52 protein-coding genes, 4 tRNA genes and 1 pseudogene (1 of these 57 running past the window's edge) are annotated in these 55,955 nt (G+C 59.9%); 26 read left to right on the top strand and 31 right to left on the bottom strand.

Annotated features, from left to right (window positions below; all coding sequences use genetic code 11):
• The 7 genes and pseudogenes from clpB to ACW9HX_RS08470 form a co-directional block, all read left to right on the top strand.
• Positions 1–2,348: the 3' portion of an ATP-dependent chaperone ClpB gene (gene clpB / locus ACW9HX_RS08500; RefSeq protein ID WP_457380235.1), read on the top strand. The gene continues 217 nt to the left of window position 1, outside the view; the window shows 2,348 of its 2,565 coding nt (coding positions 218–2,565); its start codon lies off the left edge, out of view; it ends in the stop codon at positions 2,346–2,348.
• 298 nt (positions 2,349–2,646) lie between these two features.
• A tRNA-Asn gene (locus tag ACW9HX_RS08495) sits at positions 2,647–2,722 on the top strand.
• A 9-nt stretch (positions 2,723–2,731) separates the two neighbouring features.
• A tRNA-Pro gene (locus ACW9HX_RS08490) sits at positions 2,732–2,808 on the top strand.
• A 5-nt stretch (positions 2,809–2,813) separates the two neighbouring features.
• Positions 2,814–2,889, top strand: a tRNA-Lys gene (locus ACW9HX_RS08485).
• Positions 2,890–2,986: 97 nt separating this feature from the next.
• Positions 2,987–3,063, top strand: a tRNA-Pro gene (locus ACW9HX_RS08480).
• A 159-nt stretch (positions 3,064–3,222) separates the two neighbouring features.
• Positions 3,223–3,993: pseudogene (locus ACW9HX_RS08475) on the top strand (MCP four helix bundle domain-containing protein); the annotation flags it as partial.
• Positions 3,985–4,848 (top strand): methyl-accepting chemotaxis protein, encoded by an 864-nt coding sequence (locus tag ACW9HX_RS08470; RefSeq protein WP_457380273.1) that lies wholly within the window; start codon positions 3,985–3,987, stop codon positions 4,846–4,848. The pseudogene ACW9HX_RS08475 and the gene ACW9HX_RS08470, both read left to right, overlap by 9 nt.
• Positions 4,849–4,923: 75 nt before the next feature.
• On the opposite strand, the gene ACW9HX_RS08465 is transcribed toward ACW9HX_RS08470, so the two are convergent.
• From ACW9HX_RS08465 to ACW9HX_RS08445, 5 genes are all read right to left on the bottom strand, one after another.
• Positions 4,924–5,331 (bottom strand): HvfA family oxazolone/thioamide-modified RiPP metallophore, encoded by a 408-nt coding sequence (locus tag ACW9HX_RS08465; RefSeq protein ID WP_096820884.1) that lies wholly within the window; start codon positions 5,329–5,331, stop codon positions 4,924–4,926.
• Between the two features lie 213 nt (positions 5,332–5,544).
• Positions 5,545–6,843: an NAD(P)/FAD-dependent oxidoreductase gene (locus ACW9HX_RS08460; RefSeq protein WP_096820885.1), complete on the bottom strand. Its 1,299-nt coding sequence runs from the start codon at positions 6,841–6,843 to the stop codon at positions 5,545–5,547.
• A gap of 63 nt (positions 6,844–6,906) precedes the next feature.
• Positions 6,907–7,080, bottom strand: a complete 174-nt coding sequence (locus tag ACW9HX_RS08455; RefSeq protein ID WP_065261571.1) for a DUF3094 domain-containing protein — start codon at positions 7,078–7,080, stop codon at positions 6,907–6,909.
• Between the two features lie 52 nt (positions 7,081–7,132).
• Positions 7,133–7,660, bottom strand: coding sequence for an MOSC domain-containing protein (locus ACW9HX_RS08450; RefSeq protein WP_457380234.1), 528 nt, complete (start codon positions 7,658–7,660; stop codon positions 7,133–7,135).
• Complete coding sequence (locus ACW9HX_RS08445; protein ID WP_003228301.1) at positions 7,657–8,283, bottom strand: DUF1780 domain-containing protein; 627 nt, start codon at positions 8,281–8,283, stop codon at positions 7,657–7,659. The genes ACW9HX_RS08450 and ACW9HX_RS08445 overlap by 4 nt, the downstream gene beginning before the upstream one ends.
• 133 nt (positions 8,284–8,416) lie before the next feature.
• On the opposite strand from ACW9HX_RS08445, the gene ACW9HX_RS08440 reads away from it, so the two are divergent.
• A complete protein-coding gene (locus ACW9HX_RS08440) occupies positions 8,417–9,106 on the top strand; it encodes an energy-coupling factor ABC transporter permease (protein ID WP_457380233.1) in 690 nt (229 codons plus the stop codon).
• Between the two features lie 65 nt (positions 9,107–9,171).
• Positions 9,172–9,387: a hypothetical protein gene (locus ACW9HX_RS08435; RefSeq protein WP_007959584.1), complete on the top strand. Its 216-nt coding sequence runs from the start codon at positions 9,172–9,174 to the stop codon at positions 9,385–9,387.
• Between the two features lie 6 nt (positions 9,388–9,393).
• Here ACW9HX_RS08435 and yacG read toward each other — a convergent pair whose 3' ends face one another.
• The 5 genes from yacG to pilB are packed head-to-tail and all read right to left on the bottom strand — an operon-like array spanning position 9,394 to position 14,005.
• Entirely contained in the window at positions 9,394–9,594 is a 201-nt protein-coding gene (gene yacG / locus ACW9HX_RS08430) for a DNA gyrase inhibitor YacG (RefSeq protein ID WP_096820889.1), read from the bottom strand.
• Positions 9,591–10,214 (bottom strand): dephospho-CoA kinase, encoded by a 624-nt coding sequence (coaE, locus tag ACW9HX_RS08425; protein WP_007959586.1) that lies wholly within the window; start codon positions 10,212–10,214, stop codon positions 9,591–9,593. The genes yacG and coaE overlap by 4 nt, the downstream gene beginning before the upstream one ends.
• Complete coding sequence (locus tag ACW9HX_RS08420) at positions 10,211–11,083, bottom strand: prepilin peptidase (protein WP_457380232.1); 873 nt, start codon at positions 11,081–11,083, stop codon at positions 10,211–10,213. Before ACW9HX_RS08420 ends, coaE begins: the two co-directional genes overlap by 4 nt.
• 1 nt (position 11,084) lies before the next feature.
• On the bottom strand, positions 11,085–12,302 hold the full coding sequence (locus ACW9HX_RS08415) for a type II secretion system F family protein (protein WP_457380231.1): 1,218 nt from the start codon (positions 12,300–12,302) through the stop codon (positions 11,085–11,087).
• A gap of 2 nt (positions 12,303–12,304) precedes the next feature.
• On the bottom strand, positions 12,305–14,005 hold the full coding sequence (gene pilB / locus ACW9HX_RS08410) for a type IV-A pilus assembly ATPase PilB (RefSeq protein WP_457380230.1): 1,701 nt from the start codon (positions 14,003–14,005) through the stop codon (positions 12,305–12,307).
• A 226-nt stretch (positions 14,006–14,231) separates the two neighbouring features.
• Between pilB and ACW9HX_RS08405 the strand changes: the two genes are divergently transcribed.
• Together ACW9HX_RS08405 and ACW9HX_RS08400 are read left to right on the top strand one after the other, a co-directional pair.
• Entirely contained in the window at positions 14,232–14,672 is a 441-nt protein-coding gene (locus ACW9HX_RS08405; RefSeq protein WP_096820894.1) for a pilin, read from the top strand.
• Between the two features lie 298 nt (positions 14,673–14,970).
• Complete coding sequence (locus ACW9HX_RS08400; RefSeq protein WP_096820895.1) at positions 14,971–15,327, top strand: BON domain-containing protein; 357 nt, start codon at positions 14,971–14,973, stop codon at positions 15,325–15,327.
• Between the two features lie 168 nt (positions 15,328–15,495).
• On the opposite strand, the gene ACW9HX_RS08395 is transcribed toward ACW9HX_RS08400, so the two are convergent.
• From ACW9HX_RS08395 to dksA, 15 genes are all read right to left on the bottom strand, one after another.
• On the bottom strand, positions 15,496–15,792 hold the full coding sequence (locus ACW9HX_RS08395) for a DUF2845 domain-containing protein (protein ID WP_457380229.1): 297 nt from the start codon (positions 15,790–15,792) through the stop codon (positions 15,496–15,498).
• Positions 15,792–18,743, bottom strand: coding sequence for a DUF748 domain-containing protein (locus ACW9HX_RS08390; protein WP_457380228.1), 2,952 nt, complete (start codon positions 18,741–18,743; stop codon positions 15,792–15,794). Before ACW9HX_RS08390 ends, ACW9HX_RS08395 begins: the two co-directional genes overlap by 1 nt.
• 108 nt (positions 18,744–18,851) lie before the next feature.
• Positions 18,852–19,868 (bottom strand): class I SAM-dependent rRNA methyltransferase, encoded by a 1,017-nt coding sequence (locus ACW9HX_RS08385; RefSeq protein ID WP_457380227.1) that lies wholly within the window; start codon positions 19,866–19,868, stop codon positions 18,852–18,854.
• Between the two features lie 54 nt (positions 19,869–19,922).
• Positions 19,923–20,792 (bottom strand): oxygenase MpaB family protein, encoded by an 870-nt coding sequence (locus tag ACW9HX_RS08380; protein ID WP_457380226.1) that lies wholly within the window; start codon positions 20,790–20,792, stop codon positions 19,923–19,925.
• A gap of 50 nt (positions 20,793–20,842) precedes the next feature.
• Positions 20,843–22,780 carry an acetate--CoA ligase gene (gene acs, locus ACW9HX_RS08375; RefSeq protein WP_457380225.1) on the bottom strand — a complete coding sequence of 646 codons (1,938 nt, stop codon included), beginning with the start codon at positions 22,778–22,780 and terminating at the stop codon, positions 20,843–20,845.
• A 114-nt stretch (positions 22,781–22,894) separates the two neighbouring features.
• On the bottom strand, positions 22,895–24,559 hold the full coding sequence (gene pgi, locus ACW9HX_RS08370) for a glucose-6-phosphate isomerase (protein ID WP_457380224.1): 1,665 nt from the start codon (positions 24,557–24,559) through the stop codon (positions 22,895–22,897).
• Between the two features lie 357 nt (positions 24,560–24,916).
• Positions 24,917–25,777 carry a pantoate--beta-alanine ligase gene (panC, locus tag ACW9HX_RS08365; protein WP_457380223.1) on the bottom strand — a complete coding sequence of 287 codons (861 nt, stop codon included), beginning with the start codon at positions 25,775–25,777 and terminating at the stop codon, positions 24,917–24,919.
• A complete protein-coding gene (gene panB / locus ACW9HX_RS08360; protein WP_457380222.1) occupies positions 25,774–26,574 on the bottom strand; it encodes a 3-methyl-2-oxobutanoate hydroxymethyltransferase in 801 nt (266 codons plus the stop codon). The genes panC and panB overlap by 4 nt, the downstream gene beginning before the upstream one ends.
• A 320-nt stretch (positions 26,575–26,894) precedes the next feature.
• Positions 26,895–27,380, bottom strand: a complete 486-nt coding sequence (folK, locus tag ACW9HX_RS08355) for a 2-amino-4-hydroxy-6-hydroxymethyldihydropteridine diphosphokinase (RefSeq protein ID WP_457380221.1) — start codon at positions 27,378–27,380, stop codon at positions 26,895–26,897.
• A 3-nt stretch (positions 27,381–27,383) separates the two neighbouring features.
• Positions 27,384–28,784: a polynucleotide adenylyltransferase PcnB gene (locus ACW9HX_RS08350; RefSeq protein ID WP_457380220.1), complete on the bottom strand. Its 1,401-nt coding sequence runs from the start codon at positions 28,782–28,784 to the stop codon at positions 27,384–27,386.
• A gap of 735 nt (positions 28,785–29,519) precedes the next feature.
• Complete coding sequence (locus ACW9HX_RS08345; RefSeq protein WP_096820907.1) at positions 29,520–30,956, bottom strand: sigma-54-dependent transcriptional regulator; 1,437 nt, start codon at positions 30,954–30,956, stop codon at positions 29,520–29,522.
• A 22-nt stretch (positions 30,957–30,978) separates the two neighbouring features.
• Complete coding sequence (locus ACW9HX_RS08340) at positions 30,979–33,933, bottom strand: sensor histidine kinase (protein WP_457380219.1); 2,955 nt, start codon at positions 33,931–33,933, stop codon at positions 30,979–30,981.
• The gene (locus tag ACW9HX_RS08335; protein WP_003176118.1) at positions 33,917–34,093 is read right to left on the bottom strand and encodes a hypothetical protein; all 177 of its coding nucleotides are present in this window, start codon (positions 34,091–34,093) and stop codon (positions 33,917–33,919) included. The genes ACW9HX_RS08340 and ACW9HX_RS08335 overlap by 17 nt, the downstream gene beginning before the upstream one ends.
• A gap of 77 nt (positions 34,094–34,170) precedes the next feature.
• The gene (gene gluQRS / locus ACW9HX_RS08330) at positions 34,171–35,067 is read right to left on the bottom strand and encodes a tRNA glutamyl-Q(34) synthetase GluQRS (RefSeq protein ID WP_457380218.1); all 897 of its coding nucleotides are present in this window, start codon (positions 35,065–35,067) and stop codon (positions 34,171–34,173) included.
• 83 nt (positions 35,068–35,150) lie between these two features.
• A complete protein-coding gene (gene dksA, locus ACW9HX_RS08325) occupies positions 35,151–35,594 on the bottom strand; it encodes an RNA polymerase-binding protein DksA (RefSeq protein WP_085712147.1) in 444 nt (147 codons plus the stop codon).
• 333 nt (positions 35,595–35,927) lie between these two features.
• Between dksA and ACW9HX_RS08320 the strand changes: the two genes are divergently transcribed.
• Positions 35,928–37,100 (top strand): pyridoxal phosphate-dependent aminotransferase, encoded by a 1,173-nt coding sequence (locus tag ACW9HX_RS08320; RefSeq protein ID WP_457380217.1) that lies wholly within the window; start codon positions 35,928–35,930, stop codon positions 37,098–37,100.
• A complete protein-coding gene (gene sfsA / locus ACW9HX_RS08315; RefSeq protein ID WP_457380216.1) occupies positions 37,100–37,813 on the top strand; it encodes a DNA/RNA nuclease SfsA in 714 nt (237 codons plus the stop codon). The genes ACW9HX_RS08320 and sfsA overlap by 1 nt, the downstream gene beginning before the upstream one ends.
• On the opposite strand, the gene ACW9HX_RS08310 is transcribed toward sfsA, so the two are convergent.
• Positions 37,810–38,127 carry a Rieske (2Fe-2S) protein gene (locus tag ACW9HX_RS08310; protein ID WP_457380215.1) on the bottom strand — a complete coding sequence of 106 codons (318 nt, stop codon included), beginning with the start codon at positions 38,125–38,127 and terminating at the stop codon, positions 37,810–37,812. The two genes, sfsA and ACW9HX_RS08310, sit on opposite strands and share 4 nt — an antisense overlap.
• A gap of 162 nt (positions 38,128–38,289) precedes the next feature.
• Here ACW9HX_RS08310 and ACW9HX_RS08305 point away from each other — a divergent pair, with 162 nt between their 5' ends.
• The 4 genes from ACW9HX_RS08305 to ACW9HX_RS08290 are packed head-to-tail and all read left to right on the top strand — an operon-like array spanning position 38,290 to position 41,833.
• A complete protein-coding gene (locus ACW9HX_RS08305) occupies positions 38,290–39,162 on the top strand; it encodes a heme/hemin ABC transporter substrate-binding protein (RefSeq protein WP_457380214.1) in 873 nt (290 codons plus the stop codon).
• 50 nt (positions 39,163–39,212) lie between these two features.
• Positions 39,213–40,196 (top strand): FecCD family ABC transporter permease, encoded by a 984-nt coding sequence (locus tag ACW9HX_RS08300; protein WP_170931651.1) that lies wholly within the window; start codon positions 39,213–39,215, stop codon positions 40,194–40,196.
• On the top strand, positions 40,196–40,963 hold the full coding sequence (locus tag ACW9HX_RS08295; protein ID WP_457380213.1) for a heme ABC transporter ATP-binding protein: 768 nt from the start codon (positions 40,196–40,198) through the stop codon (positions 40,961–40,963). Before ACW9HX_RS08300 ends, ACW9HX_RS08295 begins: the two co-directional genes overlap by 1 nt.
• Before the next feature lie 21 nt (positions 40,964–40,984).
• A complete protein-coding gene (locus ACW9HX_RS08290) occupies positions 40,985–41,833 on the top strand; it encodes a ChaN family lipoprotein (RefSeq protein WP_457380212.1) in 849 nt (282 codons plus the stop codon).
• A 227-nt stretch (positions 41,834–42,060) separates the two neighbouring features.
• Here ACW9HX_RS08290 and ACW9HX_RS08285 read toward each other — a convergent pair whose 3' ends face one another.
• The 4 genes from ACW9HX_RS08285 to ACW9HX_RS08270 all read right to left on the bottom strand — a co-directional run bounded on the left by ACW9HX_RS08285 (position 42,061) and on the right by ACW9HX_RS08270 (position 45,353).
• Positions 42,061–42,852, bottom strand: coding sequence for a Crp/Fnr family transcriptional regulator (locus tag ACW9HX_RS08285; RefSeq protein WP_457380211.1), 792 nt, complete (start codon positions 42,850–42,852; stop codon positions 42,061–42,063).
• Positions 42,853–42,867: 15 nt separating this feature from the next.
• Complete coding sequence (locus ACW9HX_RS08280) at positions 42,868–43,140, bottom strand: TfoX/Sxy family protein (protein WP_003228231.1); 273 nt, start codon at positions 43,138–43,140, stop codon at positions 42,868–42,870.
• Between the two features lie 220 nt (positions 43,141–43,360).
• A complete protein-coding gene (locus tag ACW9HX_RS08275) occupies positions 43,361–43,705 on the bottom strand; it encodes a pentapeptide repeat-containing protein (protein ID WP_096820917.1) in 345 nt (114 codons plus the stop codon).
• A gap of 91 nt (positions 43,706–43,796) precedes the next feature.
• A complete protein-coding gene (locus ACW9HX_RS08270) occupies positions 43,797–45,353 on the bottom strand; it encodes a bifunctional aminoglycoside phosphotransferase/ATP-binding protein (RefSeq protein ID WP_457380210.1) in 1,557 nt (518 codons plus the stop codon).
• A 117-nt stretch (positions 45,354–45,470) separates the two neighbouring features.
• Here ACW9HX_RS08270 and mrcB point away from each other — a divergent pair, with 117 nt between their 5' ends.
• The 3 genes from mrcB to ACW9HX_RS08255 are packed head-to-tail and all read left to right on the top strand — an operon-like array spanning position 45,471 to position 48,893.
• Positions 45,471–47,795, top strand: a complete 2,325-nt coding sequence (mrcB, locus tag ACW9HX_RS08265; protein WP_457380209.1) for a penicillin-binding protein 1B — start codon at positions 45,471–45,473, stop codon at positions 47,793–47,795.
• Between the two features lie 16 nt (positions 47,796–47,811).
• Positions 47,812–48,558 carry a tetratricopeptide repeat protein gene (locus ACW9HX_RS08260; protein ID WP_457380208.1) on the top strand — a complete coding sequence of 249 codons (747 nt, stop codon included), beginning with the start codon at positions 47,812–47,814 and terminating at the stop codon, positions 48,556–48,558.
• Positions 48,558–48,893, top strand: coding sequence for a YqcC family protein (locus ACW9HX_RS08255; protein ID WP_249483681.1), 336 nt, complete (start codon positions 48,558–48,560; stop codon positions 48,891–48,893). The genes ACW9HX_RS08260 and ACW9HX_RS08255 overlap by 1 nt, the downstream gene beginning before the upstream one ends.
• A gap of 18 nt (positions 48,894–48,911) precedes the next feature.
• Here ACW9HX_RS08255 and ACW9HX_RS08250 read toward each other — a convergent pair whose 3' ends face one another.
• Positions 48,912–49,328: a DUF4124 domain-containing protein gene (locus tag ACW9HX_RS08250; protein ID WP_457380207.1), complete on the bottom strand. Its 417-nt coding sequence runs from the start codon at positions 49,326–49,328 to the stop codon at positions 48,912–48,914.
• A gap of 400 nt (positions 49,329–49,728) precedes the next feature.
• On the opposite strand from ACW9HX_RS08250, the gene ACW9HX_RS08245 reads away from it, so the two are divergent.
• The 6 genes from ACW9HX_RS08245 to msrQ all read left to right on the top strand — a co-directional run bounded on the left by ACW9HX_RS08245 (position 49,729) and on the right by msrQ (position 55,717).
• Entirely contained in the window at positions 49,729–51,453 is a 1,725-nt protein-coding gene (locus tag ACW9HX_RS08245; protein WP_457380206.1) for an acetolactate synthase 3 large subunit, read from the top strand.
• 2 nt (positions 51,454–51,455) lie between these two features.
• Complete coding sequence (gene ilvN, locus ACW9HX_RS08240) at positions 51,456–51,947, top strand: acetolactate synthase small subunit (protein ID WP_003205610.1); 492 nt, start codon at positions 51,456–51,458, stop codon at positions 51,945–51,947.
• A 48-nt stretch (positions 51,948–51,995) separates the two neighbouring features.
• Positions 51,996–53,012: a ketol-acid reductoisomerase gene (gene ilvC / locus ACW9HX_RS08235; protein WP_003228216.1), complete on the top strand. Its 1,017-nt coding sequence runs from the start codon at positions 51,996–51,998 to the stop codon at positions 53,010–53,012.
• Between the two features lie 147 nt (positions 53,013–53,159).
• Positions 53,160–54,017, top strand: a complete 858-nt coding sequence (gene pssA, locus ACW9HX_RS08230) for a CDP-diacylglycerol--serine O-phosphatidyltransferase (protein WP_457380205.1) — start codon at positions 53,160–53,162, stop codon at positions 54,015–54,017.
• 63 nt (positions 54,018–54,080) lie between these two features.
• Positions 54,081–55,094 carry a protein-methionine-sulfoxide reductase catalytic subunit MsrP gene (gene msrP / locus ACW9HX_RS08225; RefSeq protein ID WP_457380204.1) on the top strand — a complete coding sequence of 338 codons (1,014 nt, stop codon included), beginning with the start codon at positions 54,081–54,083 and terminating at the stop codon, positions 55,092–55,094.
• Positions 55,094–55,717 (top strand): protein-methionine-sulfoxide reductase heme-binding subunit MsrQ, encoded by a 624-nt coding sequence (msrQ, locus tag ACW9HX_RS08220; RefSeq protein ID WP_457380203.1) that lies wholly within the window; start codon positions 55,094–55,096, stop codon positions 55,715–55,717. The genes msrP and msrQ overlap by 1 nt, the downstream gene beginning before the upstream one ends.
• The last annotated feature ends 238 nt before the right edge of the window (positions 55,718–55,955 follow it).

Below are 55,955 nucleotides of genomic sequence, written 5' to 3'. Positions count from 1 at the left end.
AAATCCAGAACCCGACCGGCGACGTGAACATGTCGCAGGATCTGGCGCGTCTGCTCAACCAGGCCGATCGTCTGGCCCAGCAGAAGGGCGACCAGTTCATTTCCAGCGAGCTGGTGCTGCTCGCCGCGATGGACGAGAACAGCAAGCTCGGCAAGTTGTTGCTTGGCCAGGGCGTGAGCAAAAAGGCTCTGGAAAATGCAATCAACAACCTGCGCGGTGGCGAAGCCGTCAACGACGCCAACCACGAAGAATCGCGTCAGGCACTGGATAAATACACCGTCGACCTGACCAAGCGCGCCGAAGACGGCAAGCTCGACCCGGTGATCGGTCGTGATGACGAAATTCGTCGCACCATTCAGGTCCTGCAACGGCGGACCAAGAACAACCCGGTACTGATCGGCGAGCCAGGTGTGGGTAAAACCGCGATTGCCGAAGGACTGGCCCAGCGCATCATCAACGGTGAAGTGCCGGATGGCCTCAAGGGCAAGCGTCTGCTGTCCCTCGATATGGGCGCGCTGATTGCCGGTGCCAAGTATCGTGGTGAGTTCGAGGAACGCCTGAAAGCGCTGCTCAACGAGCTGTCGAAGCAGGAAGGGCAGATCATTCTGTTCATCGACGAATTGCACACCATGGTCGGCGCCGGCAAGGGCGAAGGCTCTATGGATGCTGGCAACATGCTCAAACCGGCGCTGGCCCGTGGCGAGCTGCATTGCGTCGGCGCGACCACGCTCAACGAGTACCGCCAATATATAGAGAAGGACGCAGCCCTCGAGCGGCGTTTCCAGAAAGTGCTGGTGGACGAGCCGAGCGAGGAAGACACCATCGCGATCTTGCGTGGCCTCAAGGAGCGTTACGAGGTTCACCACAAGGTGGCGATCACCGACGGCGCGATCATCGCGGCGGCCAAGCTCAGCCATCGCTACATTACGGATCGGCAGTTGCCGGACAAGGCGATCGATCTGATCGACGAAGCGGCCAGCCGCATCCGTATGGAAATCGACTCCAAGCCGGAGGTGCTGGATCGTCTGGAGCGTCGCCTGATTCAACTGAAAGTCGAATCTCAGGCGCTGAAGAAAGAAAGCGATGAGGCGGCGATCAAGCGCCTGGAAAAACTCCAGGAAGAAATCGTCCGTCACGAGCGTGAATATTCGGACCTGGAAGAAATCTGGAATTCGGAAAAAGCCGAGGTTCAGGGTTCTGCGCAGATTCAACAGAAGATCGAACAGTCCCGTCAGGAACTGGAAGCCGCGCGCCGCAAAGGCGACCTGAACCGCATGGCCGAGTTGCAGTACGGGGTGATCCCGGATCTGGAGCGCAGCCTGCAAATGGTCGACCAGCACGGCAAGAGCGAGAACCAGTTGCTGCGCAGCAAGGTGACCGAAGAGGAAATCGCCGAAGTCGTTTCGAAGTGGACCGGTATCCCCGTGTCGAAAATGCTCGAAGGCGAGCGCGACAAGCTGATGAAGATGGAAAGCCTGTTGCATCAGCGTGTGATTGGCCAGGACGAAGCGGTGGTCGCAGTGGCCAACGCGGTGCGGCGTTCCCGTGCCGGGTTGTCCGATCCGAATCGTCCGAGCGGCTCGTTCATGTTCCTCGGCCCGACCGGTGTCGGTAAAACCGAGCTGTGCAAGGCGCTGGCCGAATTCCTCTTTGATACTGAAGAGGCGATGGTGCGAATCGACATGTCCGAGTTCATGGAGAAACATTCCGTGGCGCGGCTGATCGGTGCGCCACCAGGCTACGTGGGTTATGAAGAGGGCGGTTACCTGACCGAAGCGGTACGGCGCAAGCCTTACTCGGTGATCCTGCTGGACGAAGTCGAGAAGGCCCACCCGGACGTGTTCAACATCCTGCTGCAAGTACTGGAGGATGGGCGACTGACCGACAGCCACGGCCGTACGGTGGATTTCCGCAATACCGTGATCGTCATGACCTCCAACCTGGGTTCGATGCAGATCCAGGAACTGGTCGGTGATCGTGAAGCGCAACGTGCAGCAGTGATGGATGCGATTTCCACCCACTTCCGTCCGGAGTTCATCAACCGGGTCGACGAAGTGGTGATCTTCGAGCCATTGGCGCGGGATCAGATCGCGGGCATTACCGAGATCCAGCTGGGTCGCCTGCGCAGTCGTCTGGCCGAGCGCGAGCTGAAGCTGGAACTGAGCCCGGAGGCGATGGACAAGCTGATTGCCGTCGGTTACGACCCGGTCTATGGCGCACGGCCGCTGAAGCGGGCGATCCAGCGCTGGATCGAGAACCCGTTGGCGCAGTTGATCCTGTCGGGTCGCTTCCTGCCGGGCGAGACCGCGACTGGCGTTGTGGAGAACGACGAGATCACGTTCAACTGACACCTGAAGGTGGTGACGTAAGGAAGGCCTCGCACTGCGAGGCCTTTTTTTTCGTTAGGCTGTTGAACTCAAAGGAAAAGGCTTGTAAAGTGCGCCCCGCAGTCAGTCACCAACACGGTTTCAGCTCACTGGGCAGAAATCTGAAATAAGTTGCAAATCATTAACTTGAAAGCAATTTAGGGGGTTGACAGAGGTGTTCTAGGTTGTAGAATAGCGCGCCTCAGACACACGAACGCAGCGATGCGAAAACGGTGTCGAGAAGCTGCAAGTTTCACCGTAGTAAATTGAAATATGTAGTTCCGTGATAGCTCAGTCGGTAGAGCAAATGACTGTTAATCATTGGGTCCCAGGTTCGAGTCCTGGTCACGGAGCCAATTTCAAGCCGGGGTATAGCGCAGTCCGGTAGCGCGCCTGCTTTGGGAGCAGGATGTCAGGAGTTCGAATCCCCTTACCCCGACCATTTTTGGGTCGTTAGCTCAGTTGGTAGAGCAGTTGGCTTTTAACCAATTGGTCGTAGGTTCGAATCCCACACGACCCACCATTTTTGAAACCAGGTAACACTGGGATCGAATCTTAAGATCAGAGGCCAAAAGCGCTGATCGAAGAAGGCGATCTTTGAAAGGTCGCCTTTTTTTTACCGGGGTATAGCGCAGTCCGGTAGCGCGCCTGCTTTGGGAGCAGGATGTCAGGAGTTCGAATCCCCTTACCCCGACCATATTAAAAATCCTCGTATCGAAAGATACGGGGATTTTTTTTGCCCTCCGAAAATGTTTCATTCAAGTCGTCGTACAACTTGCCGATAGCCCGCTAACAAAAGGGGCCTGCCACCGATCGCCCCTTGAATCCGGCCAATACAAGAAAAAGGGCGTTCGTCATGTTGCTTCGTCAGTTGAATATTGCTCCCCGTGCCGCCCTGGGTTTTGCCCTGATCGCTGTGCTGGTGGCGTTGCTCGGCGTTTTCGCCCTGGGGCAAATGTCGAGCATCCGCCAGAGCGAGGTCGCGGTGGAGAATCAGTGGCTGCCGAGCATTCGCGGTGGCGACGAGATTCGCGAAATCATGCTGCGCATTCGCACCATCTCCCTGCGCATGGCGCTGGACCAGGATCCGGCCAATATCGCCACGTACCGCAGCCAGATGGACACCCGGGACAAGGAACTGAGCGAGAAAATCGCTGCCTACGACCGTCTGGTGACCACACCGGAAGGTCAGCAGTTGTATGAACAGTTCAAGAGAACCTTCGCCGCCTATCGCACCGGGATCGCTCAGTCTTTCACCCTCGCCGAGCAAGGCAAGCGCGACGAGCTGACCAAGCTGCTGCTGGTGGACATGAAAACCGTGGTCGACGGTTCCGGCAAACAACTGAACGACCTGGCGGATCTGTTCGCCCGCCAGGTCGCCGCCGAAAGCCAGAATTCTGCCGCCCACTACGAAACCTCGCGCACCATCGTGAGCCTGTTCATTGCTCTGGCGGCGCTGGCGACGGTGGCCCTGGCCATGTTGCTGACTCGCAGCATCGTTCGCCCTCTGAGCGTCGCCGTCGACGCCGCTGAGTACGTTGCCAGAGGCGATCTGACCCGTCCGATCGAAACCCACGGCAATGACGAAGTCAGCCGGTTGCTCAAGGCACTGGCGACGATGCAGCAGAACCTGCGCGAAACCCTGCAGGGCATCAGCGGCTCGGCGACGCAACTGGCGACCGCCGCCGATGAGCTCAACGCCGTCACGCTCGACAGCACCCAAGGCCTGCAACAACAGAACAACGAAATCGAACAGGCTGCCACCGCCGTCAACGAGATGACCACGGCGGTCGAGGAAGTCGCACGCAATGCGGTGTCGACCTCCGACGCGACGCGCCAGTCCAGCGAGTCGGCGCATCTGGGGCAAGAGCGGGTCAGTGAAACCGCCAGCGCCATCAACGCCTTGGCCAATGACGTGCAGCACACCGGCGAACTGGTGCAATCGCTGGCCAACCAGTCGCAAGACATCGGCAAGGTGCTGGACGTGATCCGCGCGATCGCCGAGCAGACCAACCTGCTGGCACTCAACGCCGCCATCGAGGCGGCGCGAGCCGGGGAAAGCGGACGCGGGTTTGCGGTGGTCGCCGACGAAGTCCGAGCACTGGCCTATCGCACGCAGCAATCGACCCAGGAAATCGAACAGATGGTTCAAGGCATGCGCAACGGCTCAACTCTGGCGCTGGAGTCGATGCAGGCCAGCGCCTCGCGTGCGTCCACCACGCTGGTGCTGGCCGAGCGGGCCGGCGAGGCGCTGCAAACCATTACTGCTTCGGTGCACGAGATTCATGAGCGCAACCTGGTGATCGCCAGCGCCGCCGAAGAACAGGCGCAAGTGGCGCGGGAAGTGGATCGCAATCTGGTGAACATTCGCGATCTGTCGGTGCGCTCGGCGGCCGGTGCCGATCAGACCAGCGCTTCCAGCCATGAACTGTCGCAACTGGCCAACGCATTGCAGGGCATGGTGCGGCGCTTCCAGCTGTAATTGCGGCAGACGTAAAAAAGCCGCGCTTTTCGTCAGAGAAAGCGCGGCTTTGTTTTGTCGGGACAGATTGGAAAATCAGGCACCGTCCTGGTCTTTCAGGTGTTCGAACAGGCCTTTCGGCATTTTCTTGCCGTTGGCTTCGAAGTTGGCTTTGACGTTGTTGTAAGCCTCTTGCTCGTCGATGAAACCATCGTGGTTGGTGTCGATCTTGTCGAAGTCAGACTTTGGCGCGACTTTCAGAAACTCGGCACGCGAGACCTTGCCGTCGCCATCGGTGTCGGTCTTGGCCATCGACGCATCGCCGCATTTGCCTTCACCGCATTTGCCTTCCGGGGTTTTCACCGAGGTCTCGGCCGAAGCGACCATATAGCCCTGGGCCAGCGGTTGCGCGGCGAACACCGAGCCGGACAGCATCAGGCCGCCAGCCAGTACGGCACCGACCAGGCCAAGGGAGGTTTTGCCAATTTTCGAAGTGCGGGTCATTTCATTCTCCTTCGGTTGCACTGCGCAACCACACGTTAAGGGCGATCAGCCGGAGCAGGTGTGCTCGGGTGTGGCCATTAAGCGGTGGCGGTGTATCGCGTCTGTGTCGAGGAGCGGGGGCGTTTGTAAGCGAAGGTGAGGAAAGCGGGGGCAGATACAGTAAAAGACAAAACCCTGTGGGAGCGAGCAGGCCCGCCCCCACAGCGTTTTACATCAGTGCAGCTTCAGGCGCGGCTCGGTGCCGCGTCCGATCTTGCTGCCGAGCATCAGCATCGCCGTGCGGAACGGGCCGTACAGCGCCATCTGGTGCATGCGGTACAGCGAAACGTAGAACATCCGCGCCAGCCAGCCTTCGAGCATCACGCTGCCGGTCAGGTTGCCCATCAAGTTACCCACAGCCGAGAAACGCGACAGCGAAATCAGCGAGCCGTAGTCGGTGTATTTGTACTCCGGCAGGGTTTTGCCTTCGATGCGCAGTTTCAGCGACTTGGCCAGCAGCGACGCCTGTTGGTGCGCGGCCTGGGCCCGTGGTGGAACGTTGCGATCCGAGCCCGGTTGCGGGCAGGCGGCGCAGTCACCGAAGGCGAAAATGTTTTCGTCGCGGGTGGTCTGCAAGGTCGGCAGCACTTGCAGCTGGTTGATGCGGTTGGTTTCCAGGCCATCGATGTCCTTGAGGAAACCTGGTGCGCGGATCCCGGCAGCCCAGACTTTCAGGCTGGCCTTGATCTCGTTGCCATCGGCGGTGATCAGGCTGTCGGCGGTGACCTGGCTGACCGACGCGTTGGTCATCACATTGACCCCGAGTTTTTCCAGGGTCTTGTGCACCGGCCCGCTGATACGCTCCGGCAGGGCTGGCAGCACCCGTGGCCCGGCTTCGATCAGGGTGATGTGCATGTTTTCCGGTTTGATCCGGTCCAGGCCATAAGCCGCCAGTTCATGGGCGGCGTTATGCAGCTCGGCCGCCAGCTCGACGCCCGTGGCGCCGGCGCCGACGATGGCCACGCTGATCTGCTGGACCACATCGGTTTGCCCGGCGTGAGCACGCAGATAGTGATTGAGCAATTGCTGGTGGAAACGCTCGGCCTGTTTGCGGGTGTCGAGGAACAGACAGTGCTGCGCTGCGCCCTGGGTACCGAAATCGTTGGTGGTGCTGCCGACCGAGATCACCAGCGAGTCATAAGGCACTTCCCGCGCCGGAACCAGTTCCACGCCGTTTTCGTCGTAGGTGGCGGCGAGCTGGATCTTTTTCTGCTCACGGTCAAGCCCGCTCATGCGCCCCAGCTGGAACTCGAAGTGGTTCCATTTGGCCTGGGCGACATAGTTGAGTTCGTCTTCGGAGGAGTTCAGCGATCCGGCAGCCACTTCGTGCAACAGCGGTTTCCAGATGTGTGTCAGGTTCGCGTCGACCAGCATGATGCTGGCGGTGCCGCGCTTGCCCAGAGTCTTACCCAGACGGGTAGCCAACTCCAGACCGCCGGCGCCGCCGCCGACAATGACAATACGATGGGACATAGGGATAGCTCGCAAGGTTTTTAAAGGAAATCGGTGCGGTTACCCGAGCGAGCGCGATGCAGCTCATAGCGTCAGGTAACTGATAAATCGGCTCAACAGGCCCAGACCAATGGTCGCTGCCAATACCACCACCAGGAGCATCCACGGCCGGAAAGGCCGGCGCTCGACTCGGTGCTGGGACAACTGCAGGTACTCTTCGACATGCTTCTGGTCTTCAGGGTTCAGGCGACTGGTCATATGAGGCCTCGTCAGGTAGACGTTGCTGAATGTGAACAAGCTACAGCGGTTTTCAACCGGGGTTGAAGGGAGCATAGCCACTGTCCGGCAGCGGTTCGACATGCACGCTGTCATCGAGGCGAATGATCCCGCTTTGTAACACTCGCGCGGTGATTCCGCCATGCCCGCGCACGGCCTGGAAGGTTCCGGGACCGAGGTTGTTCTGCAGACGCGCGCACGGCTGGCACCAGCCGGTGGTTTCGAAGATCGCCTGGCCGATGCGAAAACGTCGCCCCTTGAGGCTGAACAGATTGATTCCGCTTATAACGAGATTGCGCCGCAGATCTTCAGGCCTGAACGGTCGCTCCGCCGGACGCCCCATCAAGGCGCTGATCACCGCCAGGTGCTCCCACTGAATCAATGTTACCTGCCGCGCATTGCGCACGCCGGGGCGGGCGTGATCGCCGGTCAGTCCGGCTTCGAGCCGCGCCTCCACAGCGTCCAGTTCGATCATCGGCCCACGGGACTCGGGGCGCACACCTATCCAGCGCACGCGCCCGGTTTGCGGTACATCGGCAATCAGTTGCTGAAGTGGTGTCACAGGCTGATCCCGACATCGAACACGATGCTGCGACCCAGGTTGCTGCGCAGGAAATCCGGTGCATCGGGGTGGGCGAACAACACGCGGGCGAACGTCGGCCCGACCAGTGACAGCGAGCGCCAGCCCTGACGCAAATATTCGGTGGGCGGTGGAAAGTGGCTGTTGAGGTCGAGCACTTCGCGCTTGAGGCTGGCGAAGGCGATGATGTCCAGCTCACCCAGGTCCATGCCGCGTTCCTTGTAGTTGTGCGCTTTCTTGCGCAAGGTCGGCGCGAGCCTGAGCAGAAACTCGTTGGCCGGAATCCGCCGTGGCTTGGCCTCGCGGCGCACCAGTTGGCTCAGGGAAAACGCGCTGCGTCGACGTTGCAGTTCGTCGCGCCATTCGTCATTGAGGCGGCGGCCTTCATCGAGGACGAAAAACACCTCGAAGTTGGCATCGCGAAACAGCACGTCCGGTGGCTCACCGGCGGGGGCGAATTCGTCGGCGCGATACGGAATATTCAAGCCTTGCAGCAGGCGCTGGCAGACCCAACGCTCACGCTCCCATTTGCGGGCATTGGACAGGAACGCGTTGGCTTGCTCGGCCGCGATGGTCAGCAGGCGTAAATAATCTGAGTCATCCATAGGCCCAAGCTTAGCGTTCAATTGCGACAAGCAGAAAGCTTTGCATCGGCAGTTTCACCCGGGGGGCGGTGTAGACTTCCGAACAGGAGCGCCAATCAAAGGAGTCTGCGGTGCGAATGAAGGTGATGGGATCATGATCGGTGCAGAACTGCTGTCATCGTCAAGTTTGACCATTGGCTGGCTGATTTACCTGCCGGTGCTGCTCTGGGCGGTCTGCCGGGCACCGTGGGTCGAACTGTTCAGCGACAGCCGTCGTCAGCATTTGCTGTTCGGCACCGTGTTCGCGCTGTTTCTGTTGTGGATGGTGCGCAGGGATTTCGACACCGGTGTGTCGTATCACTTCATTGGCATGACGGCGGTGACGTTGCTGCTCGACTGGCCCTTGGCAATCGTGGGCGGACTGGTGGCGCAGACTGGCCTGGTCATGCTGGGACGTCAGGACCTGGCAGCGGTCGGGGTCAACGGCACGTTGCTGATCCTGCTGCCGGTGCTGATCACCGAGGGCGTGGCGATCCTGGTCGAGCGGGCGCAACCGCGTAATCCGTTTGTGTATATCTTCTGTTCTGGTTTCTTTGCCGCTGCCTTGTCGGCGCTGTCGTGCCTGGTGCTGAGCCTGACGTTGCTCTGGTACGACGGCCTCTTCGCCATGCCCGAATGGCTGGAAGATTTCATCGGTTACCTGTGGCTGCTGATTTTTCCGGAAGCGTTCATCAACGGCATGGTGATCAGCGCACTGGTGGTGTTCAGTCCGGAATGGCTGGAGACCTTCAACCGCACCCGCTACCTTTCGGCGCCCTGGAAGGACGACGATCCCAAGTCTTGATCCACATCAAATCCACCTCGCGCGCGGCATTTCATGCTCGGCCAAATCCCTTCAGGAGCAGCGGCATGAGCGTTTACGAGTGGGCGAGGCAGGAAACCCGGCAAAGTCTGGAGATGGCGCAAGAGGTGGGATTCGATCCGGGCCTGAGCCTGCGCGCCTTGCTCAGTGCGGTAGTGCAGCAGAGCAAGGCGGTGCGCAACGCCGAAGACCTGGCCGACGAGTTGCGCTTTCTGGCGGAAAATCTCGACGACGATCAGGACTACGGCTTCATGCGGCCCTGAACGGAATCAGTGGCGCGGGTCGAAGTCGCCGGAAAACAGTTCGTCTTCGGCATCCGGGGCCACCGGGATCTTGTGTTCTTCGGACGCCCAGGCGCCGAGGTCGATCAGTTTGCAGCGGTCCGAGCAGAACGGCCGGAATTTGTTCTCGGGTGTGAATTCCACCGGGGCGCCACAGGTCGGGCATTCAACGGTCGGGATCGGGCTCATGACTGGCCTCCAGATAAAGTCAGGTAAAAGTGATGCAGGCGCTCGACCTCGCTGTGCAGCCACGCGAGGTCGCGGTCGTTGACCACCACATCGTCGGCGCGGCTCACGCGGTCTTCGCGGCTGGATTGGGCCTTGAGGATCGCCTGGACCTGCTGTTCGCTGGTCTGGTCACGCTGCAAGGTGCGTTCGATCTGCAATTGCTGAGGAGCATCGATCACCAGGATTCGCTGGGTCATCGCGTACTGTCCGGACTCGATCAACAGCGGCGAAACCAGAATCGCGTAAGGCGATTGTGCCAGCGCCAGGTGATGGGCGATTTCCTCGGCGATCAGCGGATGCAGCAGTGCTTCGAGCCAGCGGCGTTGCTCCGGCACTTCGAAGATCAGCTTGCGCAGCGCCGCGCGATCCAGCGTGCCATCGGCCTGCAGGACATCGGGGCCGAAATGCTCGGCAATTTTCGCCAGCGCCGGGCGCCCCGGCTCAACCACCCAGCGCGCCGCATGATCGGCGTCCACCACGTGGATACCAAGGTCGATGAAGTGCTGGGCGGCGGCGCTTTTGCCGCTGCCGATGCCGCCGGTCAGGCCGAGAATCCAGGGTTTTTCCACAGGGGTATTCATTTCAAACCGACAAACTGCCAATAGAAGTCGGTTATTTGACCACCCCAGAGCAGGGCAATCCAGCCGGCAATTGCCAGATACGGCCCGAAGGGGATCGGCGTCGAGGTTTTTCGGTCGCGCAGCTTGAGCAAAATCACCCCCAGCACCGCCCCCACCAGCGAAGACAGGAGGATAGTCAGCGGCAGAATCTGCCAACCGCCCCAGGCCCCGAGCAGCGCCAGCAACTTGAAATCACCGTGACCGATGCCGTCCTTCCCGGTGAGCAGTTTGAACAGCCAGAACACCGACCACAGCGCCATATAACCGGCCACCGCCCCCCACAACGCGTCGTGCAGAGAGACGAACATACCGAAACTGTTGACGATCAATCCCAGCCACAGCAGCGGCAGTACCAGCACGTCAGGCAACAATTGATGCTCGGTGTCGATCAGACTCATCGCCAGCAAGCCCCAGGTCAGGACGATCATCAGGCACGCCGGCCAGCCAAAACCCAGATGCCAGGCAATGAACGCGGAGAGCAGCCCGCAGGCCAGTTCGGTCAGTGGATAACGCTTGCTGATCGGCGCCGCGCAAGACGAGCAACGACCGCGCAAAAACAGGTAGCTGAGCAGCGGAATGTTTTCCCACGCACGAATACGGTGGGCGCAATGCGGGCACTGCGAGTGCGGCAACATCAGGTTGTAGACGGGCAACGGTGTTTCGAGAGGCAGCCCGAGCACATCATGGGCCTGCTGGCGCCATTCGCGCTCGAGCATCTTCGGCAGGCGCCAGATCACCACATTGAGAAAGCTGCCGACCACCAGCCCGAGCACCAGGGCAGTGAAGACAAAGGCCAGCGGATAGAGGGCGAAGAGTTCGTCGATGGGCATGTCAGATCGCTGAGCCGAGTTGGAAGATCGGCAGGTACATGGCCACGACCAGTCCGCCGACGATCACCCCGAGCACCACCATGACGAAAGGCTCCATCAGACTGGTGAGGTTGTCGACCATGTTATCCACTTCTTCCTCGTAGAACCCGGCCACCTTGTCGAGCATGTCGTCGAGGGCGCCGGACTCTTCGCCGATGGCGGTCATCTGCACGGCCATGTTCGGGAAGATTCCGCTGGTGCGCATCGAGAAGTTCAGTTGCATGCCGGTGGCCACATCCTGACGAATGCGCAGCACCGCACGTTTGAACACCACGTTGCCGGTGGCTCCGGCGACGGAGTCCAGCGCTTCGACCAACGGTACGCCGGCGGCAAACGTGGTCGACAGGGTTCGGGCGAAGCGAGCCACGGCGGACTTGTACATCATGGTACCCACCAGTGGCAGTTTCAGCAGCCAGGCATCACGCCGGTCGCGTAGGGCCTGTGATTTTTTCAGGGCGTGGCGGGTGCCGAAAAACGCCAGGGTCAGCACGCCGAGAATCGCCCACCACCATTGCTGCATGAACTCCGACAGGCCGATCACCATCAGGGTGAACGCCGGCAGTTCGGCGCCGAATCCGGAAAACACCGACTGAAACTGCGGCACCACTTTCACCAACAGAATCCCGGTGACGACCGCGGCCACCAGGATCACGGCGGTGGGGTAGGTCATGGCTTTCTTGATCTTGGCCTTGAGGCTTTCGCTCTTTTCCTTGTAGGTCGCCACGCGTTCGAGCAGGGTGTCGAGAGCACCGGACTGCTCGCCGGCATCGACCAGGTTGCAGTACAACTCGTCGAAATATTGCGGCTTCTTGCGCAGGGCCGCGGCGAAACTGTTACCGGCCGCGACTTCCTGTTTCACCTCGTCCACCAGTTTGCGCATGGCCGGGTTCTCAAAGCCTTCGCCGATGATGTCGAACGATTGCAGCAACGGCACGCCGGCCTTCATCATGGTCGCCATCTGCCGGGTGAAGAGGGCGATGTCCAGCGGCTTGATGCGTTTGCCGAAATTCAGCAATGACGCGGATTTCTTGCGCACCTTGCCGGGGTTGATACCTTGCTTGCGCAGCTGTGCCTTGATCAGTGCGGGGTTCTGCCCGCTCAACTCGCCAGTGATCCTGCTGCCTTTCTTGTCCGTGCCTTCCCAGGCATAGACGCTGATTTTCGCTGCCTTGACCGCCATGTTCAGTCCTTGGTGACCCGGTTGATTTCTTCAAGGCTGGTGATGCCTTGCATCGCCTTGATCAGTCCCGAAGTGCGCAGGTCGTTGAAGCCGTCCAGGCGCATCTGGCTGTCGATTTCCAATGAGTTGCCCTCGGCCATGATCAGCCGTTGCAGTTCGGGGGTGTTCTTCACCACTTCATAAATTCCGGTGCGTCCCTTGTAGCCGCCGTTGCAGTGATCGCAACCTTCGGGCTCATAGATCGTGAAGCTGCCGATGCGTTCCTCGGGGAAGCCTTCCTTGAGCAAAGTTTCGCGGGGGATCTCGATGGCTTTCTTGCAATGGCTGCAGAGTTTTCGTGCCAGACGCTGGGCGATGATCAGACTGACCGATGTGGCGATGTTGAAACCGGGAATGCCCATGTTGTGCAGGCGGGTGAGCGTCTCGGCGGCGCTGTTGGTGTGTAGCGTGGAGAGTACGAGGTGACCGGTCTGTGCCGCCTTGATGGCGATTTCCGCCGTCTCCAGATCGCGGATCTCACCGACCATGATCACGTCCGGATCCTGACGCAGGAACGAACGCAGGGCCTGGGCGAAGTCCAGTCCCTGCTTCGGATTGACGTTGACCTGGTTGATACCTTCCATGTTGATCTCCACCGGGTCTTCGGCAGTGGAGATGTTGATGTCGACGGTATTGAGGATATTCAGGCCGGTATACAGCGACACGGTCTTGCCGGACCCGGTAGGGCCCGTGACGAGAATCATGCCTTGGGGCTGCTTCAGGGCCGCGAGGTACAACTCTTTCTGCTCCGGCTCGTAGCCCAGGGCGTCGATACCGATCTGCGCGCTGGACGGGTCGAGAATCCGGATTACCACTTTTTCACCCCACAGGGTCGGGAGCGTGTTGACCCGGAAATCGATCGACTTGCTCTTCGACAGACGCATCTTCAGTCGCCCGTCCTGAGGTTTGCGGCGTTCCGAGATGTCGAGACTGGCCATGACCTTCAGGCGTGCGGCGATGCGTCCGGCCAGTTGAATGGGCGGCTTGGCTACCTCACGCAGGATACCGTCGGTGCGTACCCGTACCCGGTAGTTTTTCTCGTAGGGTTCGAAGTGCAGGTCGGACGACCCGCTCTTGATCGCGTCCAGCAGCATCTTGTGGACGAAGCGCACCACAGGCGCATCGTCGGCGTCCATCCCGCCGATGGCGTCCTGTTTGCTGTCATCGATGGACTCGACATCCAGTCCGTCGAGGTCGACATCGGCCATGTCTTCCAGGCCGGAGGCGTGGGTGTCGAAGAATTTTTCGATGGCGTCGGTGAGCTTGTCGTCCTCCACCAGGATGGCTTCGGTGGTCAGCCCGGTGCTGAACTGAATATCGTTGATCGCCTGGTGATTGCTCGGGTCGGAGATCCCCACGAACAGCTTGTTGCCGCGACGCCACAGGGGCAGGGCATGGTGCTGGCGCACCAGTTTTTCGCTGACCAGACCCTTGGGCTGGGTGTCCTTGTCCAGGCAGTTGAGGTCGAGGAACGCCATACCGAAATGCTCCGAGGCAATCTCGGCGACCTGCGAACTCTTCACCAGTTTGTTCTGTACCAGATAGCTGACCAGCGACAGGCGATTGCGCTGGGCCTGCTGCCAGGCTTGTTGGGCGCTTTTTTCCGTGAGTAGTTCGGACTGCACCAATTGTTTGGCCAGACCGCTCAGAGCGATGTCATTCATGGGAATCCCGGATGCAGACAGTTCATGACTTATAGCCTAGTCAAGTGACAGCGCCAAACCGCCTCGGTGCAGGTGACAAAAAGTGTCAGATAGTGCGGTTACAGGTTGTAGGAAACGGAGTAGTCCCAGGCTCATGCCCCGCCCTTGGGGTGGCGAAGCGCTTGGCACGGGCTATGCTCGGTTCATCTCAGATCATGAGATTCCGACTCATGCATGGAGCGTGTCTATGAAAAAACAACAAGGTTTCACTCTGATCGAACTGCTGATCGTCGTGGCGATCATCGGCATTCTGGCCACCATCGCCTTGCCGCAATACACGAAGTACCAGGCACGGTCGAAGGTGACGGCGGGGCTGGCGGAAATCAGCGCCCTCAAAGTGCCGTTCGAGGACACAATTAATCAAGGTACTGACCCGACCCTGCTGCTGGTAGCCGGTAATGCGGCAGCCACCACCTCCAACTGCACGTTGGCGGCATCGGGCACTGCTTCGACAGGTGCCGGCACGATCACCTGCACGCTGGTGAACGCACCGGGCCCGGTACTGGGTAAAACCATCACGCTTTCCCGCACAGGTGCTGCTACCGGCAACACCGCGGGTGTCTGGAGTTGTGCATCCACGGTCAACCCGGACTACGCGCCTAAAGGTTGCCCGGGCAGCGGTGCCTGAGCGGATAGCCAGGCGTCATCAAATGCCCCGCTTTGCGGGGCATTTTGTTTTGCGTAGTGTTTCACAAAAGCTTCAATCTTTTCAGCGTGTTAGGAACTTTCCCAAAAGCCGCAACTTGCATGTAGAAAATCCGAAGGTCATGCAATTTGCATGATTCCGAAAATTTTCATAATTATTAACTTGTTGATTTATATAGATTTATTGTCTTTTCAAAACTTGGCACAGCGTTCGCAATGTACCCAGTAACCCTGCTGACAAGACACGCAGCAGACTTTCCAGAAAAACAGGAGTTACTCGTATGAAGAAGTTCGCTATCACTGCCGCTGCTGCTACCGCGCTGACCCTGACCATGGCCACCGGCGCATTTGCACAATCCACCCAGGCTACCCAGGCGCCAATGACCCTGGCCGCCGGTGAAATGACCAAGGCGAAAGAAGCCACTTCCGACACCTGGATCACCACTAAAGTCAAAAGCGATCTGGTAACCGAAAAAGGTATTCCAGGCACTGACATCAAAGTAGAAACCAACAAAGGCGTCGTTTCCCTGTCCTCGACGGTTGCCATTACCGAAGCTCAGAAAACCACCGCCGTGGCGATTGCCAAGAAAATCAAAGGCGTCAAAGCGGTCTCCGCTGACGGCCTGAAAGCCGAGTAAGGCAAGACTTCTCGCCTGGACCGGGAGAAGACGCGACAGGCGGGCCGAGCAATACGTCTGCCGCACTTTAGAGTTCATGCGAACGGCCACACGGAATGTGGCCACTACAGGCCCCGGCATTCGTGCCGGGGCCTGTTTTATTTCAGGGACGGGAAAAAAATGGGCAGGTCAGTTGCCGCGCTTGCTGTTGATCTGCCGCAGACGATTGCCTTCGAAGCGCAGGTATTGGTACATGCCGTTGCTCGGGCCGTAGGTCCATTCCTCGACCTGAAACTCTTCCCGGCGATTGGCGCTGCGCTTGTAGCCCAGCACGTCGCGGCTCACCGGCTCGCCGCACTTTTGCAGCACCTCGCTGGATCGGTCGCCAAGGCTGACCAACTGGCTGCCACAGCGCAGCGTATCGGACGCCCAAGTCTGGCTGGCGAGCAACGCCAACACCATTGCAGCCAGCCATTGACGGTTCATCACTCGGCATCCAGATGCATTTGCGTCACTACGCGCCCGTCGCTTTCCGCTTCGCCGAGGTTGGCGTCGATGAAGTACACGCGGTCGTCGGCCAGTTGGCCTTTATCCACCAGATAATCCTTGATGCTGCTGGCCCGGTCCTGACCGAGCTGGCGCAGCAGCACATCACTGGTGCTCCAGAACTTGATCACGTCCGCACGCATTTTCGCGGTGCGTTCTTCCTTGCCCAGATCCTTCCATTCAGCCGGCGGCTGGGTTTTCAGACGGGTGCGGTAGATGCCTTCGAGCAGCGGGCCTTTTTCGTTATCCGGTACCTGGATCAGTGATGCCTGAGCCGGTACTTTGTCGCCACGGCGCTGGAGCATCTTGTAGTAGTTGTACTGGTATTCACGTTCCAGACGCTGTTCGGCAATCAAAGGGCCATCGCTGCTCTGGGCGGCGGTGCCTTCGATTTCCAGGCGCAGGGCCGGACGTTCCTTCAGCGCTTGCGACAGCTTCACCAGCGCGGCTTCGGCATCCTTGTTCAGTTCGCTGGAACCCGGTGCGAAAGACACGGTGCCCAGATCTTCCGATCCGCCTCCGCTGATCAGACCGCCAATCAGCTTGAACGGTGCGGCGGCGGCTTTGACAATCAGATTGCGCAGTGTCTGCCAGACAATCGGCATCACGCTGAATTGGGGGTTGTTGAGGTCACCGGTGACCGGCAACTCGATGGAAATCTTGCCGTCCACATCCTTGAGCAGCGCAATCGCCAGCTTCAGCGGCAGGCTCACGGCGTCCGGGCTGTCGACTTTCTCACCCAGTTGCAGTTGCTCGACCACCACTTTGTTCTCGGCCTTGAGCTGGCCCTTGGTGATCAGGTAATGCAGGTCGAGATTGAGCCGGCCCTTGCGGATCCGGTAGCCGGCGAACTTGCCGGAGTAGGGCGTCAGGGTCGTCAGCTCGACCCGTTTGAAACTGGTGGCAATGTCGAGGCTGGCCATCGGGTCGAACGGGTTGACCGCGCCCTTGATGGTCACTGGCGCATAGCGGTCTACCTTGCCTTTGACGTCAACGCTGGCCGGTTTCGCCTGGCGGCTGTCGATGGTGCCGATCTGGCCGTTGAGCTGCTGGACGGCGGTGGCGAAGTTCGGCGTCAGGCTGAAGTCGGCGAAGTTGGCCGAGCCGTCATTGATCGCGATGCCGCCGATATGAATACCCAACGGTTTCGAGTTGCTGGCCGGTTTGGCCGCTACGGTTTTCACCCCGGAATCGGCAGGTTGCGGGATCAGCAAGTCATCGATGTTGGTAGTGCGATCATCGTTGATCATGAACCGCACATACGGCTGGAACAGGTTGATCCTGTCGATCGACAGGCTGTCGCCGTGTTGATAGTTCAGGCCTTCGACCACCACTTGTTGCCACTTGAGGAAGTCGCGGGTCTTCAGGGTGTCGAGGGTGTGTAACTGATCGACCTGAGCACGACCGGTGACGCTGAGTGCCAGCGGCTCGGTGCTTTTCAGGTTCACTTTCAGATCGCTGCCGAGCATGCCGCTGCGCAGTTCCAGGCGAATGAACGGGTTGATATAGGATTGGGCGACGCGCAGGTCGATGTCCTGGGTTTTCACGTTGAGCTGGGCGGTGACCGGCGCCAGGTTGACCACGCCGTCGGCGCTGATCTTGCCTTGCTTGCCCAGTCCAGCGTCAAGTTTGACGTTGAAGGGCGAGCCGTTGAGGCTGTCGAAATTCTGCAGGTCGACGTTCAGCGGCGTGACATCGAGGGTGACTTCCGGCTTCGCCGAGCGGTCAGCCAGATGCACTTTATAGTCACGCAGTTGCACGTCCTTGAGCAGTACCTGCCAGGGCTTGGCTGGCGCTGTCGGTTCCGGTTTCGGCGAGTCGGCCGCCGCCGGAGTGTTTTTCGGTTCCGCCGCCGCTTTGGCGGCAGGCTTGGACGGCTGGCTGGCGAACAGTTTCTGCCAGTCCAATTGCCCGTCCGCTTCAAGAGCGGCCCAGGTTTCGAGTTTCTGGCTGCGGATCTTGCCGACCACCACTTGCTGTTTGGCCAGGTCCACGGTGGTTTCGCTGACGTCGAGACGATCGAGTTTCGCCAGCGGACGCCCGTCCGGGGCCTTGATCGCAAACGGCGCAACACTGACCGACACGTTGCTCAGCAGCAGCTCGGTTTCCTTGGACAGGTTGAGTTTGTAGTCGGTGCTCAGGCTGACCACACCGTTTTCCAGCACCAACGGCACGGCGTCGCGCACATACGGCCAGAACGCCTTCATCTGGCCATCGGTGACTTTGAGCGTGCCTTCGGAGGCGATCGGGATCAGGCTGAAGTTGCCTTTCCAGTCGATCTGCCCGCCGGCCGGGCCGATGGCGACCAGGGTCATGTCGGCATTGTCTTCGGGCAGGGTGCTGAGGTTGTTGAGTTCGAAATCGAGTTTGTCGTAGAGAAACTCGATCGGCTCGCTCGGGCGTGCATCCTCGAAATGCACGTTGCCGCCGGCCAGTTTGATTCGGTCGATACGCAGCGGAAACGGCTTGGCATTCGGATCGGCCGGTGTCGGTTCGCTGGCCGGCAGCTTGAACAAACCCAGCAGATTGAGCTTGCCGTCCCGGGCGAACAGAACTTCGGTCTTGGGCTTGTCCAGCTCGATGTCCGACAGATGCAGCGCTTTTGTCCACAGACTGTCGAGTTGCAGGTTGGCGTACAGACGTTCGAAGCCGACCTGTTCCTTGCCCGGCTCGCCGATGACCAGGCCCCAAAGCGTGACTTCGAGGCTGAACGGATTGAGTTCGATACGCTGGATGTGCGCAGGCACCGTGGCGTAGTTGGCCAGTTGCTGGTTAGCCACCCGGAGCGCAATGCCCGGCAAGATCAGAAACCCCAGCAGGCTGTAGAGGGCCAGAGCGGTCAACAAGGCGCTAATCGCGCGAATCAATCCTTTGGGCATGTGCGGCTTCATCTGTCTGAATCGGAGTGCCTTGGAGTATGGCACGCGATTCCGGTTCCGAAGTAATAGCCCGTGCTCAGGATTGTTCAGATTTTTCTGTAGGGAATTTCTCGCGCGGTTTCACAACTGGAGAATCAGGGTCTTCAGCGGCGGTTGCTGGTCCAGTGAAGGGAAGTCGGCGCCCGGGGTCATCACACTCCATTCACGTACCGGACGCCCGGCTTTCTCGGCGCAACGCAGCACCTGTTCGCGCCAGTCATCCATGCTGACTTTCGCCAGGTTGTTGCAGCAGATCAGCACGCCATTATCGGCAGTGGTCAGCAGGGCTGGCTTGAGCAGGCTTTGATAGTCGCGCAGCAGATCGACCGTGCCGAACGCACTTTTGGCCCACGCAGGGGGATCAAGCAATACCAGATCGTACTGGCGCTGTTCCAGGCGTTGATAGCTCGGCAGTTTCTGTCCGCGACGCTGACTGATCGGCAGGCCGGCCAACTGGCGGATTGCCGGGAAGTAGTCGGACTGGATGAATTCCATGGTCGGCAGTTGCGGATTGAGCGAACCGTTCTCGCGACCGACCGCCAGATTGCCCTCGGCGAAATCCAGGTTGCACACCTCGCGGGCTCCACCGGCGGCCGCACTAAGGCCTACGCCACAGGTGTAGGCGAACAGGTTGAGCACGCTTTTGCCCTTGGCGTGATCCTTGACCCAGCCGCGGGTGTTGCGCAGGTCGAGGAACAGCAGCGGATCCTGCCCGGCATGGCGCCCGCGCACGCGATAATTCAGACCCCATTCGTGGCCGACCAGATCAACCAGCGCGGCGTCTTCGGCGCGGTACACGCTGTCTTCACGGTCGATCCGCGAGTTGCCACGGGAGCGGTCGTTGTAGACCAGCAAGGTTTCCAGGCCCAAGGTTTCATTCACCGTGGCGTGCAATTGCAGCAGGTCGGCGAGTGCCAGCGTCTGGTGGAAGCTCTGCACCATCAGTTGCGGGCCATAACGGTCGATGGTCAGGCCGCCGGCGCCTTCCTGGCTGCCGTGGAACAGGCGATAACAGTCGGTGCCCTGGCGGTGCAGCTCGGCGAGCAGATCCTGGCGTTGGTCGAGGGCGGCGCGCAGCGCCTGATTCAGGGAAGACATGCTTGCGCCTTGCTGGAGGGAATCGGGGCGCGGGAGTTTAGCAGTTACTGAGCCTCAGCTCAGCCCCATCCGCCGCTGGGCCCGCTGAACCGAACCATTGCGCATCGCCCAGCGCAACATTGGTGCGCTGCGCTTGACGCTGGCGCGGATCAACTGGCGTTGCAGCGGGTTCTGGCGGGCATCCAGCATGTCACTGGCCCAGTCCGGCAGCAGGTCAATGCCGGCCTTCATCATCAAGTCACCAAACGGCCGCGCCAGAACGCTGGGCGCCGGGGCATCGAGCAGCAGGCGCAAGACCTCGCGACTACGATCGTCGCACAGCAAATGCGGGCGCATGCGTTGCAGGTAGTTGGCCACGGCCTGGCGCGACTTCGGCACATCCCGGGCACCCAGTCGTTCAGCGACCACCGCGATTTCCGCGTAGTAACGATCCTGATCTGCCATCGACAAATGTGGGTTGCGGTAGCGCAAATGGGCGGCGAGAAAGTTGCTGACTTCGGCCACGTGCACCCAGGTCAACAGATCCGGATCGCTGGCCGTATAGGGTCGACCGTCCGGCGCGGTACCGACGACTTGCAGGTGAATGGTGCGGACTTTCTCGATCAGCCACTCGACATCTCGCTTTGAGCCGAATGTGGTGCCAGAGACGAATTGGCTGGTACGGCGCAAACGGCCGAGCATGTCCTGGCGAAAATTCGAGTGATCCCAGACACCCGCCAGTGCCAGCGGATGCAGGGCTTGCAGCAACAAGGCACTGATGCCGCCGATCAACATGCTGCTGAAGTCGCCGTGCACTTGCCAGCTGATCGAGTCCGGGCCGAACAGGCCGGGATCGCCCTTGGGGTTTTCCAGATCGAGCTGGCCGAGGGACAGCCCGGTCAGGCTCATAAGCTGGTTTTCGATACGGCTGCGGATGAATTCCATGGCAACTCAGTGGTGAAGGGCGGCGCGGTCGGTTGACCGCGCCCGTGATTCTACTGGTTAAGGCGCTTGTCGATCAGCCCCTGCACCACGCTCGGGTCGGCCAGGGTCGAGGTGTCGCCGAGGCTGTCGAGCTCGTTGCAGGCGATCTTGCGCAGGATCCGCCGCATGATCTTGCCCGAACGGGTTTTCGGCAGGGCCGGGGCCCACTGGATCAGGTCCGGTTTGGCGAAGCTGCCGATCTCCTTGCTGACGTGGGCCAGCAGTTCCTTTTTCAGTTCGTCGTTGGGCTCGGCACCGTTCATGGGCGTGACGAAGGCATAGATGCCCTGGCCTTTGACGTCGTGGGGATAACCGACAACGGCGGCCTCGGCGATGCTGTCGTGCAGCACCAGCGCGCTCTCGACCTCGGCGGTGCCGATGCGGTGGCCGGAGACATTGATCACGTCATCGATGCGCCCGGTGATCCAGTAATCGCCGTCCTCATCACGGCGGGCGCCGTCGCCGGTGAAGTAGTAGCCGGGGTAGGGTTTGAAGTAGGTGTCGACCATGCGCTGCGGATCGCCGTAGACACTGCGGATCTGCGCCGGCCAGCTCGACTTGATCGCCAGCACGCCGCTGCCGGCGCCTTTGATTTCCTTGCCGTGCTCATCGAGCAGAACCGGTTGCACGCCAAACATCGGCTGGGTGGCGCAGCCCGGTTTGACCCGCTGGGCGCTGACCAGCGGGCTGAGCATGATGCCGCCGGTTTCGGTCTGCCACCAGGTATCGACAATCGGGCAGCGTTGCTCGCCGACCACGTTGAAATACCATTCCCACGCTTCCGGGTTGATCGGCTCACCGACGCTGCCGAGCAATCTGAGGCTTTGCCGCGACGTTTCCTGCAACGGCCCGGCGCCTTCACGCATCAGTGCGCGCAGGGCAGTGGGGGCGGTGTAGAAGATGTTGACCTTGTGTTTGTCGATCACCTGCCAGAACCGCGAAGTGCTTGGATAGCTTGGCACACCTTCGAAGATCAGCGTGGTGGCGCCATTGGCCAGCGGGCCGTAGACAATGTAACTGTGGCCGGTGACCCAGCCGACGTCGGCGGTGCACCAGAACACTTCGCCGTCGCGATAATCGAGGACGTACTTGAAGGTCATCGCCGCTTGCAGCAGGTAACCGCCGGTGGTGTGCAGCACACCCTTGGGTTTTCCGGTGCTGCCGGAGGTGTAGAGGATGAACAGCGGATCTTCGGCGTCCATCGGTTCCGGCGGGCAATCGTCGCTGACGTCGCGCACAGCCTGGTGATACCAAAGGTCGCGGCCTTCGACCCAGTCGATCTTGTTCTGGGTGCGTTCGACCACTACAACGGTGCTGACGTCCGGGCAACTTTGCAGGGCCTTGTCGACATTCTGCTTCAGTGGCACGAACTTGCCGCCGCGCACGCCTTCGTCGGCGGTGATCACGGTGCGGCAATCGGCATCGAAAATGCGGTCGCGCAAGGAGTCCGGGGAGAAACCGCCAAACACCACCGAATGAATCGCGCCGATCCGCGTGCAGGCGAGCATGGCGTAGGCTGCTTCGGGGATCATCGGCATGTAGATGCACACCCGATCGCCTTTCTTCACGCCACGGCTTTTCAGCACGTTGGCCAGGCGGCAGACGTGGTGGTGGAGTTTGTTGTAGGTGATTTGCGTCGATTCGGCAGGGTCGTCGCCTTCCCAGAGAATGGCGGTCTGATCGCCGCGCTTTTCCAGGTGACGGTCGATGCAGTTGTAACTGACGTTCAGTTTCGCCCCGGCAAACCAGGAAGCTTCGCCGGTCTTCAGGTCATAGCGCTGGACGGTCTGCCACGGCGTGCTCCAGTCGAGGAAACGCGTGGCCTGTTCGGCCCAGAAGGTGCTGGGATGTTCAATGGATTCGCGGTACAGGCGATGGTAGTCGTCCTGACTCAACTGGGCAGCCCGGCGGACGGCATCGGCTTTGGGGAACGTGCTGATATCGAACATGACGGTTCCTTATTCTTGTTGTGCGACAAGGATAAAGATGCGCCGAGAGCGGGGAGGGTTCAAGACCCGTAAACAAACACCCCCTCATGGCGAGGGGGTGTGTTCAGTACCGGATCAGCCGCGGTGACGACCGCGGAAGTAGTTGATCAGGCCCTGGGTGGAAGCATCTTCGGCAGCGGTTTCTTCGCTGCCGACCAGACGGTTGTAGACGCCCTTGCCCAGTTCCTTGCCCAGTTCCACGCCCCACTGGTCGAAGGCGTTGATGCCCCAGACCACGCTTTGCACGAAGACTTTGTGTTCGTACATCGCCACCAGTGCGCCGAGACGACGCGGGCTGATGCGTTCAACCACGAGGGTGTTGCTCGGACGGTTGCCCGGGATCACCTTGTGTGGTGCCAGTTTGTGCACTTCGGCTTCGCTCATGCCCTTGTCGCGCAGTTCGGCTTCAGCTTCCGGCAGGGTCTTGCCGAGCATCAGTGCCTGGCTCTGCGACAGGCAGTTGGCGTACAGCCACTGATGGTGGTCGGACACCGGGTTGAAGCTGACGATCGGCACGATGAAGTCGGCCGGGATCAGTTGAGTGCCCTGGTGCAGCAACTGGTGGTAAGCATGCTGACCGTTGCAGCCGACGCCACCCCAGATCACCGGGCCGGTATCGGTCGACACCGAGGTGCCGTCCTGACGCACGCTCTTGCCGTTGGATTCCATGTCCAGTTGTTGCAAGTGTTTGGTGATGTTACGCAGGTAGTGGTCGTAAGGCAGGATCGCGTGGCTTTGCGCGCCCCAGAAGTTGCCGTACCACACGCCGAGCAGGGCCAGCAGCACCGGCATGTTCTGTTCGAACGGCGCGGTCTGGAAGTGCTGGTCCATGGTGTAGGCACCGGACAGCAGTTCCTTGAAGTTGGACATGCCGATGGCCAGGGCAATCGGCAAACCGATGGCCGACCACAGCGAGTAACGACCGCCAACCCAGTCCCACATCGGGAAGATGTTTTCTTCGCGGATACCAAACGCCACAGCCGCGGCGTTGTTGCTCGACACGGCGATGAAGTGACGATACAGCTCGGCTTCCGAACCGCCCTGAGCCAGGTACCAGGCACGTGCGGCTTGGGCGTTTTTCAGGGTTTCGAGGGTGTTGAACGACTTCGACGAAACGATGAACAGCGTGGTCTCGGCGCGCAGTTTTTGCGTCAGCTCGTGGAATTCGCTGCCGTCGATGTTTGCCAGGTAGTGGCAACGCACGCCTTTCTGGGCGTAGGACAGCAGTGCTTCGGAGACCAGTTCAGGGCCGAGGAACGAGCCACCGATACCGATGTTCACCACGTCAGTGATCGGCTTCTCGGTGTAACCACGCCACAGACCGTCGTGGATACGGCCCACGAGATCGGTGATCTGGTTCAGCACCTTGTGTACTTCAGGCATCACGTTGACGCCGTTGACCGACAGCTTGTCGCCCACCGGGCGGCGCAGGGCGGTGTGCAGCGCCGGGCGGCCTTCGGAGGAGTTGACGATTTCGCCGTCGAACAGCGCCTTGATCGCGCCTTTGAGATCGACTTCATTGGCCAGACCCACCAGCAGGTTGCGGGTCTCGGCGTTGATCAGATTCTTCGAATAGTCGAGAAACAGTCCGCAGCTGCTGAGGGTGAACTGATTGAAGCGCTGCGGATCGGCGTTGAAGGCTTCGCGCATGCTGAAATCCTGCATGGCTTGGCGGTGATCTTTCAACGCTTGCCAGGCAGGCAGAGCGGTAACGTCATGAGGAGTGCGGTAGTACGCCATCGCTGCGGTTTTCCTTTTTACTTGAACGGCCTTTTGAACACTGAAAAGACCTCCCCGCCATGTTTGGGCGAGGGGGCAACTGCGTCGACACGATTACACTGGCGCAGGGCGAATACAGTAAACCTAGCGCTGCGATCTGTCTTGGCTTCTTCTGACCTGTTACCTGTACTTTTTTAACATCGATAACAGAAACGGCCGACAGACGGCGAGTAATGCGAGCAAGTCCCTGCTGATCGCGCGCATCGAACGGCGGGCAGTTTGCCCGATGGTCTGGTGGTCAGCAATACGGTTTGGAAGAGGAGGTGGCACGAATGTGAGAGCGAGCAGGCTCACTCTCACATTCTGATTTTGCGGTGATCAGGCGGGGGTATCGAGGTTCAGGTGCAGGTTGTCGATCAAACGCGTGGTGCCGAGGAACGCGGCCACCAGAATCACCAGGTCACGATCTTCCGCCGTCGCCGGGCGCAGGGTCAGGGCGTGGCGGATTTCCAGGTAATCCGGACGCAGGCCGGCGGCTTCCAGTTGTTGCCGCTGAGCCTGGATCAATGCCGGGAAGTCGCGCTCGCCCTGCTTGATCGACTCGGCAATGCTGCTCAGGGCGCGATAGACCACGGGCGCCACGGCGCGTTGTTCCTCGCTGAGGAAACCGTTGCGCGAGGACAGTGCGAGGCCGTCGGCCGCGCGTACGGTCGGCTCGCCGATGATCTGGATCGGCATGTTCAGGTCATGCACCAGCGCACGGATCACCGCCAGTTGCTGGTAATCCTTCTGGCCGAAGATCGCCAGATCAGGCTGGACCATGTTGAACAGTTTGCTGACCACGGTCGCCACACCTTCGAAGTGCCCGGGACGGCTGGCGCCGCACAGTCCTTCGGACAAGTGCGGAACGCTGACCCGGGTCTGGCCGGCCATGCCGTCGGGGTACATCTCTTCGACGGTCGGGGCGAACAGCAAAGAGCAGCCGGCTTCCAGCAACTTTTCCTGATCGGCTGCGAGTGTGCGCGGGTATTTGTCGAGGTCTTCGCCGGCGCCGAACTGCAGCGGGTTGACGAAAATACTCGCGACCACGAAATCCACTCGCTGCCTGGCCTTGGTGATCAGCGCGATGTGGCCGCTGTGCAGGTTGCCCATGGTCGGCACGAAGCCGATGCGCTTGCCTTCGCTGCGGGCGCGCGCTACGGCGGCACGCAATTCACGTACGGTTTTGACGGTGTTCATGCAGAGAATCCGTGTTCGATCCCAGGGAAAGTGGCGGCTTTGACTTCGCTGACGTATGCCTTCAATGCGGACTGGATGCTGTCCTGACCCTGCATGAAGTTCTTCACGAATTTCGGTACGCGGCCGCTGATCGACAGGCCGAGCATGTCGTGCAGTACCAGGACCTGGCCGTCGGTATTGCTGCCGGCGCCGATACCGATCACCGGGATACTGACGGCCTGGCTGATTTCCGCAGCCAGTTCGCTCGGCACGCACTCCAGCAGCAACATGGCCGCGCCGGCTTGCTCCAGAGAGATCGCGTCGGCGCGCATCTGACGCGCCTGGTTTTCGTTGCGACCTTGCACTTTATAGCCGCCGAGAATGTTCACGGCTTGCGGAGTCAGGCCCATATGGGCGCAGACCGGTACGCCGCGTTCGGCCAGCAGGCGGATCGACTCTGCCAGCCACAGCGCGCCTTCGACCTTTACCATGTGCGCGCCGGCCTGCATCAGCATGGCGCTGTTGGTCATGGTTTGCTCAAGAGTGGCGTTGGCCATGAAAGGCAGGTCAGCCAGGATCAGGGCGTCGGTGTTGCCGCGCTTGACGCAGGCGACGTGGTAGGCCATTTCCGCAGTGGTCACCGGCAGAGTGCTGTCGTGACCTTGCAGGACCATGCCGAGGGAGTCGCCCACCAGCAGCACTTCGACACCGGCCTCGTTGCAGGCGTGGGCGAAGGTCGCGTCATAGCAGGTCAGCATGGTGATCTTTTCACCTTTCTGCTTGAGGCTCTGGAGCGTGGTCAGGGTGATGGCTGGCATGTAAGAAATCCTCGTTCAGGCGCTTTGGAAACTACTGCGAGTAACGCGCGTGATTCGTCATCTATTCAGGCGCACGCTCTTTTGTCGTGCTTATAAGGCCTGGATTGCGCCCTTGTATGCCGGGTTGGCGGCAGCGGGACGCCTATAGTCGTGATGAGGCCTCAGGAAGTCAATTGCATGTGTTACCGCATTGTTACGAGGGGAGTGTTACCGGCGTTACTGATGCGATTCAGCGGGCCGGCGGGCCTGATCTGCGGGTTTTTTGTCCTACAAGAAAGCAAAATGCGGGAGCAGGTTTGCTCCCGCATCAGCGGTTTGTGTCAGGCGTGGGAGAGGCGTTCGAGGCCGACGAACGGGCAGGCTTTCAGAAGATCAGCCAGGGTGCGGCCATCGGCCAGGCGCAGATCTTCGGGGGCCAGTTCGGCCAGGGGATAAAGAACGAATGCGCGTTCCTGCATGTGGTAATGCGGGACTTTGAGGCGTGGTTCGTCGATCAGGCGATCACCGAACAACAGGATGTCCAGATCCAGTGTGCGCGGGCCCCAGCGCTCCAGGCGTTCGCGGCCCTGACCGTTTTCGATCGCCTGCAAGGCATCGAGCAGATCCAGCGGGGAGAGCGCGCTGTCGAGCGCCGCGACCGCGTTGGTGTAACGCGGTTGGCCCGGCAGCAACGAGTCACTCTGGTAAAAGGCTGAGACGCTGACCAGCGCGCTATTTGGCAATTGCCCCAGCGCGTCGACCGCGCTGCGCAGTTGTTCGGCGGGGTCAGCCAGATTGCTGCCCATGCCGATGTAGATCCGTTCCATGCCTTATTCGCCCGTGGCGCTCGGTGCGCCGGCGCGCTTGCGCTTGGAACCGCTGCTGCGGCGACGCTTGCGCGGAGCACCGCTGGCGCCGTCTTCCTTGCCACTGAGGTCGCGGATCATGTCGCGGCGCTCGCTGTCGTTGGCGTCCTGATAATCGGTCCACCATTCGCCCAGGCCATCGGTCTGCTCGCCGGCACTTTCGCGCAGCAGCAGGAAGTCGTAGCCGGCGCGGAAGCGCGGATTGTCCAGCAACAGGTCGGCGCGTTTGCCGCTGCGGCGTGGCAGGCGTTCCTGCATGTCCCAGATTTCGCGGATCGGCATGGTGAAGCGTTTTGGAATCGCAATGCGCTGGCACTGTTCGGCGATCAGCTCGTGGGCGGCTTCCTGCATGGCCGGAATCGGCGGCATGCCACGTTCTTGCAGACGCAACACGCGGGCCGGCAGAGCAGGCCACAGCAACGCCGCAAACAGGAACGCCGGGGTCACCGGCTTGTTCTGTTTGATCCGCAGATCGGTGTTGGTCAGCGCTTCGCTGATCAGTGTGTGGGTGTATTCCGGGTTGTATTCCAGCGCATCGGCACTGGCCGGGAACAACGGCGAGAACAGTTGCAGGTCGACCAGCATCTCGAACGTGATCGCGCCGTGCCCGGAAAGGAACAATTTGAGCACTTCTTCAAACAACCGGGCCGACGGAATTTCGCGCAGCATCGGCGCCAGTTCGCGGATCGGCTGGACGGTGTGCTTTTCGATGCCGAAGTTGAGCTTGGCGGCAAAACGCACGGCCCGCAGCATCCGCACCGGATCTTCCTGGTAGCGCTGCTTCGGGTCGCCGATCAGGCGGATCAGGTGGTTGCGGATGTCGTGCACGCCGTTGGCGTAATCGAGAATGCGCTCGCTGACCGGATCGTAATACAGGGCGTTGATGGTGAAGTCGCGGCGTTGCGCGTCTTCTTCCAGCGTGCCGTAAACGTTGTCACGCAGAATGCGCCCGCTCTCGTTGCGCGAAGACTGGTTGCTGTCTTCGTCATCTTCGTTTTGCGGGTGATTGGCGCGGAAGGTCGCGACCTCGATGATTTCGCGACCGAAATGGATGTGCACCAGCTTGAAGCGGCGGCCGATGATCCGCGCATTGCGGAATTCGGCGCGAACCTGCTCGGGAGTGGCGCTGGTGGCGACGTCAAAGTCTTTGGGCGTGATGCCCAGCAGCATGTCTCGCACGCAACCGCCAACCAGGTAGGCCTGGTAGCCGGCGCCCTGCAGACGTTCGACGATGTTGACCGCGTACCGGCTGAATTGCGCCTTCTGCAGCGAATGTTGGCCGCTGTTGAGGACTTCAGGCGTGCTACGGATGTGTTGCGTACGACGCAGGGGAGTTCGGAATGACTGGAACAGCTTCTTCAGCATGGGATGCACTGTTTGAAGGAATGTTCGGCCATACCAGAGAATGACCGCATGATGGGCCGGGATTCTAGCATTTAGTCGAGGGATGGTGTAGGACGCTGCCGTTTTGCGCTGCAAGCCGCAGGCTAGAGGGGGAGAAGATGCGTCGGAAGGGGGAATTTGCCGGAAGGGAGAAACTACAAGGGGAGCCGAAGCTCCCCAAGAAGTAGTTGCGTGCTCTTTTTATTATTGATTCGGGCTTCTTGTTTTTGTTGAGTGCCCTCGCCATGAAGCTTTTCCTTCATGACCCTCCCAATCGGGAGCCAAGAGCAAACGGATTGCTTTGGTCGCTGAATTGCAGTGATCTTACGATCCAACCAGTACAGGCTCTGTCTTAAGACAGTTTTTTGTTGTTCTCGGCCTGGTCGTGGGGCAAGCCCCAAATACAACGCCTCTCCAAAAGAATCAGTTAGCTGCGCCTCTCGCCGTCTTGTTTTTATTGTGCGTGAGTCGATTCGTCTTATTTTTATTGTCTTGTGCATTGCTTGTTATTGTTCTTGTACCAAACATATAGCAGGTGCCGTGCCAACTTTTGCGAACCCCAATAAAACAAGGGGTTAGGTCGATATAACCGTTTTCGCAGGGCGAAAAAAAGCCGGGGTTTCGTTACCGATAACCCCGGCTTCTGTTACGTGAAAAGACTGAGGTAACAGTTTTTTCACATCTTCAACGGTAACCCGCACACTCGACAGGTAACGTTCAGCTCTCGCTGGCGACCCCGGTCTTGCGCCGTGGAATGCCCAGACGCTGGCGGCGTTCCCACAGGCATTTGCGGCTGACGCCCAGTTTGCGCGCCAGTTCGGTCTCGGTCATGTGGTCCTGGTGCTCGAGCACGAAATGCTGGAAGTAATCTTCCAGTGACAGATCTTCGGTCGGCTCGTGGCTGCTGTTGCTGGCGTTACCGGCCGGTTGCGCCGGCAGACCGATGAACTCGTCGTCCTCCAGGTCACCCAGCTCGATGTCGATGCCCAGCAGGTCGGCAGAAATTTCCGGGCTTTCGCTCAGAATCACGGCGCGCTCGACGGCGTTTTCCAGCTCCCGCACGTTGCCCGGCCAGGAATAGTGCCGGATCGCCTGTTCGGCATCGGCGGCAAATTTCAGGTCAGTGCGATTGATGCGTGCGCTCTGGCGAGCGAGGAACGCATTGGCGATTTCGTTGACGTCGGCACCACGCTCGCGCAGGGCCGGCAGTTTCAACGCGATCACATGGAGTCGGTAATACAAGTCCTCACGGAACTGGCCGATTTTCGCCAGGCTCTTGAGGTCGCGGTGGGTCGCGGCGATCAGTCGGACATCGACCTTCTGCGACTGGACCGAGCCCACACGGCGAATTTCACCTTCCTGCAACACGCGCAACAGGCGGGCCTGTGCTTCCAGAGGCAATTCGCCGATTTCGTCGAGAAACAGCGTGCCGCCGTCCGCTGCTTCCACCAGACCGGCGCGGCCTGCGCTGGCGCCGGTGAACGCGCCTTTCTCGTGACCGAAGAGTTCGGACTCGATCAGGCTTTCCGGAATGGCCGCGCAGTTCACCGAGATCATCGGTGCCTTGGCGCGTTTCGACAGGTTGTGCAGGGCGCGGGCCACCAGTTCTTTACCGGTGCCGGATTCGCCCTGGATCAGGACATTGGAATCGGTCGGCGCGACTTTGCGGATCTTGCCGTAAAGGTCCTGCATCGGAGGGCAGGAGCCGATGATGCCGATTTCGCCGTTGCTGTTGTCGACGGCAGATTTGCCGTTACCGTTGGCAGTTTTGCCGGTAACAACTTCACCGGCAGCAGGTGCCGACTGGCGATCACGCAGGATCCGTGCGACGGCCTGAAGCATCTCGTCGTGGTCGAAAGGCTTGGCGATGTAGTCCACCGCGCCCATCTTCATCGAGTCGACCGCCGAGCGCAGGCTGGCGTAGCTGGTCATGATCAGCACCGGTGTGCCCTGGCCGAGCTTGATCAGCTCGGTGCCCGGAGCACCCGGCAGGCGCAGGTCGCTGACGATCAGATCGAATGTGGGAATACTGAAGCGTTCTTGTGCTTCCTGCACTGAACCGGCTTCGCTGACCTGGTACTGGTTGCGTTCCAGCAGGCGGCGCAAGGCGGAGCGGATAATGGTTTCGTCTTCGACGATCAAAATGTGCGGCATTGATTCGATACTCTCGACGGTCTCAGTTCACAGCGGACGTCGCTTCGACATGACGCGGCAATGTCACCCGGATACGGGTGCCGCGCTGGCTCTGAACATCAGCCGGGCTGTCGATGGTGATTTGTCCATAATGCTCTTCAACGATGGAATAGACCAGTGCAAGGCCCAGACCGGTGCCTTCGCCAGGATCCTTGGTGGTGAAGAAGGGTTCGAACAATCGGTCCATGATGCTCGATGGAATACCGCTGCCTTCGTCCTCGACGATCAGATCGACCGTGTGTTCGCCGGCTTCGCTCTTGACCCGCACCGCACTGCCCGCAGGCGAGGCGTCACGGGCGTTGGAGAGCAGATTGATCAGAACCTGGGCGAGCCGCTGCGGGTCGCCTTCGACCCAGTGATCGGGGTCGCACAGGTTATAGAACTGGACTTCGAAATTGCGTCGGTTCAGGGCGAGCAGACCGATGGCATCCTGAGCCACTTCCGCCAGACAGACGGGCTCGTCGCTGTGCTGATGGCTGCCGGCATGGGCGAAGCTCATCAGCGACTGGACGATGCGTGACACCCGTTTGGTCTGCTCGAGGATCTGGCCGCTGATTTCCGTCAGTTCGCCGTCGTCTTCGCGTTCTTCCCGAAGGTTCTGCGCCAGACAGGCGATACCGGTGATCGGGTTGCCGATTTCATGGGCCACGCCGGCCGCGAGTCGACCAATGCTGGCCAGGCGCTCGGAGTGCACCAGTTTGTCTTCGAGCATCTGGGTTTCGGTCAAGTCTTCCACCAGCAGCACCAGACCGCTGTTACCCGGTGCCAGTGGCTCGTCGATCGCCGCTTTGTGCAGGTTCAGCCAGCGGGTCTGGCCATCAAGCGCCAGGTGCTGTTTGTGCAGATGCTCGTCAGGCAGATTGATGAAGCCTTGCAGCAATTCTTTCCACGGATTGGCGATGGTGCTCAAGCGCGATCCGACGACCCGTTGCGCAGCAATCCCGGTCAGCTCTTCCATGGCTTTGTTCCACATCAGGATCTCCTGATCCTTGGCCAGCGAACAGACGCCCATCGGCAGTTCCTGCAGGGTCTGGCGGTGGTAGCGGCGCAGGGCGTCAAGTTCGGCAGCCAGGCCGGTCAGTCGCGAGTGGTAATCCTCAAGGCGACTCTCAATGAAGTGGATATCTTCAGTGACGTAGTTTTCGCCGCCGGCCTTGTACGGCAGGAAGGTTTCCACCATGTCCTGGGCGACGCTCGGGCCCATCAGGCCGGACAGGTTGGCTTCGATCCGGTCGCGCAGCCGGCGCAGGGCATAAGGGCGGCGTTCGTCGAACGGCAGGTAAAGGTCGCGCAGGGCCTGTTCGACTTCTTTCTGCGCAGCTTTGGCGCCCAGCGGCTTGGCCAGCTGTGTGGCGAATTCCTGCGGGGAGGCGGCGTGCAATTCGCGGCGTTGCGGACGGCGCACGTTATCCACAGCGCAGGCTTCGGCGGCACTGGCTTCTTCGGGGCTGGCATTGGTGAACAGAGAAATCAAAGTGAACATCAAGACGTTGGCCGCCAGCGAGGCGATGGCCGCCATGTGCCAACTGGTGTCGTCGAGCACGTAGATCATGTTCAGCAGCGGGATATAGAAACCCTGCAGATTGCCGACCAGCGGCAGCAGCATGGTCACCACCCACACCAGAATCCCCGCCAGCAGGCCGGCGATGAAGCCCCGGCGGTTGGCGGTCGGCCAGTACAGTACCGACAGCACGCCGGGCAGGAACTGCAGGGTCGCCACGAACGCGACGATGCCGAGGTTGGCCAGGTCCTGCTCCGCGCCGAGCATCAGGTAGAAGCAGAAACCGGCCATGATGATCGCGACGATCAGCGCCCGGCGGGTCCATTTCAGCCAGCGATAGATATTGCCTTCGGCCGGTGGCTGGTAGAGCGGCAGCACCAGATGGTTCAGGGCCATACCCGACAACGCCAGCGTGGTGACGATGATCAGGCCGCTGGCTGCCGACAGACCGCCGACATAAGCTAGCAGCGCCAGCGACTTGCTATTGGCGGCGATGCCGATGCCGAGGGTGAAGTATTCCGGGTTGGTGGTGGCCCCGAGTTTCAGACCGGCCCAGAGAATCAACGGCACCGCCAGGCTCATCAGCAGCAGGAACAGCGGCAGGCCCCAGCTCGCACTGACCAGCGAGCGCGGGTTGAGGTTTTCGGTGAAGGTCATGTGATACATGTGCGGCATGACGATCGCCGAGGCGAAAAACACCAGCAGCAACGTGCGCCACGGACCTTCCTGCAGCGGCGTGTGCAGGGCGGCAAGGGCGGTCTGGTTTTGCAGCAGCCACACTTCAAGTTGTTGCGGACCGTCGAACACACCGTATAGCGCGTAGAGGCCGACGCCGCCGAGAGCGGCCAGTTTGATCACCGATTCGAAGGCAATCGCGAACACCAGTCCTTCGTGTTTTTCACGGGTGGCGATATGGCGAGAGCCGAAGAAGATTGTGAAAAGAATGATCAGCGCACAGAACGCCAAAGCCACGCGACTCTGCACCGGTTCGCCGGTGAGGATGCCAATGGAATCGGCCACGGCCTGGATCTGCAGGGCCAGCAACGGCAATACGCCGATCAGCATGAAAATCGTGGTCAGCGCACCGGCCCAGGTGCTGCGAAAACGGAAGGCGAACAGGTCCGCCAGCGACGACAGTTGATAAGTACGGGTGATCTTCAGGATCGGGTACAGCAGCACCGGCGCCAGCAGAAACGCGCCGGACACCCCGAGATAACTGGACAGAAAGCCGTAGCCGTACTGATAAGCCAGACCGACCGTGCCATAGAACGCCCACGCACTGGCGTAGACCCCCAGCGACAGGGTGTAGGTCAGCGGGTGGCGAATGATCGCCCGCGGGATCATGCCCCGTTCACTGATCCAGGCCACTCCGAACAGCGCGGCCAGGTAGGCGGCGCTGATCAGCAGCATCTGGGTCAGGCTAAAGCTCATCGGCATCTTTTTGGCTCTGCAGGATGAAGGTCACGACGATCAGGATCAGCCAGAGCAGATACGGGCGATACCAGGCGCCCGTGGCGTCGATCCACCAATCCATGATGGCGGGAGAAAACAGGTAGATCCCCACGACCAGAAGCAGGACCAAGCGATAGATGTACATCCCGGCCTCTCTTTTTTATGCGCGTGCCCGAAAACGTGCGGCGATGGTAACGGATGGGCGCGCCACTGCAAGTGTCGTCACAGCAGTTGCGCTTCGGGCAGGGTCAGTGTGCGCGGGATTTTCGAGGCATCCCAGTGGGCGCTGCCCCAATTCAACAGTTCTTGCGGTGAGGCGTGGGCCAGTTCTGCACCGGGATTTTGTCCCAGTGCTCGCAAGGCGCGGAGCAACAGCGGGGTAGCCTGATCGGCTTCCAGCGGTGGCGAGCGGTAGGACTTGCCGAGCTTGTTGCCGTCCGGTTGGGTAATCAATGGCAGGTGCAGATAACGCGGTTGGCGCAGGCCCAGCAGTTCTTGCAGATAGAGCTGGCGCGGTGTCGAGTCGAGCAGGTCGGCGCCGCGCACGATGTCGGTGATGCCCTGCCAGGCGTCGTCCAGCACCACCGCCAGTTGATAGGCGTAGAGGCCGTCGCGGCGGCGGATTACGAAATCACCGACGTCGCGGCCCAGATGCTGGCGGTATTCGCCCTGCACACGGTCGATGAAGTGATATTCCAGCTCCGGCACCCGCAGGCGGATCGCGGCGTCTTCCTGGCCATGGCCGGCATTGCGGCACAGTCCCGGATAAATGCCGTGATAAGGCTCCAGTTGTTTGCGCGAGCAGGTGCAAGCGTAGGCGAGGCCGTGATTGAACAGGCTGTCGAGCACCTGGGCGTAGGCCTCGTGACGATCACTCTGGCGCACCATTTCACCGTCCCATTCGAAACCGTAGCTTTCCAGCGCCTTGAGTATTGCTGCTTGCGCCCCCGGCTCTTCCCGAGGCGGATCGAGATCTTCCATGCGCACCAGCCAGCGGCCGCCCACCGAGCGGGCGTCCAGATAAGAGGCGAGCGCTGCCACCAGCGAACCGAAGTGCAGGTGTCCACTGGGTGTCGGAGCGAAGCGGCCGATGTAGGCGGGGGAGGTGTTGGCAGTCATGAGAGCGATGCTACTAGAGAGTCAAAAAACAGCAGAAACAAAAACGGAGCGTTCGCACGCTCCGTTTCTCGTTCAGGTCGGGATTACTTGCCGACCTGCTTTTCCTTGATTTCCGCAAGGTTCTTGCAGTCGACGCACATGTCGGCAGTCGGGCGGGCTTCGAGGCGCTTGACGCCGATCTCGATACCGCAGGAATCACACCAGCCGTACTCTTCGTCTTCGATCAACTGCAGCGTCTTGTCGATCTTCTTGATCAGTTTGCGCTCGCGGTCGCGGGCACGCAGCTCAAGGGCGAATTCTTCTTCCTGGCTGGCACGGTCGGCCGGATCAGGGAAGTTGGCTGCTTCGTCTTTCATGTGATCAACAGTGCGGTCGACTTCCTGCATCAAGTCCAGTTTCCACTTGGTCAGGATCTTGGTGAAGTGCGCGCGCATGGGCTTGCCCATGTACTCTTCGCCTTCGGCCGGAACGTAAGGTTCGAAACCGCTGATCGCCTGTTGCTGCTGTTGCTTTGCTTGGGTGGGCATGAAATGGACCGCCTCTACTCTTGTAATCCATTGCGCAGGATTGCTCCATCACCGACACCTGCCGGCCCTGCGGCTGCAAGCGGGCGAACTTACCAGATCAATTCGGCCCGCGCTACTCCCGGATGTCGAGCCCGCGGCCGGAGGTGCCTGCAAATGTTTGCCAAGCCATGTCTGGTGGTGTTGGAGACCTGACAATCACTGATTTTAGTCAATCCTGGAGCGTACGCTCGTGTCGTTACAGTCCAGCGTTCTTGAGGCTGTGACCGCTACGGGTTCTCGCTCGTTCCGGCAGATGGGTAGAATCGTTTCTTTTCACTCGTTGAAGGAAGGCCAATGGCTCAGCCCTACAGTGCGCGCAGTCGTGCGATCGAACCGTTCCATGTGATGGCGTTGCTGGCGCGGGCCAATGAATTGCAGGCCGCCGGCCACGACGTGATCCACCTGGAAATCGGCGAGCCGGACTTCACGACGGCCGAACCGATCATCCGCGCCGGCCAGGCCGCGCTGACGGCGGGGAAAACCCGTTACACCGCCGCCCGTGGCATTCCTGAGCTGCGCGAGGCGATTTCCGGTTTCTACCAGAGCCGCTATGGTCTGAATATCGATCCGCGACGGATTCTGATCACGCCGGGCGGCTCCGGTGCGCTGCTGCTGGCCAGCGCGTTGCTGGTGGATCCGGGCAAACACTGGTTGCTGGCCGATCCCGGTTACCCGTGCAACCGGCACTTTCTGCGTCTGGTTGAAGGCGCGGCGCAACTGGTTCCTGTCGGCCCGGACGTACGCTATCAACTGACGCCTGATCTGGTGGAGCGCCACTGGGATCACGACAGTGTCGGCGCACTGGTCGCCTCGCCGGCCAACCCGACCGGGACGATTCTGACCCGCGATGAGCTTTCGGGGTTATCCACAGCCATCAAGGCGCGGCACGGGCATCTGGTGGTGGACGAGATCTACCACGGCCTGACTTACGGCACCGATGCCGCCAGCGTGCTGGAAGTCGATGACGGTGCGTTTGTCCTCAACAGTTTCTCCAAATATTTCGGCATGACCGGTTGGCGGCTCGGCTGGCTGGTGGCACCGGAAGCGGCTGTCAGCGAACTGGAAAAACTCGCGCAGAACCTCTACATCAGTGCTCCGAGCATGGCCCAATATGCGGCACTGGCCTGTTTCGAGCCGGATACCATTGCGATCCTCGAGGAGCGCCGCGCCGAGTTCGGCCTTCGCCGCGACTTCCTGCTGCCAGCGCTGCGGGAGCTGGGTTTCAATATCGCTGTGGAGCCGGAAGGCGCGTTCTACTTGTATGCCGATATCAGCCAGTTCGGCGGTGATGCCTTCGCGTTCTGCCGGCATTTCCTCGAAACCGAGCACGTGGCCTTCACCCCGGGCCTGGATTTCGGTCGCTATCAGGCCAGCCATCACGTGCGTTTTGCGTACACGCAAAACCTGGCTCGCCTGCAGGAAGCAGTGGAACGCATTGCTCGTGGCTTGAAGAGCTGGCAAGGCTGATGCGCTTTCATCCTCCTCTTGAAGAAGGGCGGTTGATCCGCCGTTACAAGCGTTTTCTCGCTGATATCGAAACCGTTGGCGGCGAACTGCTGACCATTCACTGCCCGAACACCGGTTCGATGCTCAATTGTCAGGTCGAGGGAGGTCAGGTCTGGTTCAGTCGCTCCAATGATCCCAAGCGCAAGCTGCCGGGCACCTGGGAAATCGGCGAAACCCCGCAGGGCCGGTTGTTCTGTGTGAACACCGGGCGCGCCAACGCCCTGGTCGAAGAGGCCTTGCAGACCGGTGTCATCAGCGAGTTGAACGGTTTTACCGCGCTGAAACGCGAAGTGGCCTACGGACAGGAAAAAAGCCGTATCGACTTTCGCCTCGAATACCCGAGCGGGCCGGCGTACGTGGAAGTGAAAAGCGTCACCCTGGGTTTCGACGGTACGGCGGTGGCGGCTTTTCCCGATGCCGTGACAGAGCGCGGCGCCAAACACTTGCGTGAGCTGGCGCACCTGGCGCGCGACGGGATTCGGGCGGTGCAGTTGTACTGCGTGAATCTGACCGGCATCGAGGCGGTGCGTCCCGCCGTGGAAATCGATTCGGCCTACGCCGATGCCTTGCGCGAGGCGGTGGCGTCCGGGGTCGAGGTGCTGGCTTATGGCGTGCGGTTAAGCCATGAGGAAATGCGGATCGACCGTCGGCTGGACGTATTGCTCAACGGTTAAACGTCGACCCACAGCCCTTGGGCATCTTCACGGCAATCGATGGCCATCAACGATTGTCCGGCGCAGGGGCCCGCCACGCATTCGCCGTCCTCGATCAGAAACAGTGCGCCGTGAGTGGCGCACTGGATCAGGCTGTTGCTCGGGTCGAGAAACTGGTCGGGCTGCCATTCCAGCCCGACGCCCCGGTGCGGGCAACGGTTGAGGTAGACGTACACCTGACCGGCCCGGCGCACGGCGAACAGTTTTTTGCCATCGATCTCGAAACCGCGGCTGGCGGCCTCGGCCAGATCGGCGCCCGTGCACAGAAACTTCATGGCTATCCTCAAGTGTCGGCTCGTGTCCGGATATGTCCGAGCTTGACGTTCAAATGCAAACAATTATCAAATGGCCGCCTTCGCCCGCTGCGCGGTGACCGCTGCCGAGGATACTTGGCCTGCCGTCCCGATGCCCGGGAAAATCCTTCAAGGAAGCTGTCTATGCGCCTGAGTACCCGCGTTGCCGTGCTGTGTGTCGGACTTATTGTCAGCCACCAGGCTGCAGCGGCCCAATTGCCGCAACGATGGGTCAGTGCCGGCGGTGCGTTGTCCGAATGGGTGAGTGCGTTGGGCGGCGAGGCGAAGCTGGTGGGGGTCGACACCACCAGCCAGCATCCCGAATCCCTCAAGTCGCTGCCGAGCATTGGTTACCAGCGCAGCCTGTCGGCGGAAGGCATACTCAGCCTGCGCCCGGACATCCTGATCGGCACCGATGAAATGGGCCCGCCACCAGTGATCTCGCAGGTTCGCAGTGCCAAGGTGCAGGTGGAGTTGTTCTCCGCTCAGCCGGATCTGCCGACGCTGGAAAAAAATGTCACCCATCTGGGCCAGTTGCTGGGCGCCGAGACTCAGGCGACGCAACTGCTGCAAAGTTATCAACAGCAACTCGACGCACAGAAAGCGCGAGTGGTTGAGGTGCAGTCAAGACACAAGGCCCCCGGCGTGCTGTTGCTACTCGGGCATGCCGGCGGCAAACCGTTGATCGCCGGCAAGGACACCGCCGCCGATTGGCTGCTGCAACAGGCGGGCGGACACAACCTGGCCACCCATACCGGTTACAAGCCGTTTTCCGTGGAGTCTCTGGCGGGGCTCGATCCTGAAGTTCTGGTATTCGCTGATCGAGCATTGACCGGCGAGGCGGCGAAAGCAGCGCTTTTCAAGGAAAACCCGATCCTCAATTCCAGCCGTGCGGGCAAGTCCGGACGTGTGCTGGAGCTGGACCCGACGCTGCTGGTCGGCGGGCTCGGGCCACGTTTGCCGGCCGCATTGAAAACCTTGTCTGACGGTTTCTACCCGACCCAGAGCAGCCAATGACCACGCTGGTCAAACCTCGTGGCTTGTTCATCGGCCTGACGCTGTTGTGCTTGTTGGCGATCTGGCTGTCGCTGGCCTTGGGGCCGGTCAGCCTGCCGCTGTTCGATACCTTGCGTGCCGCGTTGCGCATGATCGGTGTGCCGCTGGCGCCGGACGGGCTGGAGCAGGCTGAACTGATCCTCGGGCAGATTCGTTTGCCGCGGACCTTGCTTGGGTTGGCTGTCGGCGGCGTGCTGGCGTTGTCCGGTGTGGCGATGCAGGGGCTGTTTCGCAATCCGCTGGCCGATCCCGGGTTGGTTGGCGTCTCCAGTGGCGCTGCTTTAGGCGCGGCGGTGGCCATTGTCGGTGGTTCTTTTTTCGGCGGTTTGCCGGAGTGGTTCGGCCCGTACCTGTTGTCGGTGTGTGCGTTTCTCGGTGGTCTTGGGGTGACGGCGCTGGTCTACCGGCTCGGGCGGCGTAACGGGCAGACCAATGTCGCGACCATGTTGCTGGCGGGCATCGCCCTGACTGCGCTCGCCAGTTCTGCTGTCGGGCTTTTTACCTATCTGGCGGACGATGCAACCCTGCGAACCCTGACGTTCTGGAACCTGGGCAGCCTCAATGGTGCGAGTTATGCGCGGTTGTGGCCGCTGTTGATCATCAGCGCCGGTGTTGCACTTTGGCTTCCGCGCAGGGCCAAGGCACTCAATGCGCTGCTGCTCGGGGAGTCGGAAGCGGGGCATCTGGGGATCGATGTCGAGCGGCTCAAGCGTGAACTGGTGTTCTGTACGGCATTGGGGGTCGGTGCGGCGGTGGCGGCGGCCGGGATGATCGGATTCGTCGGGTTGGTGGTACCGCATCTGGTGCGTTTGCTCGCCGGGCCGGATCATCGCGTGTTGCTGCCGGCATCGGTGCTGGCCGGTGCCAGTCTGTTGTTGCTGGCGGATCTGGTGGCACGGCTGGCGCTGGCGCCGGCGGAGTTGCCGATTGGCATCGTCACGGCATTCATTGGCGCGCCGTTTTTCCTTTATCTGCTGCTGCGAGGACGTGCCTGATGTTGCGAGCGCACAATCTGCACATCCGTCGTGGCCGCAAGACGGTACTGGCTGGCGTCAATCTGCAACTGGAGTCGGGTGAAGTGCTCGGCGTGCTTGGCCCCAATGGTGCCGGCAAGAGCACGTTGCTCGGGGCATTGTGCGGGGAACTGACGGCCAGTGAAGGCAGCGTTTCTCTCGACGGCGAAGCCTTGAGCCATTGGAGCGGTACTCAACGTGCTCAACGGCTGGCGGTATTGCCCCAGGTGTCGACGCTGGATTTCGCCTTTCGCGTCGAAGAAGTAGTCGGGATGGGGCGTTTGCCCTATCAGAGCGGCAGAGTGCGCGACGACGAGATTGTCGCCGCCGCGTTGCTGGCAGCGGATGCCGGTCATTTGAGCGGACGCAGTTATCTGGCGCTCTCCGGTGGCGAGCGCCAGCGGGTGCATCTGGCCCGCGTGCTGGCTCAACTGTGGCCGGGGCAGGCCGGGCAGACCTTGTTGCTGGATGAGCCGACTTCGATGCTCGATCCGTTGCATCAGCACACCACGCTGCAGGCCGTGCGCGAGTTTGCTGATCGTGGCGCAGCGGTGATGGTGATCCTGCATGATCTGAACCTGGCGGCGCGCTATTGTGATCGTATCTTGCTGCTGGAGGGCGGGTGCCCGGTGGCACTGGACACGCCGCAGCAGGTGTTGCGTCCGGAGTCGCTCAAGGCTGTATTCGGTCTGGAGGTGTTGGTGCAGTCGCACCCGGAGCGCGGGCATCCGCTGATCATCGCCCGCTGATGTGGTCATCGAGGTGAAAGCATGCGTGGGATTTTGCTGTTCGCGGTGTTGTTGCTTGGTGGTTGCCAGCATGTGGCTCCGCCACCGGTCAGTGGCGATATTCGCGACCTGCGCAATGGAACACAGATTACCCCGCAAGAACTGCTGGCGCGCCTGGGAAAACCGGCACGGGTGATCGTCGGTGAGCAACATGACAACGCCGATCACCATGCCGTGCAATTGTGGTTGTTGCAGACATTGGGCGAAGAGCGGCCCCAAGGCAGTCTCCTGCTTGAAATGCTGACGCCCGATCAACAATCGCGGGTTGATGATGTACGCCATTCCGCAAAACCTGCTGTTGATCTCCCGGTCGAGCTGGCATGGCAGGACGGCTGGGACTGGAAACTCTACGGGCCGATTGTGCGGTTTGCCTTTACGCAACCGTATCCATTGCTGGCGGCCAATCTCGATAACATTGAAATTCGTGCGTTCTATCGCGACCCGCCGGTATTGAAGGGGGATCGCAGCAACGCCGAGTCGGTAAAAAACGAGCTGGCCGGGCAGATCAGCGATTCTCACTGCGGCTTGCTGCCTCAGTCGCAAATGCCGGCGATGCTGGCGGTACAGCAGCAACGGGATCGACGCATGGCTTCGCGCCTGTTGGCGGCGCCTGGGCCTGCATTGTTGCTGGCGGGTGCGTTTCATGCGCGCAAGGATGTTGGTGTGCCGCTGCATGTGCTGGATCTGGGGGCGCCCGAAGCGCCGACGGTGCTGATGCTGGCGGAGCAGGGCAGCGAGGTCACGGCAGCCATGGCCGATTATGTCTGGTTCACACCGGCTACGCCGAAACCGGATTACTGTGCCGAGATGCGTAAACAGTTCGGCCAATAACTTTCTTGCAGGCAAAAAAAGACCCGGTAAAAACCGGGTCAAATAACCGTGATTAGCCTGATGAGGAGATAATCTGAGAGTCCGAACCAAGGGCTTTTCAGAATATCGACTGATCTCGCGACCAGTTGTGATAATCATAGCGATTCTCATTAACAAGTCAACGAGTGTTTTTCCATTTCTTCGGTTTTGTTTGGGGAATGGCTGAAAAGCCCTGAAAACACTGGGCTTCAGCTTGGACGGTCAAGTGCCGTGAGCTGCTTGTTGAGCTGGTCGATGCGCCGCGCCATGCTTTCGATCAGGCTGTGGGCGATTTTCGGATTGCTGCGCGTCATGCTCAGAAACTGATCGCCGGGAATCAGCATCACGGTGCTCGGCTCGCAGGTAACGACGGTAGCGTTGCGGGGTTCGCCGGTGAATATCGCCATGGCGCCGAAAATCTCGTCTTTGGGCACTTCGCCAACCTTGTGCCCGTCGACGAATGCCTGCGCGTGTCCCTCGATGATCACGAACACGTGATCGGCGGGATCTCCTTCGCGGATCAACACTTCTCCGGCCTCGACCCTTTTAAAGCCATTGGTGCTGCGAAACTCCCTCGGCTTGAGTTCGGCGACCGCATTGGCCAGCAGCGCCATTTGACCGAGCAGATAGTGCAGAAATTGCTCCGAACGCGCGGGTTCTGAATGCACATGCTGCAACAGATCACGTCGACGGTAGGGCAGCAGGCTCAATGGTCCGTCCGAACGCAGGATGCAGTCTGTCCAGTCCGGACCTTGTTGCAGACCGATCAGATCACCTTCCTGCCAATAGAAAAGCGTCCGGCCACTGAACTGGCCGTTGATGATGCCCTCCGTCAGTAAAAACAGCTGATCAACCGGCAACTGCGCCATCAGGTCATCCGTGGCCTCCAGTTCCAGCACGGGCCCGCACGGTTCAAGATCCCTCAGAAATTGACCGGGCAGACTCTGCAAACGGTTGATCATCGCTTCGGCCGGCGCCGATTGTTCCCCGAGCAGATACATGAAGGTGGGTGCCCGTCAGTTCTTGTGGCGAGAGGAAATGGCTTCGAGCTGTTTGTTCAGTGCGTCCTTGCGTTCAGCAGGGATGTCGTTCCAGTGCACATCCATCAGCGCCCCTTCGATCGCATACAACAACACCTTCGACGCCCGGAACCCGCGCGTGCGCACGGCCCGATAGGCATCCACGGCGCCAAGGCGACGCAGATCCGAGGCGCTGTGGATGCCCACGGCATGCAGCCATTGCGCCGACGTCTTGCCAAGATTCTTCAGGTGTTGCAGTTCATCATTCATCAAGCCTCCTTGCGACGGCCGAATGGTGCGTGGGCGAGCTTCTCAGGAGTGTAGCCATCAGTAGGAAAAGCGTGGTTGTTTGGTCGGATTCGACGCAAACGCTTCTAAGAAACGTCAGTTTCCGCTGATGAATAAGGGGAGGAGGGCGAGAGAAAATTACGAATAGCACGAAGTCCAGCGCAAAGCGGGGGGCGCTGGACGAGTTTGGGTATTCCGAGACTCAGCGGGTCCGATAACGCAGGCGTGTACCGAAGTTCATCGACATCAGGATTTCGTCCGCACTCAGCTCCGGCGGGAAGTAAGCACCGGAAATCTGCGCGTGGGCCAGGCTGGCGCCTTCCAGCGCAGCGTTGCGGAAGTCGATGCCACGCAGATCAGCGGAACGGAAGTAGGCGTCCCGGAAATCCACGCCATCGGCGTTCAGTTCACGCAGGTCGAGGCCGCGAAAATCACCGCCGACCATATCGATCGGGCCGTCTTTCGGACGTTCTTTGTTGAAACCGGTTATGTCGTCTTTGTGCAGCAAGGCATAAAGCGGGGTGTCGAGAAGTTTCGGCTGGCTCATGTCAGATCACCTGTTGGTTTTATGACGCCAGTATAGTGCCACTATTTGACGGCCGTGAAGCGAGCAAGGGCTTCACGGCCGAAATAGTTTCTTACAGACCTGGCAGGCGCTGGCGGATTTGCGCCACGACGGTGTCCAGGGTACCGGATTCGTTGGTCTGCACGCGTTTGCTGCGCAGGATTTCTTCCGGGGTCAGGGCTTCACGATTGGCTTGTTGTGCTTCGATCACGGCCAGCGTGGCGTCGGACGGATCCTTTTTGTCTGCCTGACGCAGGGCCAGCCAGCTCTCGATCACTGCTTGTGGCGCGTTGCAGTCGAGGATCAGGAACGGCGTGCCAGTGGCCTCGGCAACCTTGGCTGCACTGTCACGTTGATCGCGCTTGAGGTAAGTGGCATCGATCACCACCGGGAAACCGGCGTGCAGGATCACTTCGGCGATTTCATGCAGGCGAGAATAAGTAGCAGCGCTGGCATCGGCGCTGTAAATCCCGGCCTGAACGTCGTTGGCGACGGTTTGTTCGCCGAACAGACGCTTGCGCTCCACATCGGAACGCAGGCGAATTGCGCCCAGCGCCTCGACCAGACGCATGGCTACGTGGCTTTTGCCTACAGCGGATACGCCGTGGGTGATCGCCATGAAGCGCGAAGGAATGGTGCTGTAGCTTTCCGCCAGGTTGGCGTAGTTGCGGTACTGGCGCAGAGTGGTGGCGCGCTGCACCGGCGTCGCGTCGGCCGGCATGCTGAACAGTGCAACCTTCGCACGTACCAGGGCACGGTAAGCCTTGTAGAAGTTCAACACTTCCAGGCCTTTATAGTCGCCGGTCAGTTCCAGGTACTGGCTGATGAAGCGACGGGCCAGGGATTTCAGACCACGGTCTTCAAGGTCCATCGCCAGGAAGCCGGTGTCGGCCCAGACGTCGGTGAAGCGGAACGGTTCGTTGAATTCGATGCAGTCAAAGATCACCACTTTGCCGTCGATCAGTGTGGCGTTGCCCAGGTGAATGTCACCGTGGCATTCGCGGGTGAAACCTTCGGCCTTGCGCTGGGCGAACAGGGGCTTCAAGCGTTCGAAGCTGCTTTCGGCCCAGGCTTGCAGGGCTTCCAGTTGCAGCAGATCGGCTTTGTCGCTGAGGAACGGCAGGATTTGTTCGAAGTTCTGGCGAACCGGCGCCATCACGCTTTCAGGCGTGCCGGCATCGTGCTCGGCCGGGACTTTCGGCGCGCTGAGGTGGAAACGAGCAATCTGCTCGGCCATTTCGTCGATGTGCGTGGTGGTCAGCTCGCCATTGGCTTGCAGAGTACTCAGCAGGCCGGTCTGCGGGAACTGGCGCATTTTCAGCACGTATTCGATGGCCGGGCCGTCGCCACCCAGTTGCGGGGCTTCGGCAGTGCCGGTGACTGGAATCACTTCCAGATACAAATCGTCGGTCAGGCGCTGGTTGAGGCGCAGTTCTTCGCCGCAGAAATGCTCGCGGGATTCGAGGCTGGTGAAGTCGAGAAAGCCGAAGTTCACCGGTTTCTTCACTTTATAAGCGTAGGGGCCGGTGAGCAGGACCCACGAGATATGGGTTTCGATGACCTGAAACCCTTCGACAGGGTGCGCAAACAGGGCTGGGTTTTGCAGGGCGGCGATCAGGGACTGGCTCACAGGCGATCCTTCAGAGACTGGGAAAATTCGAGGTCGCCATTATGGCCGCTCGCCAGCCCGACGCAAACCTCGGAGCGCTCCTGTTGAGTATGAATAAAGTGCGTATAATCCGCCGCCATGACTCGTACTCGATCCCCCCGCACCCCTAAAAAACCACCCTCCCGGGGCCTGCGCCCATGGTTGGGCTGGGCCCTGAAACTCAGTCTGGTCGGCCTTGTGGTGCTGGCTGGCTTCGCCGTTTACCTCGATGCCGTGGTGCAGGAGAAATTCTCCGGCAAGCGCTGGACCATCCCGGCCAAGGTATACGCGCGTCCGCTCGAGCTGTTCGTCGGACAGAAACTGAGCAAGGACGATTTCCTCACTGAACTCGATGCCCTGGGCTATCGCCGCGAAGCGGTGAGCAATGGTCCTGGCGCGGCGGCAGTCAACGGCAATACCGTCGATCTGAACACTCGAGGCTTCCAGTTCTACGAAGGCCTCGAAAAACCGCAGCCGGTGCGCGTGCGTTTCTCCGGTGACTACGTGGCCGAGCTCTCGGCGACGAACGGTTCGAAGTTGTCGGTGGTGCGCCTGGAGCCGCTGATGATCGGCGGAATCTACCCGAAAAACCTTGAAGACCGGATTCTGATCAAGCTCGATCAGGTGCCGCCGTATCTGCTGGAAACCCTGGTCGCTGTGGAAGACCGGGATTACTACAGTCACTGGGGCGTGTCGCCGAAGTCGATTGCCCGTGCCATCTGGGTCAACACCTCTGGCGGCAAGATGACTCAGGGCGGCAGTACGCTGACCCAGCAACTGGTCAAGAACTTCTACCTCACCAACGAGCGCAGCCTGACGCGCAAGCTCACCGAAGCGATGATGGCGCTGCTGCTCGAACTGCATTACGACAAGAAGGAAATCCTTGAGGCTTACCTCAACGAAGTCTTTGTCGGTCAGGACGGTCAGCGTGCGGTGCACGGTTTCGGTCTTGCCAGCCAGTTCTTCTTCGGCCAGCCATTGTCCGAGCTGAAACTGCATCAGGTAGCTCTGTTGGTCGGCATGGTCAAGGGCCCTTCCTACTACAACCCGCGTCGCAACCCGGAGCGGGCGCTGGAGCGACGCAACCTGGTGCTCGACGTACTTGAGCAACAGGGTGTCGCTTCCGCCGAACAGGTGGAGGCCGCAAAAAAAATGCCGCTGGGCGTGACCTCGCGCGGCAAGCTGGCCGACAGCTCGTTCCCGGGCTTCATCGACCTGGTCAAGCGTCAGTTGCGTGAAGACTACCGTGACGAGGACTTGACCGAGGAAGGTCTGCGGATCTTCACCAGTTTCGACCCGATCCTGCAGATGAAGGCCGAGGCCTCGGTCAACGACACCTTCAAGCGTCTTTCCGGTCGCAAGGGCGCCGATGACGTGGAAGCGGCAATGGTCGTGACCAACCCGGAAACCGGCGAAGTCCAGGCAATGATCGGCAGCCGTCAGGCCAGTTACGCCGGGTTCAACCGGGCACTGGATGCGGTGCGACCGATTGGTTCTCTGGTCAAGCCTGCGGTTTATCTGACCGCACTGGAAAAACCGAGCCAGTACACGCTGACCAGTTGGCTGTCGGATGATCCGCTTTCCATCAAGGGTGCAGACGGCCAGGTGTGGAAACCACAGAACTATGATCGTCGTTCACACGGTACGGTTTTCCTTTATCAAGGGCTGGCGCATTCCTACAACCTGTCGACCTCGCGTCTCGGGCTGGCGGTGGGTGTTCCGAATGTCCTCAAGACCATCGGGCGTCTGGGCGTAACCCGTGAGTTCCCGGCGTTCCCGTCGATGCTGCTGGGTGCCGGTGGCATGACACCGATCGAAGTGGCGACCATGTACCAGACCCTCGCCAACGGTGGCTTCAATACGCCGATGCGCGGGATTCGCAGTGTGCTGACCGCCGAGGGCGAGCCGCTCAAGCGTTATCCGTTCCAGATCGAGCAACGTTTCGATCCTGCCTCGATCTATCTGATCCAGAACGCCATGCAACGCGTCATGCGTGAAGGTACCGGCAGCTCGGTGTACAACGTGTTGCCCAAGACCCTGACACTGGCCGGCAAGACCGGTACCAGTAACGATTCGCGGGACAGCTGGTTCGCCGGTTTCAGTCAGGATCTGCTGGCGGTGGTCTGGCTAGGCCGTGACGATAACGGCAAGACGCCGTTCACCGGTGCCACCGGTGCATTGCAGGTCTGGACCAGTTTCATGCGCAAGGCCGACCCGCTGCCGCTGGACATGCCGCAGCCGGACAACGTGGTTCAGGCGTGGGTTGATTCGCGTACGGGTCAGGGCTCCGATGCCAACTGTCCGGGCGCCGTGCAGATGCCGTATATTCGCGGCAGCGAACCGCCACCCGGCGCCTCCTGCGCAGGCGAAAGCCCGGCCTCGAGCGAGTCGGTGATGGATTGGGTCAAGGGCTGGATGAATTAAGCGAAGAGGGTTTCAAGTGAACAAGTGGTTGATTCCAGCGGTGACCGCCGTGGCTTTGCTCAGCGGCTGCTCTACCGTACAGCGTGGTTCGATCCCGGTTGTCGATTCCGGCACGGCCGTGTCCAACAGCGAGCGCATCTCGGCCAATGGTGGTTTCCGTCAAACGACAGTGAAACGTCCTGTACAGGCCCAGACTCAGGCTATTCCACAGGGTGATACCGGTGTGGTGGTGATGGTGCCGGGCGGCGCTGCGACGTCGACTCCGATCAGCACTTCGCCGATCGTGCCGGGGCCGGCGTCTGGAGGCATCACCGCTGGGCCTTACAACCCATCGCCGGTTGAATCGGCACCGATCAGCTCCGGCAGCTACAGCATGCCTTCGACGCCTAGCGGTATTCCTTCGGCCAGCAGCGGCGGTGGTCTGTCTGCCGATGAGCAGTTGGACGGCCCGGTGCTCGCCTTGCTGAGCACGGCGCAACAACAGCAGGCCGGCGGCGATCTGAACGGTGCATCCTCCAGCCTGGAACGCGCTCAGCGTGTTGCTCCGCGTGAGCCACAAGTGCTTTACCGTCTGGCACAAGTGCGCATGGCTCAGGGCGATGCCCCGCAAGCCGAGCAAACCGCCCGCCGCGCGCTGACCATGGCCAACGGTCGTCCTGACTTGCAGGCCAGCCTGTGGGAGCTGATTGCCCAGGCTCGCGAAAAACAGGGTGACTCCGCCGGCGCCGCACTGGCCCGTCAGAAGGCCAAGGTTTCGCTGTAATGGACGCGCGTTTCTCGAAAGTTGCCGATCAACTGCTGTTAATCGAGCGTGAACTGCGTGCCCAGGGCTGGTGGGATGATGTCCAGCCTTCGGCTGAAGCCTTGAGCAGTGTCGAGCCTTTTTCGGTCGACACACTCGATTTCGAGCAATGGCTGCAATGGATCTTCCTGCCGCGGATGAAGATGATCCTCGAGCAGGACCTGCCATTGCCCAATGCCTCGGGCATTCAGGAAATGGCCGAAATGGTCTTCGCCCAGCGCAATCTGCAGGGCAAGGATCGGCAGTTGCAGGTGTTGCTCAAAGAGTTCGACCTGCTGATCACTGCTTCGCGCTGAATGGCCGACTGCCAGTGATCACTGGCAGTTTTCGGCAATCTGTTTCTGCGTCTCTGCGATACGCTCCTGACGTTGCGTATCGCTCAGCCGACGCAATTCCCCCTCGGTCTCCTCCCTCAAGCGCGGATTGTTCTGCAGCTGCGCCAGGTTCGTGCGCGCCTGTTCGCAGAAGGTCTTGAGCTGATCCTGTTGCTCGGCGACCTGTTTCCTGACCTTGTCGTCGATGGCTTTCTGATCGCCCAACGCGCCGCTGCCGGGCATCGCGGTGGGACGCGGCGCAGGCGAGGGCGACGTTTGCACTGTGGTCGCCGACTGGCCTTGTGGCGGCTGCGCATCGAAATGCGTGACACCTTGAGCATCGACCCATTTGTATATCTGACCGGCCATGCACCAGGGGCTGAGGCCGATCAGCAGTGTGACGAGGAGCGTTCGCATGCTGATTCCTTGGCAAAATTGCGCAATTGACGCTAACAGAGTAGCGCTTTTCAGGTTTTTTCTTGCGTTCTCATGTGCTTACCCACAATTAAGCACATTGACGGCTTGACTTGGAGAGGGCGAAACAGAAGAATCCAAAGTCCGCTGTACAGGGACTGCCAGAAGCAGACCCTCTCGGCAGATCATGAGGCGCATATCCGCGTCGACCTGTTACACCCGCAACGCGTTACCTCGCGCTGGGTGGGAAAGGCCCGCAACACTTGGGACGATCCCAATACTTGCTCAGTCAGTGCTGACGTAGTCGGCGACCACCGTCGCTCATGCTCTGCCGAGAAGTAAACCTATTAAGACCCGTTCGCCTTTTTGTGGACGGTATTCTGGCGTTTTAGAGGTGAACAACGTGGAGCTTTTATCTGGCGGTGAGATGCTCGTCCGCTTCTTGCGTGACGAAGGCGTCAAATATATCTACGGGTACCCGGGTGGTGCTCTTCTTCATGTTTACGATGCCCTGTTCAAAGAACCGGAAGTGACCCACATCCTGGTTCGTCACGAACAAGCGGCTACCCATATGGCTGACGGCTATGCCCGTGCCACCGGTAAAGCCGGCGTGGTATTGGTGACTTCCGGTCCAGGCGCCACAAACGCCATCACCGGTATCGCCACCGCTTATATGGATTCGATTCCAATGGTGATCATTTCCGGTCAGGTGCCAAGCACCATGGTCGGCACCGACGCGTTCCAGGAAACCGACATGATCGGTATCTCCCGGCCGATCGTGAAGCACAGCTTCATGATCAAGCACGCCTCGGAAATCCCGGAAGTCATGAAGAAAGCCTTCTACCTGGCGCAATCCGGTCGTCCGGGCCCGGTCGTGGTCGATATCCCGAAAGACATGACCAACCCGGCCGAGAAGTTCGAATACATCTTCCCGAAGAAAGCCAAACTGCGTTCCTACAGCCCGGCCGTTCGCGGTCACTCCGGGCAGATCCGCAAGGCAGCAGAAATGCTCCTGGCGGCCAAGCGTCCCGTGCTGTACTCCGGCGGTGGCGTGATTCTCGGCAACGGCTCCGCGCCGCTGACCGAACTGGCGCAAATGCTCAACCTGCCGGTTACCAATACCTTGATGGGCCTGGGTGGCTACCCTGGCACTGACCGTCAGTTCATCGGCATGCTCGGCATGCACGGCAGCTACACCGCCAACCTGGCGATGCACCATGCCGACGTGATCCTGGCTGTCGGTGCGCGATTCGACGATCGCGTGATCAACGGCGCGCCGAAGTTCTGCCCGAACGCCAAGATCATTCACATCGATATCGACCCGGCTTCGATTTCCAAAACCATCAAGGCTGACGTGCCAATCGTTGGCCCGGTGGAGAGCGTCCTGACCGAAATGGTCGCGATTCTCAAGGAAATCGGCGAAACCCCGAACAAGGAAGCGGTCGCCAGCTGGTGGAAGCAAGTGGACGAATGGCGCGGTGATCGCGGCCTGTTCCCTTACGACAAGGGCGACGGCAGCAAGATCAAGCCACAGACCGTGATCGAAACCCTGTGCGAAGTGACCAAGGGCGATGCCTTTGTGACCTCCGACGTGGGCCAGCACCAGATGTTTGCTGCGCAGTATTACAAGTTCAACAAGCCGAACCGCTGGATCAACTCCGGTGGCCTGGGCACGATGGGCTTTGGTCTGCCGGCCGCGATGGGTATCGCCTTGAGCTTCCCTGACTCTGACGTTGCGTGCGTCACCGGTGAGGGCAGCATCCAGATGAACATCCAGGAACTGTCGACCTGCCTGCAATACGGTTTGCCGGTCAAGATCGTGATCTTGAACAACGGTGTACTGGGTATGGTTCGTCAGTGGCAGGACATGAGTTATGGCAGCCGCCACTCGCACTCCTATATGGAATCGCTGCCTGATTTCGTCAAGCTGGCCGAGGCCTATGGCCACGTCGGCGTGCGCATCACCGAATCGAAAGATTTGAAGTCGAAGATGGAAGAAGCGTTCGCCCTGAAGGATCGCCTGGTGGTGCTCGACATTTCGGTCGACACCAGCGAGCACGTCTACCCGATGCAGATCAAAGACGGCTCCATGCGCGATATGTGGCTGAGCAAGACGGAGCGTACCTAATCATGCGGCACATTATTTCCTTGCTTCTGGAAAACGAACCCGGTGCTTTGTCTCGCGTAGTCGGCCTGTTCTCGCAGCGCAACTACAACATTGAAAGCCTGACCGTGGCGCCAACCGAAGACCCGACACTGTCGCGTCTGACGCTGACCACTGTCGGCCACGATGAAATCATCGAGCAGATCACCAAAAACCTGAACAAGCTGATCGAAGTGGTCAAGCTGGTGGACCTGTCGGAAAGCGCTCACATCGAGCGCGAACTGATGCTGGTCAAGGTCAAGGCCACTGGCGCCCAGCGCGCCGAGATCAAACGCACCACCGATATTTACCGTGGACAGATCGTCGACGTCAGCGCCAGCGTGTATACCGTTCAACTGACCGGTACCAGCGACAAGCTCGACAGCTTCATTCAGTCCATCGGCACCGCATCGATTCTGGAAACCGTCCGTAGTGGCGTCACCGGTATTGCCCGCGGCGACAAAGTACTCAGCATCTAAACCAAATTAGCGAATGGCCTGAACGGCCTGGATATAAAGGGGAAATTCATGAAAGTTTTCTACGATAAAGACTGCGACCTGTCGATCATCCAGGGCAAGAAAGTTGCCATCATCGGTTACGGTTCCCAGGGCCACGCTCAAGCGTGCAACCTGAAAGACTCCGGTGTCGACGTTACCGTCGGTCTGCGTAAAGGTTCGGCTACCGTTGCCAAGGCTGAAGCCCACGGCCTGAAAGTGACTGACGTTGCTTCCGCCGTTGCTGCTGCCGACCTGGTCATGATCCTGACCCCGGACGAGTTCCAGTCCTCCCTGTACAAGAACGAAATCGAGCCGAACATCAAGAAAGGCGCCACCCTGGCCTTCTCCCACGGCTTCGCGATCCACTACAACCAGGTTGTTCCGCGTGCCGACCTTGACGTGATCATGATCGCGCCGAAAGCCCCGGGCCACACCGTACGTTCCGAGTTCGTGAAAGGCGGCGGTATTCCTGACCTGATCGCGATCTACCAGGACGCCTCGGGTAACGCCAAGAATGTTGCACTGTCCTACGCCGCTGGCGTTGGTGGCGGTCGTACCGGCATCATCGAAACCACCTTCAAGGACGAGACCGAAACCGACCTGTTCGGCGAACAAGCCGTTCTGTGCGGCGGTACCGTTGAGCTGGTGAAAGCCGGTTTCGAAACCCTGGTAGAAGCTGGCTACGCGCCGGAAATGGCCTACTTCGAGTGCCTGCACGAACTGAAACTGATCGTTGACCTCATGTATGAAGGCGGTATCGCCAACATGAACTACTCGATCTCCAACAACGCTGAATACGGCGAGTACGTGACTGGTCCGGAAGTGATCAACGCCGAATCCCGTCAGGCCATGCGCAACGCCCTGAAACGTATTCAGGACGGCGAATACGCCAAAATGTTCATCAGCGAAGGCGCAACCGGCTACCCTTCGATGACCGCCAAGCGTCGTAACAACGCCGCTCACGGTATCGAAATCATCGGCGAGCAACTGCGCTCCATGATGCCGTGGATCGGTGCCAACAAGATCGTCGACAAAGCCAAAAACTAAGTCGTCGACCCTTGTATGAAAAAACGCGGCCTCGGCCGCGTTTTTTCGTATGGGCGGGCGGTTCTGGTATAAAGCTGCATCGTTTGTGGCCGAACCGTCGTCCCAGACACCTGTCGAAAATGTCCAATCCGTTGCAAGGTAATGTCCATGAGCGAACGTCCCGAAGAGCCGAACCAGGCTTCAGACGCCGAAAGCCTGCTGCCCATCGATGAACATGTCGAAGAAGGGCATGACGCAGAAGGTCGTAAAGTCCGGCATCGTGGTATCTATCTTTTGCCGAATCTGTTCACCACTGCGAACCTGTTCGCAGGGTTCTATTCCATCATCAATTCGATGAGTGCCCAGGCCGCCTTGAGCGCGGGGGATTCGACGAATGCGAGCAAGTACTTCGCCTTCGCGGCTATCGCCATTTTTGTCGCCATGGTGCTCGACGGTCTCGACGGCCGTGTGGCGCGAATGACCAACACGCAAAGTGCATTCGGTGCCGAGTACGACTCGCTGTCGGACATGGTTGCCTTCGGCGTCGCGCCGGCATTGCTGGCATTCGGCTGGGCGCTGGGTGACATGGGCAAGGTCGGCTGGATGGTCGCCTTCATCTATGTGGCGGGTGCGGCGTTGCGTCTGGCGCGCTTCAACACTCAAGTGGGTACCGCAGACAAGCGTTACTTCATCGGTCTGGCCAGTCCGGCAGCCGCCGGTGTGGTCGCGGGGATTGTCTGGGCGTTCAGCGATTACGGGATCCAGGGTTCGAAGATGTCGTTCCTGGTTGCACTGATGGTAGCGGCCGCTGGCATGTTGATGGTCAGCAACATCAAGTACAACAGCTTCAAGGAGCTGGACCTGAAAGGTCGCGTGCCGTTCGTTGCGATCCTGGCGGTGGTGTTGGTGTTCGCGGTGGTGTTCAGCGATCCTCCACGCATTCTGCTGCTGGTGTTCCTTGCCTATGCGGCTTCGGGCCCTGTGCAGTACCTGTTGCATCTTCGTCGCCACAAAAACGTCGAGTGATGTAATTTCCCTCATACTCCGCAGTCTATGGGTGCATCTGTCCTCCAAAACTGCGGAGTTGTCATGCTGATCAAAATCCCCAAAGCGTCCGACTGCCTTGAGTCGGACGTTACGCCTGAATCCATTTATCTCTCTCGCCGGCAATTGCTCGGAGCAACTGCGGCTGGTCTGGCCATGAGCAGTCTGCCGAGCTGGGCCAGTGCCGAAGAGACTGCGCGTTATGCCGATGTCGAGTCCGGCAATGCGCCCGCCTGGTTTGCCGAGAAGCAGCCTTCTATTAAATGGGGGGCGGTGAACGTCAAGGATGAGGCGATCACGCCCTATAAGGATGCGACCCACTACAACAACTTCTATGAGTTCGGTACCGACAAGGGTGATCCGGCAGCCAATGCCGGATCGCTGAAGACCGAACCCTGGAGTGTGGTGGTGGACGGGGAAGTGGGGAAGCCGGGGCGCTATGCACTGGAAGACTTCATGAAACCTTACCAGTTGGAGGAGCGCATCTATCGCCTGCGTTGTGTCGAGGCATGGTCGATGGTGATTCCCTGGATCGGTTTCCCTGTTTCGGCGCTACTCAAGCAGGTCGAGCCGACGTCCAATGCCAAGTACATCCGTTTTGAAACCTTGCAGGATCCCAAAAGCATGCCCGGACAGCGGTCGGGATTTGCCCTGATCGACTGGCCTTATGTAGAAGGCTTGCGTCTGGATGAGGCGATGAATCCATTGGCGATCCTGGCTGTGGGCATGTACGGCCGTGAATTGCCGAACCAGAACGGCGCGCCGTTGCGTCTGGTGGTGCCATGGAAGTATGGCTTCAAGAGTGTGAAATCCATCGTGCGGATCAGTCTGGTCAGCGAGCAGCCAAAGACGACCTGGCAAAGCATTGCAGCGGACGAGTATGGGTTTTATGCCAATGTAAACCCGACGGTTGATCACCCTCGCTGGACTCAGGCTCGGGAACGACGTCTTCCCAATAGTCTGTTCAAGCCGAATGTGCGTGATACGCAGATGTTCAACGGCTACTCGGATGAAGTCGCTGCTTTATATACAGGGCTCGATCTGCGGAAGAATTACTGATGCGATATCCGTTCTGGCGTGTAGGCGTTTTTATTGCGGCGACTATCTGGCCACTGTGGTGGTTCTACCTGGCCTTTGAGGATTTGCTCGGGCCGGACCCCGGAAAAGTCCTGGTTGATCGACTTGGTCTCGGGACGCTGGTGTTGCTATTGATCACGTTGAGTATGACGCCGCTGCAGAAGCTTACGGGGTGGGCAGGGTGGATCGCTGTGCGCCGGCAGTTGGGACTCTGGTGTTTTGCGTATGTGGTTTTGCATTTGTGCAGCTATATGGCATTCATCCTGGGTTTCGACTGGTCGCAGCTGGGAGTGGAGTTGCGTAAGCGTCCGTACATTATTGTCGGTACGCTTGGATTCCTGGGGTTACTGGCATTGGCGGTGACGTCCAACCGTTATAGCCAGCGTCGTTTGGGCGCGCGCTGGAAGAAGTTGCACCGACTGGCGTATGTGATTCTCGGGTTGGGATTGCTGCATATGCTATGGATTGTGCGCGCCGATCTTAAAGAATGGGCGGTCTATGCCTTTATAGGTGGGCTGCTTCTTGTGCTGCGACTTCCGCCGATAGCCCGCCGAATCCCGCGTTTGCTGGGTAAAAGGCAGGTTTTGCGAGAAAAGCGGAATTAAAGGTTGACGGCAGATTCTGGAGGCCTATAATTCGCCCCACTTCCGGCGCAGTCGAAATGGAAAACTCCTTGAAACTCAATGAGTTACGCAGTTTTCGGCAGTGGCTCGCTTCAGGTCATCGAAGCCTGGAAGGCGTTGAGAGAGTGGTGATGTTTGGCTCTTTTGACGTTTCGGTCTTCTCGATCGAAAGCGGAGAAAAAGAGGTGTTGACAGCAGCGTGTAACGCTGTAGAATTCGC

The organism is Pseudomonas sp. SDO52101_S400 (assembly GCF_054071635.1).
The sequence above is the reverse complement of the archived record's forward strand: the minus strand, read 5'-3'. Positions and strand labels throughout refer to the sequence as shown.

Excerpts from the sequence above, each read along its gene's own strand:
- coaE (WP_007959586.1), bottom strand. The coding sequence starts at position 10,214 with ATGAATACCCCTGTGGAAAAACCCTGGATTCTCGGCCTGACCGGCGGC.
- pssA (WP_457380205.1), top strand. The coding sequence starts at position 53,160 with ATGAGCGAACGTCCCGAAGAGCCGAACCAGGCTTCAGACGCCGAAAGC.
- ACW9HX_RS08290 (WP_457380212.1), top strand. The coding sequence starts at position 40,985 with ATGCGTGGGATTTTGCTGTTCGCGGTGTTGTTGCTTGGTGGTTGCCAG.
- ACW9HX_RS08460 (WP_096820885.1), bottom strand. The coding sequence starts at position 6,843 with ATGTCCCATCGTATTGTCATTGTCGGCGGCGGCGCCGGCGGTCTGGAG.
- ACW9HX_RS08445 (WP_003228301.1), bottom strand. The coding sequence starts at position 8,283 with ATGGATGACTCAGATTATTTACGCCTGCTGACCATCGCGGCCGAGCAA.
- ACW9HX_RS08345 (WP_096820907.1), bottom strand. The coding sequence starts at position 30,956 with ATGCCGCACATTTTGATCGTCGAAGACGAAACCATTATCCGCTCCGCC.
- sfsA (WP_457380216.1), top strand. The coding sequence starts at position 37,100 with ATGCGCTTTCATCCTCCTCTTGAAGAAGGGCGGTTGATCCGCCGTTAC.
- msrP (WP_457380204.1), top strand. The coding sequence starts at position 54,081 with ATGCTGATCAAAATCCCCAAAGCGTCCGACTGCCTTGAGTCGGACGTT.
- ACW9HX_RS08335 (WP_003176118.1), bottom strand. The coding sequence starts at position 34,093 with ATGTACATCTATCGCTTGGTCCTGCTTCTGGTCGTGGGGATCTACCTG.
- ACW9HX_RS08455 (WP_065261571.1), bottom strand. The coding sequence starts at position 7,080 with ATGACCAGTCGCCTGAACCCTGAAGACCAGAAGCATGTCGAAGAGTAC.
- ACW9HX_RS08310 (WP_457380215.1), bottom strand. The coding sequence starts at position 38,127 with ATGAAGTTTCTGTGCACGGGCGCCGATCTGGCCGAGGCCGCCAGCCGC.
- panC (WP_457380223.1), bottom strand. The coding sequence starts at position 25,777 with ATGAACACCGTCAAAACCGTACGTGAATTGCGTGCCGCCGTAGCGCGC.
- pilB (WP_457380230.1), bottom strand. The coding sequence starts at position 14,005 with ATGAATGACATCGCTCTGAGCGGTCTGGCCAAACAATTGGTGCAGTCC.
- msrQ (WP_457380203.1), top strand. The coding sequence starts at position 55,094 with ATGCGATATCCGTTCTGGCGTGTAGGCGTTTTTATTGCGGCGACTATC.
- ACW9HX_RS08250 (WP_457380207.1), bottom strand. The coding sequence starts at position 49,328 with ATGCGAACGCTCCTCGTCACACTGCTGATCGGCCTCAGCCCCTGGTGC.
- acs (WP_457380225.1), bottom strand. The coding sequence starts at position 22,780 with ATGTTCGATATCAGCACGTTCCCCAAAGCCGATGCCGTCCGCCGGGCT.
- pgi (WP_457380224.1), bottom strand. The coding sequence starts at position 24,559 with ATGGCGTACTACCGCACTCCTCATGACGTTACCGCTCTGCCTGCCTGG.
- ACW9HX_RS08405 (WP_096820894.1), top strand. The coding sequence starts at position 14,232 with ATGAAAAAACAACAAGGTTTCACTCTGATCGAACTGCTGATCGTCGTG.
- ACW9HX_RS08320 (WP_457380217.1), top strand. The coding sequence starts at position 35,928 with ATGGCTCAGCCCTACAGTGCGCGCAGTCGTGCGATCGAACCGTTCCAT.
- ACW9HX_RS08400 (WP_096820895.1), top strand. The coding sequence starts at position 14,971 with ATGAAGAAGTTCGCTATCACTGCCGCTGCTGCTACCGCGCTGACCCTG.
- ACW9HX_RS08280 (WP_003228231.1), bottom strand. The coding sequence starts at position 43,140 with ATGAATGATGAACTGCAACACCTGAAGAATCTTGGCAAGACGTCGGCG.
- ACW9HX_RS08305 (WP_457380214.1), top strand. The coding sequence starts at position 38,290 with ATGCGCCTGAGTACCCGCGTTGCCGTGCTGTGTGTCGGACTTATTGTC.
- ACW9HX_RS08285 (WP_457380211.1), bottom strand. The coding sequence starts at position 42,852 with ATGTATCTGCTCGGGGAACAATCGGCGCCGGCCGAAGCGATGATCAAC.
- ACW9HX_RS08255 (WP_249483681.1), top strand. The coding sequence starts at position 48,558 with ATGGACGCGCGTTTCTCGAAAGTTGCCGATCAACTGCTGTTAATCGAG.
- ACW9HX_RS08350 (WP_457380220.1), bottom strand. The coding sequence starts at position 28,784 with ATGCTGAAGAAGCTGTTCCAGTCATTCCGAACTCCCCTGCGTCGTACG.
- ACW9HX_RS08420 (WP_457380232.1), bottom strand. The coding sequence starts at position 11,083 with ATGCCCATCGACGAACTCTTCGCCCTCTATCCGCTGGCCTTTGTCTTC.
- ACW9HX_RS08390 (WP_457380228.1), bottom strand. The coding sequence starts at position 18,743 with ATGAAGCCGCACATGCCCAAAGGATTGATTCGCGCGATTAGCGCCTTG.
- dksA (WP_085712147.1), bottom strand. The coding sequence starts at position 35,594 with ATGCCCACCCAAGCAAAGCAACAGCAGCAACAGGCGATCAGCGGTTTC.
- ilvC (WP_003228216.1), top strand. The coding sequence starts at position 51,996 with ATGAAAGTTTTCTACGATAAAGACTGCGACCTGTCGATCATCCAGGGC.
- ACW9HX_RS08440 (WP_457380233.1), top strand. The coding sequence starts at position 8,417 with ATGATCGGTGCAGAACTGCTGTCATCGTCAAGTTTGACCATTGGCTGG.
- ACW9HX_RS08385 (WP_457380227.1), bottom strand. The coding sequence starts at position 19,868 with ATGTCTTCCCTGAATCAGGCGCTGCGCGCCGCCCTCGACCAACGCCAG.
- ACW9HX_RS08470 (WP_457380273.1), top strand. The coding sequence starts at position 3,985 with ATGCAGCAGAACCTGCGCGAAACCCTGCAGGGCATCAGCGGCTCGGCG.
- ACW9HX_RS08275 (WP_096820917.1), bottom strand. The coding sequence starts at position 43,705 with ATGAGCCAGCCGAAACTTCTCGACACCCCGCTTTATGCCTTGCTGCAC.
- ACW9HX_RS08415 (WP_457380231.1), bottom strand. The coding sequence starts at position 12,302 with ATGGCGGTCAAGGCAGCGAAAATCAGCGTCTATGCCTGGGAAGGCACG.
- ACW9HX_RS08395 (WP_457380229.1), bottom strand. The coding sequence starts at position 15,792 with ATGAACCGTCAATGGCTGGCTGCAATGGTGTTGGCGTTGCTCGCCAGC.
- folK (WP_457380221.1), bottom strand. The coding sequence starts at position 27,380 with ATGGAACGGATCTACATCGGCATGGGCAGCAATCTGGCTGACCCCGCC.
- gluQRS (WP_457380218.1), bottom strand. The coding sequence starts at position 35,067 with ATGACTGCCAACACCTCCCCCGCCTACATCGGCCGCTTCGCTCCGACA.
- ilvN (WP_003205610.1), top strand. The coding sequence starts at position 51,456 with ATGCGGCACATTATTTCCTTGCTTCTGGAAAACGAACCCGGTGCTTTG.
- ACW9HX_RS08380 (WP_457380226.1), bottom strand. The coding sequence starts at position 20,792 with ATGGAATTCATCCGCAGCCGTATCGAAAACCAGCTTATGAGCCTGACC.
- mrcB (WP_457380209.1), top strand. The coding sequence starts at position 45,471 with ATGACTCGTACTCGATCCCCCCGCACCCCTAAAAAACCACCCTCCCGG.
- yacG (WP_096820889.1), bottom strand. The coding sequence starts at position 9,594 with ATGAGCCCGATCCCGACCGTTGAATGCCCGACCTGTGGCGCCCCGGTG.
- ACW9HX_RS08465 (WP_096820884.1), bottom strand. The coding sequence starts at position 5,331 with ATGACCCGCACTTCGAAAATTGGCAAAACCTCCCTTGGCCTGGTCGGT.
- panB (WP_457380222.1), bottom strand. The coding sequence starts at position 26,574 with ATGCCAGCCATCACCCTGACCACGCTCCAGAGCCTCAAGCAGAAAGGT.
- ACW9HX_RS08340 (WP_457380219.1), bottom strand. The coding sequence starts at position 33,933 with ATGCCGATGAGCTTTAGCCTGACCCAGATGCTGCTGATCAGCGCCGCC.
- ACW9HX_RS08295 (WP_457380213.1), top strand. The coding sequence starts at position 40,196 with ATGTTGCGAGCGCACAATCTGCACATCCGTCGTGGCCGCAAGACGGTA.
- ACW9HX_RS08435 (WP_007959584.1), top strand. The coding sequence starts at position 9,172 with ATGAGCGTTTACGAGTGGGCGAGGCAGGAAACCCGGCAAAGTCTGGAG.